Origin of the sequence: Stenotrophomonas sp. SKA14 (assembly GCF_000158575.1) — a bacterium.
In the GTDB taxonomy this organism is placed as follows: domain Bacteria; phylum Pseudomonadota; class Gammaproteobacteria; order Xanthomonadales; family Xanthomonadaceae; genus Stenotrophomonas; species Stenotrophomonas forensis.
Genome location: NZ_DS999412.1, coordinates 4476660 through 4532409 on the forward strand (window position 1 = coordinate 4476660; position 55750 = coordinate 4532409).

The 55750-nt window shown below is 64.7% G+C and carries 57 protein-coding genes and 5 tRNA genes (1 of these 62 running past the window's edge); 6 read left to right on the forward strand and 56 right to left on the reverse strand.

Going from position 1 to position 55750, the window contains the following annotated elements:
* Nucleotides 1-127: 127 nt before the first annotated feature.
* Nucleotides 128-1519 (reverse strand): 3-deoxy-7-phosphoheptulonate synthase class II, encoded by a 1392-nt coding sequence (locus SSKA14_RS20510; protein ID WP_008265113.1) that lies wholly within the window; start codon nucleotides 1517-1519, stop codon nucleotides 128-130.
* A gap of 220 nt (nucleotides 1520-1739) precedes the next feature.
* Between SSKA14_RS20510 and SSKA14_RS20515 the strand changes: the two genes are divergently transcribed.
* Complete coding sequence (locus tag SSKA14_RS20515; protein WP_008267842.1) at nucleotides 1740-3866, forward strand: TonB-dependent receptor; 2127 nt, start codon at nucleotides 1740-1742, stop codon at nucleotides 3864-3866.
* A 45-nt stretch (nucleotides 3867-3911) separates the two neighbouring features.
* On the opposite strand, the gene SSKA14_RS20520 is transcribed toward SSKA14_RS20515, so the two are convergent.
* The 47 genes from SSKA14_RS20520 to SSKA14_RS20750 form a co-directional block, all read right to left on the reverse strand.
* The gene (locus SSKA14_RS20520) at nucleotides 3912-4418 is read right to left on the reverse strand and encodes a disulfide bond formation protein B (protein WP_008267531.1); all 507 of its coding nucleotides are present in this window, start codon (nucleotides 4416-4418) and stop codon (nucleotides 3912-3914) included.
* A 184-nt stretch (nucleotides 4419-4602) separates the two neighbouring features.
* Nucleotides 4603-4986 (reverse strand): 50S ribosomal protein L17, encoded by a 384-nt coding sequence (rplQ, locus tag SSKA14_RS20525; protein WP_005408217.1) that lies wholly within the window; start codon nucleotides 4984-4986, stop codon nucleotides 4603-4605.
* A gap of 191 nt (nucleotides 4987-5177) precedes the next feature.
* Nucleotides 5178-6176 (reverse strand): DNA-directed RNA polymerase subunit alpha, encoded by a 999-nt coding sequence (gene rpoA / locus SSKA14_RS20530; protein ID WP_004145453.1) that lies wholly within the window; start codon nucleotides 6174-6176, stop codon nucleotides 5178-5180.
* A 56-nt stretch (nucleotides 6177-6232) separates the two neighbouring features.
* Nucleotides 6233-6862, reverse strand: coding sequence for a 30S ribosomal protein S4 (gene rpsD / locus SSKA14_RS20535; RefSeq protein WP_004145446.1), 630 nt, complete (start codon nucleotides 6860-6862; stop codon nucleotides 6233-6235).
* A 15-nt stretch (nucleotides 6863-6877) separates the two neighbouring features.
* Nucleotides 6878-7267, reverse strand: coding sequence for a 30S ribosomal protein S11 (gene rpsK, locus SSKA14_RS20540; RefSeq protein WP_004145443.1), 390 nt, complete (start codon nucleotides 7265-7267; stop codon nucleotides 6878-6880).
* 11 nt (nucleotides 7268-7278) lie between these two features.
* A complete protein-coding gene (gene rpsM, locus SSKA14_RS20545; protein ID WP_004154500.1) occupies nucleotides 7279-7635 on the reverse strand; it encodes a 30S ribosomal protein S13 in 357 nt (118 codons plus the stop codon).
* A 347-nt stretch (nucleotides 7636-7982) separates the two neighbouring features.
* Nucleotides 7983-9350, reverse strand: a complete 1368-nt coding sequence (secY, locus tag SSKA14_RS20550; protein WP_005415420.1) for a preprotein translocase subunit SecY — start codon at nucleotides 9348-9350, stop codon at nucleotides 7983-7985.
* Nucleotides 9351-9357: 7 nt separating this feature from the next.
* Nucleotides 9358-9801 carry a 50S ribosomal protein L15 gene (gene rplO / locus SSKA14_RS20555; protein ID WP_004154498.1) on the reverse strand — a complete coding sequence of 148 codons (444 nt, stop codon included), beginning with the start codon at nucleotides 9799-9801 and terminating at the stop codon, nucleotides 9358-9360.
* Between the two features lie 6 nt (nucleotides 9802-9807).
* Complete coding sequence (rpmD, locus tag SSKA14_RS20560; RefSeq protein WP_004154497.1) at nucleotides 9808-9999, reverse strand: 50S ribosomal protein L30; 192 nt, start codon at nucleotides 9997-9999, stop codon at nucleotides 9808-9810.
* Nucleotides 9992-10534: a 30S ribosomal protein S5 gene (gene rpsE / locus SSKA14_RS20565; protein WP_005415419.1), complete on the reverse strand. Its 543-nt coding sequence runs from the start codon at nucleotides 10532-10534 to the stop codon at nucleotides 9992-9994. The genes rpmD and rpsE overlap by 8 nt, the downstream gene beginning before the upstream one ends.
* Before the next feature lie 161 nt (nucleotides 10535-10695).
* A complete protein-coding gene (gene rplR, locus SSKA14_RS20570) occupies nucleotides 10696-11055 on the reverse strand; it encodes a 50S ribosomal protein L18 (protein ID WP_024957318.1) in 360 nt (119 codons plus the stop codon).
* 80 nt (nucleotides 11056-11135) lie between these two features.
* Nucleotides 11136-11660, reverse strand: a complete 525-nt coding sequence (gene rplF / locus SSKA14_RS20575) for a 50S ribosomal protein L6 (protein WP_008266090.1) — start codon at nucleotides 11658-11660, stop codon at nucleotides 11136-11138.
* Between the two features lie 18 nt (nucleotides 11661-11678).
* Nucleotides 11679-12077, reverse strand: coding sequence for a 30S ribosomal protein S8 (gene rpsH, locus SSKA14_RS20580; protein ID WP_005408210.1), 399 nt, complete (start codon nucleotides 12075-12077; stop codon nucleotides 11679-11681).
* Between the two features lie 259 nt (nucleotides 12078-12336).
* The gene (rpsN, locus tag SSKA14_RS20585; protein WP_005408209.1) at nucleotides 12337-12642 is read right to left on the reverse strand and encodes a 30S ribosomal protein S14; all 306 of its coding nucleotides are present in this window, start codon (nucleotides 12640-12642) and stop codon (nucleotides 12337-12339) included.
* A gap of 18 nt (nucleotides 12643-12660) precedes the next feature.
* A complete protein-coding gene (rplE, locus tag SSKA14_RS20590; protein ID WP_004154491.1) occupies nucleotides 12661-13203 on the reverse strand; it encodes a 50S ribosomal protein L5 in 543 nt (180 codons plus the stop codon).
* Nucleotides 13204-13214: 11 nt separating this feature from the next.
* The gene (gene rplX / locus SSKA14_RS20595; RefSeq protein ID WP_004154490.1) at nucleotides 13215-13532 is read right to left on the reverse strand and encodes a 50S ribosomal protein L24; all 318 of its coding nucleotides are present in this window, start codon (nucleotides 13530-13532) and stop codon (nucleotides 13215-13217) included.
* A 16-nt stretch (nucleotides 13533-13548) separates the two neighbouring features.
* Nucleotides 13549-13917: a 50S ribosomal protein L14 gene (gene rplN, locus SSKA14_RS20600; protein WP_004145357.1), complete on the reverse strand. Its 369-nt coding sequence runs from the start codon at nucleotides 13915-13917 to the stop codon at nucleotides 13549-13551.
* A gap of 12 nt (nucleotides 13918-13929) precedes the next feature.
* Nucleotides 13930-14199, reverse strand: a complete 270-nt coding sequence (gene rpsQ, locus SSKA14_RS20605; RefSeq protein WP_004154489.1) for a 30S ribosomal protein S17 — start codon at nucleotides 14197-14199, stop codon at nucleotides 13930-13932.
* A gap of 11 nt (nucleotides 14200-14210) precedes the next feature.
* The gene (gene rpmC / locus SSKA14_RS20610; protein ID WP_004154487.1) at nucleotides 14211-14396 is read right to left on the reverse strand and encodes a 50S ribosomal protein L29; all 186 of its coding nucleotides are present in this window, start codon (nucleotides 14394-14396) and stop codon (nucleotides 14211-14213) included.
* Complete coding sequence (rplP, locus tag SSKA14_RS20615) at nucleotides 14396-14809, reverse strand: 50S ribosomal protein L16 (protein ID WP_004154486.1); 414 nt, start codon at nucleotides 14807-14809, stop codon at nucleotides 14396-14398. Before rplP ends, rpmC begins: the two co-directional genes overlap by 1 nt.
* 5 nt (nucleotides 14810-14814) lie before the next feature.
* Nucleotides 14815-15549: a 30S ribosomal protein S3 gene (rpsC, locus tag SSKA14_RS20620; protein WP_004145350.1), complete on the reverse strand. Its 735-nt coding sequence runs from the start codon at nucleotides 15547-15549 to the stop codon at nucleotides 14815-14817.
* An 18-nt stretch (nucleotides 15550-15567) separates the two neighbouring features.
* The gene (rplV, locus tag SSKA14_RS20625; protein WP_004145348.1) at nucleotides 15568-15903 is read right to left on the reverse strand and encodes a 50S ribosomal protein L22; all 336 of its coding nucleotides are present in this window, start codon (nucleotides 15901-15903) and stop codon (nucleotides 15568-15570) included.
* A 12-nt stretch (nucleotides 15904-15915) separates the two neighbouring features.
* Nucleotides 15916-16185, reverse strand: coding sequence for a 30S ribosomal protein S19 (rpsS, locus tag SSKA14_RS20630; protein WP_004154485.1), 270 nt, complete (start codon nucleotides 16183-16185; stop codon nucleotides 15916-15918).
* A 6-nt stretch (nucleotides 16186-16191) separates the two neighbouring features.
* Complete coding sequence (gene rplB, locus SSKA14_RS20635; protein ID WP_004145339.1) at nucleotides 16192-17019, reverse strand: 50S ribosomal protein L2; 828 nt, start codon at nucleotides 17017-17019, stop codon at nucleotides 16192-16194.
* Nucleotides 17020-17029: 10 nt separating this feature from the next.
* On the reverse strand, nucleotides 17030-17329 hold the full coding sequence (rplW, locus tag SSKA14_RS20640) for a 50S ribosomal protein L23 (RefSeq protein WP_004145338.1): 300 nt from the start codon (nucleotides 17327-17329) through the stop codon (nucleotides 17030-17032).
* Nucleotides 17326-17931, reverse strand: coding sequence for a 50S ribosomal protein L4 (gene rplD, locus SSKA14_RS20645; protein ID WP_004145337.1), 606 nt, complete (start codon nucleotides 17929-17931; stop codon nucleotides 17326-17328). The genes rplW and rplD overlap by 4 nt, the downstream gene beginning before the upstream one ends.
* Nucleotides 17932-17943: 12 nt before the next feature.
* Entirely contained in the window at nucleotides 17944-18594 is a 651-nt protein-coding gene (gene rplC / locus SSKA14_RS20650) for a 50S ribosomal protein L3 (protein WP_004145336.1), read from the reverse strand.
* 11 nt (nucleotides 18595-18605) lie between these two features.
* A complete protein-coding gene (rpsJ, locus tag SSKA14_RS20655) occupies nucleotides 18606-18917 on the reverse strand; it encodes a 30S ribosomal protein S10 (RefSeq protein ID WP_005408208.1) in 312 nt (103 codons plus the stop codon).
* 332 nt (nucleotides 18918-19249) lie between these two features.
* Complete coding sequence (gene tuf / locus SSKA14_RS20660) at nucleotides 19250-20440, reverse strand: elongation factor Tu (protein ID WP_004154360.1); 1191 nt, start codon at nucleotides 20438-20440, stop codon at nucleotides 19250-19252.
* A gap of 51 nt (nucleotides 20441-20491) precedes the next feature.
* Nucleotides 20492-22633, reverse strand: a complete 2142-nt coding sequence (gene fusA, locus SSKA14_RS20665; RefSeq protein WP_008267148.1) for an elongation factor G — start codon at nucleotides 22631-22633, stop codon at nucleotides 20492-20494.
* Between the two features lie 141 nt (nucleotides 22634-22774).
* Nucleotides 22775-23248 (reverse strand): 30S ribosomal protein S7, encoded by a 474-nt coding sequence (rpsG, locus tag SSKA14_RS20670; RefSeq protein ID WP_004145321.1) that lies wholly within the window; start codon nucleotides 23246-23248, stop codon nucleotides 22775-22777.
* 12 nt (nucleotides 23249-23260) lie between these two features.
* The gene (gene rpsL / locus SSKA14_RS20675) at nucleotides 23261-23635 is read right to left on the reverse strand and encodes a 30S ribosomal protein S12 (RefSeq protein ID WP_004145320.1); all 375 of its coding nucleotides are present in this window, start codon (nucleotides 23633-23635) and stop codon (nucleotides 23261-23263) included.
* Between the two features lie 284 nt (nucleotides 23636-23919).
* A complete protein-coding gene (gene rpoC, locus SSKA14_RS20680; protein ID WP_004154358.1) occupies nucleotides 23920-28143 on the reverse strand; it encodes a DNA-directed RNA polymerase subunit beta' in 4224 nt (1407 codons plus the stop codon).
* Nucleotides 28144-28230: 87 nt separating this feature from the next.
* Nucleotides 28231-32385 carry a DNA-directed RNA polymerase subunit beta gene (gene rpoB / locus SSKA14_RS20685; RefSeq protein ID WP_004154354.1) on the reverse strand — a complete coding sequence of 1385 codons (4155 nt, stop codon included), beginning with the start codon at nucleotides 32383-32385 and terminating at the stop codon, nucleotides 28231-28233.
* A 308-nt stretch (nucleotides 32386-32693) separates the two neighbouring features.
* Entirely contained in the window at nucleotides 32694-33062 is a 369-nt protein-coding gene (gene rplL, locus SSKA14_RS20690) for a 50S ribosomal protein L7/L12 (RefSeq protein WP_004154353.1), read from the reverse strand.
* A gap of 63 nt (nucleotides 33063-33125) precedes the next feature.
* Nucleotides 33126-33662 (reverse strand): 50S ribosomal protein L10, encoded by a 537-nt coding sequence (gene rplJ, locus SSKA14_RS20695; RefSeq protein WP_005408203.1) that lies wholly within the window; start codon nucleotides 33660-33662, stop codon nucleotides 33126-33128.
* A 384-nt stretch (nucleotides 33663-34046) separates the two neighbouring features.
* Nucleotides 34047-34745, reverse strand: coding sequence for a 50S ribosomal protein L1 (rplA, locus tag SSKA14_RS20700; RefSeq protein WP_004154350.1), 699 nt, complete (start codon nucleotides 34743-34745; stop codon nucleotides 34047-34049).
* A gap of 4 nt (nucleotides 34746-34749) precedes the next feature.
* A complete protein-coding gene (gene rplK / locus SSKA14_RS20705) occupies nucleotides 34750-35178 on the reverse strand; it encodes a 50S ribosomal protein L11 (RefSeq protein WP_004145248.1) in 429 nt (142 codons plus the stop codon).
* Nucleotides 35179-35462: 284 nt separating this feature from the next.
* Entirely contained in the window at nucleotides 35463-36023 is a 561-nt protein-coding gene (nusG, locus tag SSKA14_RS20710; protein ID WP_004154362.1) for a transcription termination/antitermination protein NusG, read from the reverse strand.
* 10 nt (nucleotides 36024-36033) lie between these two features.
* Nucleotides 36034-36447, reverse strand: a complete 414-nt coding sequence (gene secE, locus SSKA14_RS20715; protein WP_004154361.1) for a preprotein translocase subunit SecE — start codon at nucleotides 36445-36447, stop codon at nucleotides 36034-36036.
* Between the two features lie 49 nt (nucleotides 36448-36496).
* Nucleotides 36497-36572, reverse strand: a tRNA-Trp gene (locus SSKA14_RS20720).
* A 102-nt stretch (nucleotides 36573-36674) separates the two neighbouring features.
* Nucleotides 36675-37865 (reverse strand): elongation factor Tu, encoded by a 1191-nt coding sequence (gene tuf, locus SSKA14_RS20725; RefSeq protein ID WP_004154360.1) that lies wholly within the window; start codon nucleotides 37863-37865, stop codon nucleotides 36675-36677.
* A gap of 41 nt (nucleotides 37866-37906) precedes the next feature.
* Nucleotides 37907-37982: transfer RNA gene (locus SSKA14_RS20730), tRNA-Thr, on the reverse strand.
* A gap of 49 nt (nucleotides 37983-38031) precedes the next feature.
* A tRNA-Gly gene (locus tag SSKA14_RS20735) sits at nucleotides 38032-38105 on the reverse strand.
* A gap of 24 nt (nucleotides 38106-38129) precedes the next feature.
* Nucleotides 38130-38215: transfer RNA gene (locus SSKA14_RS20740), tRNA-Tyr, on the reverse strand.
* A gap of 137 nt (nucleotides 38216-38352) precedes the next feature.
* The gene (locus SSKA14_RS20745) at nucleotides 38353-39369 is read right to left on the reverse strand and encodes an isoaspartyl peptidase/L-asparaginase (protein ID WP_040009887.1); all 1017 of its coding nucleotides are present in this window, start codon (nucleotides 39367-39369) and stop codon (nucleotides 38353-38355) included.
* Nucleotides 39370-39434: 65 nt separating this feature from the next.
* On the reverse strand, nucleotides 39435-40454 hold the full coding sequence (locus SSKA14_RS20750; RefSeq protein WP_040009889.1) for a cyanophycinase: 1020 nt from the start codon (nucleotides 40452-40454) through the stop codon (nucleotides 39435-39437).
* Between the two features lie 170 nt (nucleotides 40455-40624).
* Between SSKA14_RS20750 and SSKA14_RS20755 the strand changes: the two genes are divergently transcribed.
* Nucleotides 40625-43363 carry a TonB-dependent receptor gene (locus SSKA14_RS20755; RefSeq protein ID WP_008264961.1) on the forward strand — a complete coding sequence of 913 codons (2739 nt, stop codon included), beginning with the start codon at nucleotides 40625-40627 and terminating at the stop codon, nucleotides 43361-43363.
* 506 nt (nucleotides 43364-43869) lie between these two features.
* Here SSKA14_RS20755 and ychF read toward each other — a convergent pair.
* From ychF to SSKA14_RS20795, 8 genes are all read right to left on the reverse strand, one after another.
* Nucleotides 43870-44961, reverse strand: coding sequence for a redox-regulated ATPase YchF (gene ychF / locus SSKA14_RS20760; protein WP_008264918.1), 1092 nt, complete (start codon nucleotides 44959-44961; stop codon nucleotides 43870-43872).
* 151 nt (nucleotides 44962-45112) lie between these two features.
* Nucleotides 45113-45691 carry an aminoacyl-tRNA hydrolase gene (pth, locus tag SSKA14_RS20765; protein ID WP_008268208.1) on the reverse strand — a complete coding sequence of 193 codons (579 nt, stop codon included), beginning with the start codon at nucleotides 45689-45691 and terminating at the stop codon, nucleotides 45113-45115.
* A gap of 48 nt (nucleotides 45692-45739) precedes the next feature.
* Nucleotides 45740-46357 (reverse strand): 50S ribosomal protein L25/general stress protein Ctc, encoded by a 618-nt coding sequence (locus SSKA14_RS20770; protein WP_008268775.1) that lies wholly within the window; start codon nucleotides 46355-46357, stop codon nucleotides 45740-45742.
* A 109-nt stretch (nucleotides 46358-46466) separates the two neighbouring features.
* On the reverse strand, nucleotides 46467-47426 hold the full coding sequence (locus tag SSKA14_RS20775; protein WP_005415400.1) for a ribose-phosphate diphosphokinase: 960 nt from the start codon (nucleotides 47424-47426) through the stop codon (nucleotides 46467-46469).
* A 140-nt stretch (nucleotides 47427-47566) separates the two neighbouring features.
* Nucleotides 47567-47643, reverse strand: a tRNA-Gln gene (locus tag SSKA14_RS20780).
* An 11-nt stretch (nucleotides 47644-47654) separates the two neighbouring features.
* Entirely contained in the window at nucleotides 47655-48524 is an 870-nt protein-coding gene (ispE, locus tag SSKA14_RS20785) for a 4-(cytidine 5'-diphospho)-2-C-methyl-D-erythritol kinase (protein WP_008266726.1), read from the reverse strand.
* Nucleotides 48521-49180, reverse strand: coding sequence for a lipoprotein insertase outer membrane protein LolB (gene lolB, locus SSKA14_RS20790; RefSeq protein ID WP_008268719.1), 660 nt, complete (start codon nucleotides 49178-49180; stop codon nucleotides 48521-48523). Before lolB ends, ispE begins: the two co-directional genes overlap by 4 nt.
* Nucleotides 49177-50862 carry a tetratricopeptide repeat protein gene (locus SSKA14_RS20795; RefSeq protein WP_198283617.1) on the reverse strand — a complete coding sequence of 562 codons (1686 nt, stop codon included), beginning with the start codon at nucleotides 50860-50862 and terminating at the stop codon, nucleotides 49177-49179. The genes lolB and SSKA14_RS20795 overlap by 4 nt, the downstream gene beginning before the upstream one ends.
* 63 nt (nucleotides 50863-50925) lie before the next feature.
* Between SSKA14_RS20795 and hemA the strand changes: the two genes are divergently transcribed.
* The 4 genes in view from hemA to ppk2 are tightly spaced (at most 46 nt apart) and all read left to right on the forward strand, a layout consistent with a single transcriptional unit that may run on beyond the window.
* Nucleotides 50926-52209 (forward strand): glutamyl-tRNA reductase, encoded by a 1284-nt coding sequence (gene hemA, locus SSKA14_RS20800; protein ID WP_008268503.1) that lies wholly within the window; start codon nucleotides 50926-50928, stop codon nucleotides 52207-52209.
* Nucleotides 52187-53269 carry a peptide chain release factor 1 gene (gene prfA, locus SSKA14_RS20805; RefSeq protein ID WP_008265120.1) on the forward strand — a complete coding sequence of 361 codons (1083 nt, stop codon included), beginning with the start codon at nucleotides 52187-52189 and terminating at the stop codon, nucleotides 53267-53269. The genes hemA and prfA overlap by 23 nt, the downstream gene beginning before the upstream one ends.
* A gap of 5 nt (nucleotides 53270-53274) precedes the next feature.
* Entirely contained in the window at nucleotides 53275-54981 is a 1707-nt protein-coding gene (locus SSKA14_RS20810) for a tetratricopeptide repeat protein (protein ID WP_008266306.1), read from the forward strand.
* A gap of 46 nt (nucleotides 54982-55027) precedes the next feature.
* Nucleotides 55028-55750 carry the 5' portion of a polyphosphate kinase 2 gene (ppk2, locus tag SSKA14_RS20815; RefSeq protein ID WP_008264955.1) on the forward strand. It continues 60 nt past the right edge of the window, so 723 of the gene's 783 nt are visible here — the first part of the coding sequence; its start codon is at nucleotides 55028-55030; its stop codon lies beyond the right edge, outside the window.

Consider the following 55750-nt stretch of genomic DNA (forward strand, 5'->3'; position numbering starts at 1 on the left):
GCGTCCCCGCACTCCGACACCGCTCCGCCATCCCACGGAATACCCGCTTTTGACGTTGACGTTGAGGTTGCCGGCCAGCGGCCGGCACTACCGCAGGTGCAGGGCTGCAAGCCCTGCCGAAAAACCCTTACCGCACTTGCTCCTGCTTGCGCACGATCGCCATCGCGATCTCCAGCGACTGCTCGTAGTTCAACCGCGGGTCCACCGTCGAACGATACGCACGCTCCAGATCGCGCTCGGTCAACTCGCGCGCGCCACCGGTGCACTCGGTGACATCCTCACCGGTCAGCTCCAGGTGCACGCCACCCAGGCGCGTGCCTGCGGCCGCATGCAGGTCGAACGACATCTCAACCTCGCCGCGCACATTGTCGAAACGACGCGTCTTGAAACCATTGGCAGTGCTCTCGGTATTGCCATGCATCGCATCGCATACCCACAGCACACGGCGACCGTCACGCTTGACCGCATCCAGCAGCGGCGGCAGCTTCTCGGCAATCTGCGCCGCACCCATGCGGTGGATGAAGCTCAGGCGGCCGGGTTCATCATGCGGGTTGAGCACATCAATCAGGCGCAGCAGCTGGTCCGGCGTCACCGACGGGCCGACCTTGATCGCGATCGGGTTGCGCACGCCACGCAGGTATTCCACGTGCGCGCCATCGAGCGCGGCGGTGCGCATGCCGATCCACGGGTAATGCGTGCTCAGGTTCAACCAGCCCTGCTGGCGCGGCACCTGCCGGGTCAACGCCTGCTCGTAGGGCAGCAGCAGCGCTTCGTGCGAGGTGTAGAAATCGATGCGGTTGAGGTTGTGCACGCGGGCCCCGGCCAGGGTCTCCATGAAGTGCACCGCATCGCCGATCGACGCCACCATCTTCTGGTACTCGGCGGCCAGCGGCGAGTGGCTTACCCACTCCAGGTTCCAGTACTCGGGGTGGTGCAGGTCGGCGAAGCCGCCATCGATCAGTGCCCGCACGAAGTTCATCGTCATCGCCGAATGCGCGTGGGCCTGCAGCATCCGCTTCGGATCCGGCAGACGAGCCGCCTCGGTGAACGCCGGTGCATTGATCACATCGCCGCGGTAGCTGGGCAGGGTCACGCCATCGCGGGTCTCGGTATCGGCCGAACGCGGCTTGGCGTACTGGCCGGCAAAGCGCCCAACGCGGATCACCGGCTGGCGCAGGCCGTGCACCAGCACCAGGCTCATCTGCAGCAGCACCTTCAACCGGTTGGAGATGGTGCCCGATTCGCAGTCGCTGAAATTCTCGGCGCAGTCGCCCCCCTGCAACAGGAAGCGCTTGCCCTCCTGCGCCTCGGCCAGCTGCTGCTTCAACGCCAGGATCTCCCACGAGGTGACCAGCGGCGGCAGCCGCTTCAGCTCGTGCAGGGCCGCATCCAGTGCCACCGGGTCCGGGTAGGTCGGCATCTGCAGCGCGGTCTTGCCACGCCAGCTCTCCGGCGACCAGGCAGCGCCAGCGGCGGTCGCGGCAGGATCGGGGACAGGCGAAACGGCGGACAGGCTCATTGCAGACTTCCGGAGGTGGGGGGCGTTCATGGTCGCAGAGCCGACCGCTGTCGCAAAGGGCCGGACGCGGCCTGCACATGGCTGAACGCCGGGGAAAGGGCATCGCGATTGGCCAAAAACCGCATGGCCGCGGCCGCCCGGACAGGCGCATGATTCGCCACGCACTGTTACGAAGTAACACTCCACATTCCCCGACCGGCCCCTTCCACAGCCCATCGCCATGAAGCCTTCCCTGCTCTCTACCGGCATCACCCTCGCCCTGGCTCTGGCCAGCCTGCCCGCCTTCGCCGCAGCTGCCGACGACACCTCCGCGTCGGTCAAGGACCTGGACGCCGTGACCGTCCACGCCCAGCTCGACCAGGCCCGCAACATGCTGTCGCCGGATATCGGCAGCAGCCAGTACCAGATCACCGCCGAGGACATCCAGAAGCAGCCGCTGGGTGCGTCCGCGCCACTCAGCCAGGTGCTGTTGCAGGCACCGGGCGTGGTCCAGGATTCGTACGGCGGCGTGCATGTGCGCGGCGACCACGCCAACCTGCAGTACCGCATCAACGGCGTGCTGCTGCCCGAGTCGATCTCCGGCTTTGGCCAGACCCTGGATGCGCGCACCATCAAGAGCATCCGCCTGATGGACGGGGCACTGCCGGCGCAGTTCGGCGAACGCACCGCTGCGGTGGTCGACATCACTACGCGCAATGGCGCCGAACTTGGCAATGGAGGCAGCGCGGGCCTCACTGCCGGCTCATTTGGCAAGGTCAATCCGAATGCCTCGTGGTGGGGCAACCAGGGCCGCTGGAGCTGGTTCCTGACCGGCAACTACGACCAGAACGAGGTCGGCCTGGAGAATCCCACCAGCTCCCGCAAGCCGCTGCACGACGACACCCACCAGGGCAAGGCCTTCGCCGACCTGACCTATCTGGTCAACGACAACACCCGCCTGAGCGTGTTCGCCGGCTTCGCCAACAACCGCTTCCAGATTCCGGTCAATCCAGGCCAGACGCCGCAGTTCGGCTATCTCGACACCACCACCTTCGACTCCAGCCAGCTGGATGAGACCCAGCGCGAGACCACCCGTTTCGGCATGCTGGTGCTGCAGGGCACGCTGGGCAGCACCGCCTACCAGCTCTCGGCCGGGCAGCGTTACAGCGATGCGGGATTCAACCCGGACGTGGTCGGCGACCTGGTGTTCAGCGGCGTCGCCTCACAGGTCCAGCGCAGCAACCGTGCCAATACCCTGCAGGCCGACTTCTCCACGCCGCTGGGCAACGACCATACGCTGCGCTATGGCCTGTATGGCAACTACGAGAACGCGCGGGCCAGCAACAACAGCTGGGTGTTCCCGGTCGACGACGCCGGCCAGCAGTCCAGCACCACGCCGCTGCTGATTCCCGATCGCAGCGCCTTCCACGCCAGCACGCTGGCACTGTACGTGCAGGACGAATGGAAGATCGGCGACGACTGGACCGTCAACTACGGCCTGCGCGGTGATCGCTACAAGGCCTTTGGGCGCACCGAGGGCCAGCTCAGCCCGCGCGTGGGCGTGGTCTGGAATGCCAGCGACAGCACCACCGTGCACGCCGGCTATTCACGCTACTTCACCCCGCCGGCCAGCGAGCTGATCGCCAGCAGCGATATCGCCCTCTACGACGGCACCACCAACCAGCAGCCCAGTGGCGGCAACACCATTCCGCTGGCCGAACGCAGCGACTACTACGACATCGGCGTCTCACAGCAGCTGGGTGAACACCTCACGCTGGGCCTGGATGCGTACGACCGCCGCGTCGCGCGCCTGCAGGACGAGGGCCAGTTCGGCGCCGCCTACATCTATTCCACGTTCAACTACCGCCGCGGCCACATCCGCGGCCTGGAGTTCAGTGCCGACTACAGCAACGGGCCGTTCAGCGCCTACTTCAATGCCGCCCTGAACAAGGCCATCGGCACCGACGTCATCACCGGGCAGTACAACCTGGATCCGGAGGCCCTGGCCTACGTGGCCGACCACTGGATCCACCTCGACCACGACCAGAAGCTGACCTCGTCGGGTGGCTTCAGTTACGCCTTCGCCGGCCACAACCGGATTGGTGCCAACTATGTGTTCGGCAGCGGCCTGCGCTCTGACATCGAGGGGGTGCCCAATGGCGGCGAGCTGCCGTCGTACCTGCAGGTCAATCTCAGCGCAGGCCACGACTTCAACGCCGACAGCGGCCATCCGCTGCATGTGCAGTTGGCGCTGATCAACGCACTGGATCGCAGCTACCAACTGCGCGATGGCGGCGGCGTCGGCGTGTTCGCCCCGCAATGGGGCCCGCGCCGCGGCGCCTACCTGAGCCTGCAGCAGGACTTCTAAGGACGGACCGTGGTAGTGCCGGCCGCTGGCCGGCACTATCTTGCCTCAGCGCTTGACCTTGCCCAGCGACACCAGCAGCGCCCACAGCGCCAGCAGCACGAACCACACCCCCGACCACATCGGCATGGTCAGGCCCAGGAACGTCCAGTCGATATTGCCGCAGTTGCCGGTACCGGTCAGCACCGTGCGGAACACTTCCAGCGGCCCCATGGTCTCGCGCAGGAAGCTCAGCGGCGGGCCGCAGGTCGCGCCCATCTCCGGCGGCAGCATCTGCACGTAGACGTGGCGCGCGGCGATGCCGACACCCACGGCGGCGGCGATGAAGGCCAGTACGCCATAGGTCGCGCGGCCGGGGCGGTTGGACGGCCCGTGCAGCGCGCCAATCAGGAACAGCAGGCCCAGCGCGGCGAATGCCAGGCGCTGGAAGATGCACAGCGGGCACGGCTCCAGGCCCATCTTCAACTGCAGGAAGATCGCGTAGCCCAGCAGGCCCGCACAGATCAGGAAGCCCAGGAAGAACTGGGCGCGGAAGGGCCAGCGCAGTGGATTCATCGTCAACGCTCGAATGGATCAGGCGCCAAGCGTAACCGAGAGTGCGCGCCATTCGAACCGCCACAGGTGACGCCTGTCGGAACGGTGTGGCTTGCGCGGCTCGCCGTGCAGCGTCCGGCAAGCCCGGAAACGCAAAAGCCCGGCAGAGGCCGGGCTTTCGCTATGTCGCGTTGGAGCGGTCCGATTACTCGGCCACTTCCTCGGCCACGACCGGACGGTCAACCAGCTCGACGTAGGCCATCGGCGCGTTGTCGCCGGCGCGGAAGCCGCACTTCAGCAGGCGCAGGTAGCCGCCCGGACGGTTCGCGTAGCGCGGGCCCAGGATGGTGAACAGGTTGCCCACGGCTTCGTTGTCGCGCAGGCGGGCGAAGGCCAGGCGGCGGTTGGCGACGGAGTCGACCTTGGCCAGGGTGATCAGCGGCTCGGCAACGCGACGCAGTTCCTTGGCCTTCGGCAGGGTGGTCTTGATCAGCTCGTGCTTGAACAGCGAGGCGGCCATGTTCTTGAACATCGCTTCGCGGTGGGCGCTGGTACGGCTGAACTTACGGCCAGACTTCTGGTGACGCATGGTGATATTCCTTGGTTAATGATGAGGCTGTGTGGATCGTTGTCGCCATCCTGGCGTTGCTGCGCGGACTGCGGATGGTCCTGGCCGCCCGTCCTGGACGACCTGCCGCGCGAACCTGGGGTTCGTCGTGGCATGTTGTGTTGCGTTGAAGGCTCCACCGTTGCCGGTGGAGCCTCCAGGCATTACCGATATCAGCCCAGCATGCCGTGGCTGGCGACGCCGGCCGGCGGCCAGTTCTCCAGCTTCATGCCGAGGGACAGGCCGCGCTGAGCCAGCACTTCCTTGATCTCGGTGAGCGACTTCTTGCCCAGGTTCGGGGTCTTCAGCAGCTCCACTTCGGTCTTCTGGATCAGATCGCCGATGTAGTAGATGCTTTCAGCCTTCAGGCAGTTGGCCGAACGCACGGTCAGCTCCAGATCGTCGATCGGGCGCAGCAGCACCGGATCCACGCCGTTGTTGGCCGGCTTGGCCGCACCGCGGTCGCGGTGGGTGAAGTCGCCGAACACCGACAGCTGGTCGCTGAGGATGTCGGCGGCGGTGCGCACGGCTTCCTCGGCGTCGATGGTGCCGTTGGTCTCGATATCGATGACCAGCTTGTCCAGGTCGGTACGCTGTTCGACGCGGGCCGCTTCCACGGCATAGGCGACGCGGCGGACCGGCGAGAACGAGGCATCCAGGACCAGGCGGCCGATGGCACGGGTTTCTTCGTCCGGACGACGACGCGCGGCAGCCGGCTGGTAGCCGAAACCACGTTCGATCTTCAGACGCATGTTCACTGCCGTGTCCTTGGTCAGGTGGCAGATCACGTGGTCGCCGTTCAAGATTTCCACATTGTGGTCAACCTTGATGTCGGCAGCGGTAACAACGCCCGGGCCCTGCTTGGACAGGGACAGGGTGGCGCTGTCGCCGGAGTGCATACGGATGGCCACGTCCTTCAGGTTCAGCAGGACTTCGAGCACGTCCTCCTGCAGACCTTCGACCGTGGTGTACTCATGCAACACGCCGTCGATTTCGACTTCCGTGATGGCGAAGCCCGGGATGGACGACAGCAGCACGCGACGCAGGGCATTGCCCAGCGTATGCCCGTAACCCCGCTCCAAAGGTTCGATAACGACCTTTGCACGGGTGTCGGTAAGGCGTTCGATCTGCGGACCGCGAGGACGCAGAACCTGGTTGGCGGTAACCGTCATGTTGCGGGTTCTCCTAGTGAACCCCCGGCCGTCGCCGGGGGCTCTCCAATGATGAATTACTTCGAATACAGCTCGACGATCAGCGCTTCGTTGATGTCCGCAGGCAGATCCGAACGATCCGGAACAGCCTTGAAGATGCCGGTGAACTTGCCGGAATCCACTTCAACCCACGACGGGCTCAGGTCATGCTGGGCGGCGACGGTCAGGGCTTCCTGGACGCGCAGCTGCTTGGCAGCCTTTTCAGACAGAGCGATGGCGTCGCCAGCCTTGACCTGGTACGAAGCCAGGTTGACCGACTTGCCATTCACGGTGACGCCGCGGTGCGACACCAGCTGACGGGCAGCCGGACGGGTCACGGCGAAGCCCATGCGGTAGACGACGTTGTCCAGGCGGGTTTCCAGCAGCTGCAGCAGGTTCTCGCCGGTGTTGCCCTTCTTGGTCGAGGCCTTCTTGTAGTAGTTGCGGAACTGACGCTCCAGCAGGCCGTAGATACGCTTGACCTTCTGCTTTTCACGCAGCTGGGTGGCGTAGTCGGACAGCTTGCCCTTGCGGGCAGTGGCGCCGTGCTGGCCGGGCTTCTGCTCCAGCTTGCACTTCGAGTCCAGCGCACGCGCCGGGCTCTTCAGGGACAGGTCGGCGCCTTCGCGACGGGCGAGCTTACAGGTAGGACCGATATAACGAGCCATTTCTTATCGCTCCCTTTAGACGCGACGCTTCTTCGGCGGACGGCACCCGTTGTGCGGGATAGGCGTCACGTCGATGATGTTGGTGATCTTGTAGCCGACGTTGTTCAACGAACGCACGGCCGACTCACGGCCCGGACCCGGGCCCTTGATGCGGACTTCCAGCGACTTCACGCCGTAGTCCAGCGCAGCACGACCGGCCTTTTCAGCAGCCACCTGGGCAGCGAACGGGGTCGACTTGCGCGAACCGCGGAAGCCAGCGCCACCGGAGGTCGCCCACGACAGAGCGTTGCCCTGGCGGTCGGTGATGGTGACGATGGTGTTGTTGAACGAAGCGTGGACGTGGGCAACGCCGTCGGTGACGACGCGCTTGATCTTCTTCTTGGTCTTAGCAGCGGGCTTAGCCATTTCTCAGTCCCTTACTTCTTGATCGCCTTGCGCGGACCCTTGCGGGTGCGGGCGTTGGTACGGGTGCGCTGGCCACGCAGCGGGAGGCCACGACGGTGACGCAGGCCGCGGTAGCAGCCCAGGTCCATCAGGCGCTTGATCGCGATACCGATTTCACGGCGCAGATCGCCTTCCACGATGTACTTGCCGACTTCGGCGCGCAGGCGCTCGATTTCCGGCTCCGACAAATCGCGGATCTTGGTGGTCGAAGCAACGCCTGCGACTTCGCAGACCTTCTTCGAACGGGTACGGCCGATGCCGTAAATGCTTTGCAACCCGACCCAGACGTGCTTCTGGGCTGGCAGGTTGACGCCTGCAATACGCGCCATGACGCGGTTCTCCAGCTGAGTGATGGCCGACAGCGCGCCTCGGGCACGCCAATCCGGCAGGATGGATCAAAAAAGTGAACTAGCGATACTAACAAGGTTCCGGTTTACATGGAAGCCCGTGAAACCATTGGTTTCATGAACCCGGCCTGGGGAGTGTGCCCAGGCTCCGGCGCCGGATGGGGTTGGACCTGGGGTTTCCCCCGGGGCCGCCCGCGCTACTCCAGCGCGGGACCACCTCATCACACCCCCACCCGGAACCGCTGCGGGGGCCGCCCTTCGTTTGTGTGGCCGGAGTCCGCGAAGCGGAGGGACCATCACGTCAGGAAGACGAAAGTATAACAGGCCAATCAGCCGCGGGCAAAACCGCCGCGGTTGCCGCCCTTCAGGTTGGCCTTCTTCAGCAGGCTCTCGTACTGGTGCGACATCAGGTGCGCCTGCACCTGGGCGATGAAGTCCATCACCACCACCACCACGATCAGCAGCGAAGTACCGCCGAAGTAGAACGAGGCGTTCAGCTGCGTGCGCATCAGTTCCGGCAGCAGGCAGACGATCACCAGGTACGCCGAGCCGGCTGCGGTCAGGCGGGTCAGCACGCCGTCGATATAGTCGGCGGTGGCCTTGCCCGGACGGATGCCCGGAATCAGCGCGCCCGACTTCTTCAGGTTGTCGGCGGTTTCCTGCGAGTTGAACACCAGCGCGGTATAGAAGAACGCGAAACCGGTGATCAGCGCGGCGAACACGATCATGTGCAGCGGCTCGCCCGGGCCCAGGGCATTGGCGACCTTCTGCAGGACCTGGCCGAAGCTGCTCTGGTTGGCGGCCTGACCGGACCACATGGCCAGGGTGGCCGGGAAGGCCAGCAGGCTCGAGGCGAAGATCGCCGGGATGACGCCGGCCATGTTGAGCTTCAGCGGCAGGAACGAGGTCTGGTTCATGTACGCGTTGCGACCGCCCTGGCGGCGCGCGTAGTTGACCGTGATCCGGCGCTGGCCACGCTCGACGAACACCACGAAGAAGGTGAAGGCGAGCACGACAATGGCGATCAGCAGCAGCTGGATGAACTGGATGTTGCCGTCGCGGTAGGCGTCGAAGGTGTGGATGACCGCACCCGGCAGGCCGGCGACGATACCGGCGAAGATGATCAGCGACACGCCGTTGCCGATGCCGCGCTCGGTGACCTGCTCACCAACCCACATCAGGAACATGGTGCCGGCGGTCAGCGCGACCACGGCGGTGAGCACGAAGCCCATGCCCGGTGCATAAACGACCGGAGCGCCCGACGGCGAGACCTGGCCCTGCAGGGCCAGCGCGATCGAGCCGCCCTGCACCACTGCCAGCAGCACGGCGCCGATGCGCGAATACTGGGTGATCTTGCGGCGACCGGACTCACCTTCCTTCTGCATCGCCTTCAGGGCGGGGAAGATGTGCACGGCCAGCTGCATCACGATCGATGCCGAGATGTACGGCATCACGTTCAGCGCAAAGATGCTGAAACGGTGCAGGGCGCCGCCCGAGAACATGTTGAACATGTCCACGATGCCGCCGCCCTGCTGTTGCATCATGGCAAGCATGGCATCGGGATTGACGCCCGGCACCGGCACGTAGCAGCCGATGCGATAGACGATCAAAGCCCCGACGACGAACAGCAAACGTTGGCGAAGTTCAGTGAACTTGCCCATTCCGCCCGCGAGGTTACCGATGCCAGCTTGCGCCATGATTTTCTTACTCCGTTACGCTGCCGCCGGCAGCTTCGATCGCGGCCTTGGCACCAGCCGTGGCAGCAATACCCTTCAGGGTGAACGCCTTGGTCACTTCGCCCTTGACGACGACCTTGGCCTTCTTTGCGGTGCTCGGGACCAGCTTGGCAGCACGCAGGGCGGCGAAGTCGATCTCACCGGCCGGCAGCTTGTCCAGCGCGTACAGCAGCACTTCAGCGGTGTCCTTGGCGATCGGCGAACGGAAGCCGATCTTCGGCAGACGACGCTGCATGGGGGTCTGGCCGCCTTCGAAGCCAGCCTTGATCTTGCCGCCACCCTTACGGGCGAACGAACCCTTGTGGCCGCGGCCGGCAGTCTTGCCCAGGCCCGAGCCGATACCGCGACCGACGCGGGTGCGCTCGGTGCGGGCGCCCGGTGCCGGGCTCAGTTCATTGAGACGCAGAGTCATGATCGATTACTCCTCAACCTTGACGAGGTAGTGAACGGTGTTGATCAGACCGCGAACCTGCGGGCTGTCCTTCAGTTCACGCACATCGTTGAGCTTGTTCAGGCCCAGCGCACGCACCGACAGGCGGTGACGCGACTGGGTACCACGCAGGCCGCGCACCAGGCGCACCTTCACAGTCTTGTTGGACTCATTAGCCATGGTTGAGTTCCTCCACCTTCTTGCCGCGCTTGGCCGCGATGCGAGCCGGCGACTGCGCTGCAGTCAGGCCCTTCACGGTGGCACGCACCAGGTTGATCGGGTTGCGCGAACCGGTGGCCTTGGCCAGCACGTTCTTCACGCCAACCGCTTCCAGCACGGCGCGCATGGCACCGCCGGCGATGACGCCGGTACCTTCCGAAGCCGGCTGCATGAACACGCGGGCTGCGCCGTGACCATCCTTGATGGTGTGCCACAGGGTGCCGTTGTTCAGGTCAACGCTGACCAGGTTCTTGCGGGCCTGCTCCATCGACTTCTGGATGGCGACCGGCACTTCGCGCGCCTTGCCATAGCCGAAACCGACCTTGCCTTCGCCGTCGCCGACCACGGTCAGGGCGGTGAAGGTGAACTGGCGGCCACCCTTGACGGTCTTGCTGACGCGGTTGACCGCGACCAGCTTTTCGATCATGCCGTCGTCGATCTTCTCTTCGCGGTTACGGTCGCGATCGCGACCCCGCTGCTGACGCTCTTCTGCCATGTTGATTCCTTGGTAGTTTGGGTATGTACGGCTCGAGGCCGCTTATGGTTGTGAAGTGACGCGTCGTTCCGGTGGGCCACTGCAGAAGAGCGGCGCCGTCCAGCCTCGCTCAGGCTGGCGAGCAGGCGGGCAGGAGGCCATCGACCCCCTGCCCTGATCCCTTAGAACTGCAGGCCGGCTTCGCGGGCCGCTTCTGCCAGGGCCTTGATGCGGCCGTGGTAGCGGTAGCCCGAACGATCGAAGGCAACCTTCTCGACGCCGGCGGCCTTGGCGCGCTCAGCGACGATGCGGCCAACCTTGGCAGCGGCATCGGCGTTCTTGCCGTTCTTCAGGCCTTCCATGACGTCGGTCTGGGTGGTGTTGGCGGCAGCCAGCACCTTGGAACCGTCGGCGGTGAAGACCTGGGCGTACAGGTGCTGGCCGGTGCGCAGCACCGACAGGCGGGCGACGCCGAGCTCACGGATGTGGGCGCGGGTCGACTTGGCGCGACGCAGGCGGGCGATGTTCTTGTTCATTTTGATTATTCCTTGAAAGCTGAAGGTTGGGCTTTTCCCTGAGGAGTCCGCACAAGGATGTGCGGGCTCTTGCGAGGGACTCGCGCTTACGCCTTCTTGGCTTCCTTACGGATGATGACTTCGTCGGAGTACTTCACGCCCTTGCCCTTGTACGGTTCCGGCTTGCGGAACGCACGGATCTTGGCGGCGACTTCACCGACGACCTGCTTGTCAGCGCCCTGGACCAGGATCTCGGTCTGGGTCGGGGTGGTGATGGTGATGCCTTCCGGCGCCACGAACACGACCGGGTGCGAGAAACCGAGCGACAGGCTCAGATCCTTGCCCTGCATGGCAGCACGGTAACCCACGCCGACCAGCTCCAGCTTGCGCTCGAAGCCTTCGGACACGCCCTTGACCATGTTGGCCAGGATCGCGCGGACGGTACCGGTCAGCGCGACCAGGTCGACGTTCTCGGTGCTCAGGGTGGCAACGCCGTTGTCGACGTTGATGGCAATGCCAGCCGGCTTCGGCAGCGACAGGGTGCCCTTCGGGCCCTTGACGGTGACCGATTCGGCCTGGACGTTCAGTTCAACCTTACCCAGGGTGACGGGCTTCTTGGCTACGCGGGACATAGTTCTACTCCTTTCGCCTTAGGCCACGAAGCACAGGACTTCGCCGCCGACGCCCAGCTGGCGCGCCTGCGCATCAGTCATGATGCCCTTGGAGGTGGAAATGATGGAGATACCCAGGCCGTTCATGACCTTCGGCAGCTCGCTCTTGCCGCGGTACTGGCGCAGGCCCGAACGCGAGAAGCGCTTCAGGGTCGCGATGACCGGCTTGCCTTCGAAATACTTCAGCACGATTTCCAGCTCGGACTTGTTGTTTTCCAGCTGGGTCACGCGCAGGTCGGTGATGTAACCCTCGTCCTTCAGGACCTGGGCGATCGCAACCTTGATCTTGGACGACGGGGCTTTCACCGTCTGCTTGCCAACCGCAGCCGCATTCTTGATGCGGACCAGCAGGTCGGCGATGGGATCAGTCATGCTCATATGAGTACCTTTGAGTGCACCGATATCCGCTTTCGCGAAAATCTGTTGTCTCCTGGAAACGGGCCAGGTCCCTTGATGCAGCGGGCCAGAGACCCGCTCCTGCAACCCCGTTTGCACAGGGCAAGACGCGGGATTATACGCCAAAAGAGCCCGGCTTGCGCCGGGCTCTTCGGTTTTTTTGCTCAGGGAAGGCTGAACGCCTCCCCTGCCCCGGTTCAGGAACCCCCGAGGGGGCTCCTGATCGCAGGGCCGACTGGGATTACCAGCTGGCCTTGCGCAGACCCGGGACGTCGCCGCGCATGGTGGCTTCGCGCAGCTTGTTGCGGCCGAGGCCGAACTTGCTGTACACGCCACGCGGACGGCCCGACAGCTCGCAACGGTTGCGCTGGCGGCTCGGCGACGAATCGCGCGGCAGCTTGGCCAGCTTGGTTGCGGCGTCGATCTTCTCTTCGTAGGTCGCGTCCACGGAGGACACGATCTTCTTCAGAGCGGCACGCTTTTCAGCGTACTTCTTTGCCAGCTTTTCCCGCTTGATGTCGCGGTTGACCATGGAGGTCTTTGCCATTTCGGTTTCCTCGACGGATCAGTTACGGAACGGGAACTTGAACGCTGCCAGCAGCGCCTTCGCTTCCGCGTCGGTCTTCGCAGTGGTGGTGATGGCGATATCCATACCGCGGATCGCGTCGACGGCGTCGAAGTCGATTTCCGGGAAGATGATCTGCTCCTTCACACCCATGTTGAAGTTTCCGCGGCCGTCGAAGGAACGACCGGAAACACCACGGAAGTCGCGCACGCGCGGCAGCGAGATGTTGATCAGGCGATCCAGGAACTCGTACATCTTGTGGCGACGCAGCGTGGTCTTGCAGCCGATCGGCCAACCATCGCGGATCTTGAACGACGCAACCGACACACGCGACTTGGTGACAACCGGCTTCTGGCCGGAAATCTTGGTCATGTCGCCGACGGCGTTTTCCAGGATCTTCTTGTTGGTGGCCGCTTCGCCGACACCCATGTTCAGGGTGACCTTGACCAGCTTCGGCACTTCCATCGGATTGGTGTAACCGAACTGCTTCATCAGCGCCGGCACCACTTCGTCCTTGTAGAACTTTTCGAGACGGGAACTCATCTTCTCATTCCTCAGGCGTCGAGCGCCTCACCGCTGGAGCGGAACACACGCAGTTTGCGTCCATCCTCCAGCACCTTGAAGCCAACGCGTTCGCCCTTGCCCGAAGCCGGGTTCAGAACATTCACGTTGGAGATATGGATCGAAGCTTCGCGCTCGACCACGCCGCCGGCAACACCTGCCTGCGGGTTCGGCTTGGTGTGGCGCTTGACGATGTTCACGTTGGCGACGACCACACGGTCGCCGTCGACGCGGACGACTTCGCCCTGCTTGCCCTTGTCCTTGCCAGCGTTGACGACAACCTGGTCGCCCTTCTTGATACGGTTAGCCATGATTATCTCCTGTCGCTCACAGCACTTCGGGAGCGAGCGAGACGATCTTCATGAACTTCTCCGAACGAAGTTCACGGGTCACCGGCCCGAAGATACGGGTACCGATCGGCTCCTGCTTGCTGTTCAGCAGAACGGCAGCGTTGCCGTCGAAGCGGATCAGCGAGCCATCGGCGCGACGCACACCCTTGCGGGTACGCACCACGACGGCGTCATACACTTCACCCTTCTTGACCTTGCCGCGCGGAATCGCATCCTTCACGGTGACCTTGATGATGTCGCCGATGCCGGCGTAACGGCGCTTGGAACCACCCAGCACCTTGAAGCACATCACCTGCTTGGCACCCGAATTGTCCGCGACGTCAAGGTAGCTCTGCATCTGGATCATGATTCAGACTCCTTATTCAGCCGCACGCGTGATGACTTCCACCACGCGCCAGTTCTTGGTCTTGGACATCGGAGCAATCTCGGTCACGCGGACGACATCGCCTTCCTTGCAGGCGTTGTCGGCATCGTGGGCGTGCAGCTTCGTCGAGCGCTTGATGTACTTGCCGTACAGCGCGTGCTTGACCTGACGCTCAACCAGGACGGTAACCGTCTTGTCCATCTTGTTGCTGACGACACGGCCTTCGACCGTGCGCAGCGTCTTCTTTTCAGTATTGTCGCTCATAGCGGCCATCCTTACTTCGTGCTGCCGAGCAGGGTCTTGACGCGAGCAATCTCGCGACGGACCCGGCGAATGTCGTGGGTCTTCGGCAGCTGGCCGGTGACCTGCTGCATACGGACAGAGAACTGTTCCTTACGCAGGTCGATCAGGTGGGCCTTGAGTTCGTCAGCCGACTTTTCACGGAGAGTTTTGATATCCATCAGCGCACCGTACGGGTCACGAAAGTGGTGGTGACCGAGAGCTTGGCGGCGGCCAGGCGGAACGCCTCGCGAGCCACTTCCTCGGAAACACCCTCGATTTCATAGATCATGCGGCCGGGCTGGATCTGGGCCACCCAGTATTCCACGTTACCCTTACCAGAACCCATTCGGACTTCGATGGGCTTCTTGGTGATGGGCTTGTCGGGGAACACGCGGATCCACATCTTGCCGCCGCGCTTGACGTAGCGGCTGATCGAGCGGCGGGCCGCTTCGATCTGACGCGCGGTCAGCTGACCGTGTGCGGTTGCCTTCAGGCCGTACTCGCCGAAGCTGACAGCGTTGGCGCTCCAGCTCAGGCCATCGTTACGGCCCTTGTGTACCTTGCGGTACTTGGTTCGCTTGGGTTGCAACATTGTCGTTACCTCGCTTCACGGGCCGGGCGCTGACGGTCACCACGGTCGCCGCGATCGTGACGATCGTTGCGCGACGGGGTGTCGTCCTGCTTTTCCTGGCCAACCTGGGAGAAATCGAAGACCTCGCCCTTGTAGATCCAGACCTTGATGCCGATGATGCCGTAGGTCGTCTTGGCTTCAGCGAAGCCATAGTCGATGTCGGCACGCAGGGTGTGCAGCGGCACGCGGCCTTCGCGGTACCACTCCGAACGGGCGATTTCTGCACCGTTGAGGCGGCCACCCACGTTGACCTTGATGCCCAGGGCACCCAGGCGCATCGCGTTGCCGACCGAGCGCTTCATTGCACGGCGGAACATGATGCGACGCTCCAGCTGCTGGGCGATCGACTCGGCAACGAGCTGCGCGTCCAGTTCCGGCTTGCGCACTTCGGTGACGTTGATGTGCGCCGGGACGCCCATCATCTCGCTCACTTCCTTGCGCAGCTTCTCGATGTCCTCACCGCGCTTGCCGATCACCACGCCCGGACGGGCGGTGTGGATCGTCACGCGAGCGGTCTTGGCCGGACGCTCGATCAGGATCTTGCTGATGCCGGCCTGAGCCAGCTTCTTGCGCAGCATTTCGCGCACTTTCAGGTCGGCTGCCAGGTAACCAGCGAACTCGGCCTTGTTGGCGTACCACTTGGAGTTCCAGTCCTTGGAAATGCCGAGGCGGATACCAATCGGATGAACTTTATGACCCATGGTCTTTTCCTTATCCGCTTACTTGGCGGCGCCCACAACCACAGTGATGTGGCTGGTGCGCTTGAGGATGCGGGTACCGCGGCCTTTCGCCCGCGCCATGAAACGCTTCAGGGTCGGACCTTCATCAACCATGATGGTCTGAACCTTCAGCTCGTCGACGTCGGCGCCCTGGTTGTTCTCGGCGTTGGCAATTGCCGACTCCACCACCTTCTTGATCAGGTGGGCAGCCTTCTTGTCCGAGAACTTCAGCAGGTTGACCGCACGCTCGGCCGGCAGACCGCGCACCTGGTCGGCGACCAGACGAGCCTTCTGCGGGGAGATGCGCGCAGTGCGCAGGATGGCTTTCGCTTCCATTGTCATCTCTCCTTACTTGCCCGACTTCTTGTCACCACCGTGACCCTTGAAGGTCCGGGTGATGGCAAATTCGCCGAGCTTGTGGCCGACCATGTTCTCGTTGACGAGAACCGGAATGTGGTTCTTGCCGTTATGCACGGCAATGGTGACGCCTACCATGTCAGGCAGGATCATCGAACGGCGCGACCAGGTCTTGATCGGCTTCTTGCTGCCCGCAGCGGCCTCCACCTTCTTGACGAGGTGGTGATCGACGAACGGGCCCTTCTTGAGTGAACGTGCCATGGTCGATTAGCCCCTACGATCGCGGACGATGAACTGCTGAGTGCGCTTGTTATGGCGCGTCTTGTAACCCTTGGTCGGGACACCCCACGGGGTGACCGGATGCGGGTTACCCTGGCCGGCCTTGGCCTCACCACCACCGTGCGGGTGGTCAACCGGGTTCATGGCAGCACCACGAACGGTCGGGCGGACGCCGCGCCAACGCTTGGCACCGGCCTTGCCCAGCTTTTCCAGGCTGTGCTCGTCGTTGCCGACTTCGCCGATGGTGGCGCAGCACTCGACCGGAACCTTGCGCATTTCACCCGAGCGCAGGCGCAGGGTGGCGTAGATGCCTTCGCGAGCCACCAGCTGCACGGCCGCACCGGCGGCGCGAGCGATCTGAGCGCCCTTGCCCGGCTTCAGTTCGATGCAGTGGATGGTGGTGCCGACCGGGATGTTGCGCAGCGGCAGGGTGTTGCCGGCCTTGATCGGGGCGTCCGAACCAGCGATCACCTGATCACCAGCCTTCAGGCCCTTCGGGGCGATGATGTAGCGACGCTCACCGTCGACGTAGCACAGCAGGGCGATGTGGGCGGTGCGGTTCGGATCGTATTCGATGCGTTCCACGCGCGCCGGGATGCCCAGCTTGTTGCGCTTGAAGTCGATGATGCGGTAGTGCTGCTTGGCACCACCACCGACGTGACGCACGGTGATGCGGCCATGGTGGTTACGACCACCCGAGCGGCTCTGCGACTCGACCAGTGCGGCGTGCGGAGCACCCTTGTGCAGGTCGGGGGTGACCACGCGCACGGCCGAACGGCGGCCGGGGGAGGTGGGCTTGAATTTCATCAATGGCATGGGATGTACCTCAGGCCTTGGCCGTTACATCGATCGACTGGCCATCGGCCAGGCGAACGTACGCCTTGCGCCAATCGCCGCGGCGGCCAGCACGGTTACGGAAGGACTTGTTCTTGCCCTTGACGTTGACCACGTTGACGGCTTCGACCTTGACGTCGAACAGCTGCTCGACCGCGGCCTTTACATCGGCCTTGGTGGCTTCGTTCGAAACTTCGAAGACATACTGGTTGGAGAGTTCCTGCAGGCGCGCGGTCTTTTCGGAGACACGCGGGGCACGCAGCACGCTGAAGATTTTTTCGTTGCTGTTCATGCCAGCCACTCCTCGACCTTCTTGACCGCGTCAGCGGTGATGACGACCGTGTCGGCACCGACCAGCGACACCGGGTCCAGACCCTGCACGTCACGCACCTGCACGTACGGCAGATTGCGGGCGGACAGGTACAGGTGCTCGGAGGCTTCTTCAGTGACGATCAGCGGGCGCTTGCCCACTTCCAGGCCGGCCAGCTTGGCGATCAGACCCTTCGTGTTGGTCACTTCGACATCGAAGGACTCCACGATGGTCAGACGGCCCTGACGGTTCAGCTCGGACAGGATCGCGCACATGGCGGCACGGTACTGCTTACGATTGACCTTCTGCTCGAAGCTGCGCGGCTTGGCCGCGAAGGTGACACCGCCGCCGACGAAGATCGGAGCCGTCAGTGCGCCATGACGCGCGCCGCCGCCCTTCTGCTTCTTCGACTTCTTGGTGGTACCAGCCACTTCAGAACGAGTCTTCTGTGCCTTGGTGCCGGCGCGACCGGCGTTGCGGTAGGCAACGACGACCTGGTGGACCAGATCTTCGCTGAAATCGCGACCGAACACGGCGTCGGAGACCGAGACCTTGTTGTTGCTACCCGTGATAACGAGTTCCATCGTCATCTCTCCTTATGCCTTGCTCGCCGGACGGACGATCACGTCGCCACCCGCCGCGCCCGGAACGGCGCCGCGAACCGCGATCAGACCGCGCTCGACGTCGACCTTGACCACTTCCAGGTTCTGGGTGCTCTGCTGCACCGCGCCCATGTGGCCCGACATCTTCTTGCCCGGGAAAACACGACCCGGGGTCTGGCGCTGACCCAGCGAACCCGGCGCGCGATGCGACAGCGAGTTACCGTGGGTTGCATCGCCCATACGGAAGTTGTGGCGCTTGATGGTGCCCTGGAAGCCCTTACCCTTGGTGACACCCTGGACGTCGACGATCTGGCCGACTTCGAAGATGTCCGCCTTGACTTCGCCGCCAACGGCGAAATCGCCGAGCTGCGCGTCTTCAACGCGGAATTCCCACAGGCCACGACCCGCTTCCACCTTCGCCTTGGCGAAGTGGCCGGCTTCCGGCTTGTTGACCAGGGCAGCGCGACGCGCGCCGACGGTCACCTGCACGGCGCTGTAACCGTCGGTTTCGACGGTCTTGATCTGCGCGATGCGGTTCGGGGTTGCTTCGATCAGGGTCACCGGGATGGAGCGGCCATCTTCAGTGAACACGCGGCTCATGCCAGCCTTGCGGCCCACGAAGCCCAACGAATACTTCTTCGTCATGGTCGTAGTCCTCAGGTCAGCTTGATCTGAACGTCGACGCCGGCAGCCAGTTCGAGCTTCATCAGCGCGTCCACGGTCTTGTCATTCGGGTCAACGATATCGAGCACGCGCTTGTGCGTGCGGGTCTCGTACTGGTCACGCGCGTCCTTGTCGACGTGCGGGGAGACGAGAACGGTGTAACGCTCGATCTTGGTCGGCAGCGGGATCGGGCCACGCACTTGCGCGCCGGTCCGCTTTGCCGTTTCAACGATCTCGCTGGCCGAACGGTCGATCAGACGATGATCGAACGCTTTCAGCCGGATCCGGATCTTTTGGTCCGCCATGGCGGTAGGTTCCTTCGTTAAAAGAGCGACAGACAAAGCCTCTGGGTTGCTTTGCCCCATGAAATTCCTGAATACGGACGGCCCGCACTCCTGCAGGCCGCCAAGGTCACTCCATAGACCTCAAAAACGTAGGCAGACCAGTTTCCCGGCCTGCCCAGACGTAGAAGCATAATGGCACGCAAGGCAGCTGTCAACAGTCGCCTGTTGACGCCGCCTGAATGGCATTGACCCTTCCTGGTCCGGGGAACACAAGGCACATCCTGTGCCTGCTTTCCCATTTGATACGCCCCGATGCCCTACCCAGGCAACATCGGGGCGCAGATACTACCAGATTACTCGATGATCTTCGAGACCACGCCGGCGCCGACGGTACGGCCGCCTTCGCGGATGGCGAAGCGCAGGCCTTCGTCCATTGCCACCGGGTTGATCAGGGTGACGACCATCTTGACGTTGTCACCCGGCATCACCATTTCGACGCCTTCCGGCAGTGCAGCTGCGCCGGTGATGTCGGTGGTGCGGAAGTAGAACTGCGGGCGGTAGCCGTTGAAGAACGGGGTGTGGCGGCCGCCTTCGTCCTTCGACAGGACGTACACTTCGCCTTCGAACTTGGTGTGCGGCTTGATCGAACCCGGCTTGGCCAGGACCTGGCCACGCTCGACGTCGTCACGCTTGGTGCCGCGCAGCAGCAGGCCAGCGTTGTCGCCTGCCTGACCCTGGTCCAGCAGCTTGCGGAACATTTCAACGCCGGTCACGGTGGTCTTCTGCACCGGACGGATGCCGACGATTTCGATTTCGTCGCCAACCTTGATCACGCCGCGCTCGATACGACCGGTCACCACGGTGCCGCGGCCCGAGATCGAGAACACGTCTTCCACCGGCATCAGGAACGGCTTGTCGATTGCGCGCTCCGGCTCCGGGATCCAGCTGTCCAGGGCGTCGACCAGCTTCAGGATGGCCGGCACGCCGATGTCGCTCTGGTCGCCTTCCAGCGCCAGACGGGCCGAACCGGCGATGATCGGGGTGTCGTCGCCCGGGAAGTCGTACTTGCTCAGCAGCTCGCGCACTTCCATCTCGACCAGCTCGAGCAGCTCGGCGTCGTCGACCATGTCGGCCTTGTTCAGGAACACGACGATGTACGGCACGCCGACCTGACGCGACAGCAGGATGTGCTCGCGGGTCTGCGGCATCGGGCCGTCAGCGGCCGAGCACACCAGGATCGCGCCGTCCATCTGGGCGGCACCGGTGATCATGTTCTTGACGTAGTCAGCGTGGCCCGGGCAATCGACGTGGGCGTAGTGACGGACCGGGGATTCGTATTCGACGTGCGCGGTCGAGATCGTGATGCCACGAGCCTTTTCTTCCGGCGCGGCGTCGATCGAGGAGTAGTCCTTGAACTCGCCACCGAAGCGCTCGGCACCGATCTTGGTCAGTGCGGCGGTCAGCGTGGTCTTGCCGTGGTCGACGTGACCGATGGTGCCGACGTTGACGTGCGGCTTGGTGCGCTCGAACTTACCCTTTGCCATTGTTCTATACCTTGATTTTGTAAGTGGTTTTCAGGAGAGGCTGAGCGAGGCTCAGCCCTTCTTCATGACGGCTTCGGCGATGTTGTTCGGCGCCGGCTCGTAGTGGTCGAATTCCATGGTGAAGGTGGCGCGGCCCTGGGTCTGCGAACGCAGCGCAGTGGCGTAGCCGAACATTTCACCCAGCGGGATCATCGCGTTGATGATCGAAGCGGAGCCGTCACCGGTGGTGTCGGAACCCTGCAGCACGCCGCGACGACGGCTGACGTCGCCCATCACGTCACCCTGGTAATCCTCCGGGGTCACGATCTCGACCTTCATGATCGGCTCCAGCAGCACCGGCTTGGCCTTGGCGAAGCCCTGCTTGAAGGCCATCGACGAAGCCAGCTTGAACGCCATTTCCGAGGAGTCGACGTCGTGGTACGAACCGAACACCAGCTTCACCTTGACGTCCACGACCGGGAAGCCAGCCAGCGGGCCGCTGGTGATGGTTTCGCGCAGGCCCTTTTCGACCGACGGAATGAATTCCTTCGGGATCACGCCGCCGGTGATGTCGTTGATGAACAGGAAGTCGTCCTTGATCAGCGGAGCGATCTTGGCATCGGCACGGTCTTCAGCGGTGATCGGCGACAGCTCGATCACGACGTGACCGTACTGACCCTTACCACCGGACTGCTTGGCGTGCTTGTAGTCCGACTTGACGTCAGCCAGGGTGATGGTTTCGCGGTAGGCCACCTGCGGCGCGCCGACGTTGGCTTCAACGTTGAACTCGCGCTTCAGGCGGTCGACGATGATGTCCAGGTGCAGCTCGCCCATGCCCGAGATGATGGTCTGGCCGGATTCTTCGTCGGTCTTGACGCGGAACGACGGATCTTCCTGCGCCAGGCGACCCAGGGCCAGGCCCATCTTTTCCTGGTCCGACTTGGTCTTCGGTTCGACGGCCATCGAGATCACCGGCTCCGGGAACGTCATGCGCTCCAGGATGATCGGCTGGTCGATCGAGCACAGGGTGTCACCGGTGGTGGTGTCCTTCAGGCCCACGGCAGCGGCGATGTCACCGGCCAGAACTTCCTTGATTTCTTCGCGGTTGTTCGAGTGCATCTGCAGGATGCGGCCGATGCGCTCCTTCTTGCCCTTCACCGAGTTCAGGACGGTGTCACCACCGTTCAGGGTGCCCGAGTAGACACGGAAGAAGGTCAGCGCGCCGACGAACGGATCGGTGATGATCTTGAAGGCCAGCGACGAGAACGGAGCCTTGTCGTCGGACTTGCGGGTCATGGCGACGTTTTCGTCGTCCACGTCGGTACCGGTCACGTCCGGCACATCGACCGGCGACGGCAGCAGCTGGATCACGCCGTCCAGCATGGCCTGCACGCCCTTGTTCTTGAACGCCGAACCGCAGTACATCGGGACGATTTCGGTGGCCAGGGTGCGGGTACGCAGCGCGTTGATGATTTCAGCCTCGGCCAGCTCTTCACCGCCCAGGTACTTTTCCATCAGCTCTTCGCTGGCTTCAGCCGCGGTTTCGATCATGTAGGTGCGGGCTTCTTCAGCCTTTTCCTGCAGGTCGGCCGGGATTTCGCCGTACTCGAACTTCATGCCCTGCGAGGCCTCATCCCAATGGATGGCCTTCATCTTCAGCAGGTCGACGACGCCCTTGAAGCCTTCTTCAGCGCCGATCGGCAGCTGCATCGGCACGGCGACGGCGCCGAGCTTGGCCTTCAGCTGGTCACGGACCTTGTAGAAGTTGGCACCGGTGCGGTCCATCTTGTTGACGAACGCGATGCGCGGCACCTTGTAGCGGTTGGCCTGGCGCCACACGGTTTCCGACTGCGGCTGCACGCCACCGACGGCACACAGGACGAAGACGGCACCGTCGAGCACGCGCAGCGAGCGCTCCACTTCGATGGTGAAGTCGACGTGCCCGGGGGTGTCGATGATGTTGAAGCGGTGCTCCGGCAGGGACTTGTCCATGCCCTTCCAGAACGCGGTGGTGGCAGCGGACTGGATCGTGATGCCACGCTCCTGCTCCTGCTCCATCCAGTCCATGGTGGCGGCGCCGTCGTGCACTTCACCGATCTTGTGGCTCTTGCCGGTGTAGAACAGGATGCGCTCGGACGTGGTGGTCTTGCCGGCATCGATGTGAGCCATGATGCCGAAGTTGCGGTAACGCTCGATGGGAGTGGAACGGGCCACGGGAGCCTCTCAGATTTCTTGGATTTCGGATGGCCGAACGCCGCCTTTCGGCGGCCTTCGGATTGGCGCAGTCCTTCCGGGACCGCGAGGCAGCACGCACCGAAGTGGTGCTGCCCTGCCTGTTTTACAAGGCCGTCAAACTCACCAGCGGTAGTGGGCGAATGCCTTGTTGGCTTCGGCCATGCGGTGGGTTTCTTCGCGCTTCTTGATGGCGCCGCCACGGTTTTCCGAGGCGTCGATCAGTTCAGCAGCCAGCTTCTTCGGCATGGTGTTCTCACCACGCTTGCGCGCGGAGTCGATCAGCCAGCGCATGGCCAGGGCCATCTTGCGCGACGAACGCACTTCGACCGGCACCTGGTAGGTGGCACCACCGACGCGGCGCGACTTGACTTCGACCGCCGGAGCGACGTTGTCCAGAGCCTTCTGCACCAGTTCAATGGCGTTGGCGCTGCTGTTCTTCTCGGTGATCACGTCCATGGCGCCATACACGATCTTTTCGGCGACGGACTTCTTGCCGCTCTGCATGACCATGTTGATGAAGCGGGCGATGGTTTCGCTTCCGTGCTTCGGATCGGGCAGGACGGAACGCTGCGGAGTATTACCCTTACGCGACATAGTGGTCTCTCCTTATGCCTTCGGACGCTTGGCGCCGTACTTGGAACGGGCCTGGCGACGCTTGGCAACGCCGGCGGCGTCGAGCGAGCCACGAACGGTGTGGTAACGCACACCCGGCAGGTCCTTGACGCGACCGCCGCGGATCAGGACCACGGAGTGCTCCTGCAGGTTGTGGCCTTCACCACCGATGTAGGAAATCACTTCTTCCTGGTTGGTCAGGCGGACCTTGGCAACCTTGCGCAGAGCCGAGTTCGGCTTCTTCGGAGTGGTGGTGTAGACACGGGTGCAGACGCCACGGCGCTGCGGGCACTTGTCGAGCGCCGGCGAGGCACTCTTGTAGGTGGTCGCTTGCCGCGGCTTGCGGACCAGCTGGTTGATCGTCGCCATCAGTAGGTTCTTCTGATTGGTGGCCGGAAAATCCGACCAGAGATGCGGAAATGTTAAAGCAGGCCGAAATTTTGGCCTGCTGAGACAGACGATTGTAGCAACCTGCCAGGAAAGCAGTCAAACGCCTCCTGTCAAGCCCGTCCCTGATCCCGGGACGTTACTGGGGGGCCTCCATGTACCCCGTTCAGGTTGACAGGGTCGATCGCGGACGATCTCCCCTGCCCTTTCCCAATCCCATCGATGGACCGACGGGGTGGTCCGGCCTTGCGGCCGGACCGGATACCTCATTCTTCGCCCGATGCCTGTTCAGCTTCGGCTTCAACCACCGGCGCCTCGACCGCGGCCGGGGTACCGGCCAGAGTCTGCATCTCCGACTCGGTGAGACCGGAAGCGCCGCGGCGGCGGTTGCTGTGGTACGCCAGGCCGGTACCGGCCGGAATCAGGCGACCCACGATGACGTTTTCCTTCAGGCCACGCAGGTTGTCCGAGGTGCCGCGGACGGCCGCTTCGGTCAGCACGCGGGTGGTTTCCTGGAACGACGCGGCCGAGATGAACGACTCGGTCGCCAGCGACGCCTTGGTGATACCCAGCAGGACCGGATCGAAGTGCGCCGGCAGCTCGTTGCGGGTCGACAGGCGCGCATTCTCCTCGATAACGCGCTGGCGCTCCACCTGCTCGCCGTTCAGGAACTTGCTGCTGCCCTGGTCGGTGATCTCGACCTTGCGCAGCATCTGGCGGGTGATCACCTCGATGTGCTTGTCGTTGATCTTCACGCCCTGCAGGCGGTACACGTCCTGGATTTCCTTCACCAGGTAGGCCGCCAGCGGTTCGACACCCAGCAGACGCAGGATGTCCTGCGGGCTCGGCTCGCCGTCCACGATGGTTTCACCCTTGGTGACATGCTCGCCTTCGAACACGATGACCTGGCGGTACTTCGGGATCAGCTCTTCGTGCTCCGAACCATCGGTGTCCTTGATGATCAGGCGCTGCTTGCCCTTGGTGTCCTTGCCGAAGCTGATGATGCCCGAACGCTCGGCCAGCACCGCCGGATCCTTCGGCTTGCGCGCTTCGAACAGGTCGGCCACGCGCGGCAGACCACCGGTGATGTCGCGGGTCTTCGAGGCTTCCTGCGGGATCTTGGCGACGACGTCGCCCACGCCCACCGGGGCGCCGTCCTGCAGGTTGACGATCGAACGCGGCGGCAGCAGGTACTGCGCCGGCAGGTCGGTGCCCGGGATCGACAGGTCGTTGCCCTTGGCGTCGACGATGCGCACGATCGGGCGCAGGTCCTTGGCCTGGGTACCACGACGCTTCGGATCGGTGATTTCGCGCGAAGCGAGGCCGGTCAGCTCGTCGGTCTTCTCGATGACGGTGATGCCGTCGACGAAGTCGATGAAGCGGATGAAGCCGGCCACTTCCGACACGATCGGGTGGTTATGCGGATCCCAGTTGGCCACGGTCTGGCCAGCCTTGATCGCATCACCGTCCTTGGACGTGATGGTCGCACCGTACGGCAGCTTGTAACGCTCGCGCTCACGGCCGTGGGCATCGAGCACCGAGATTTCGCCCGAGCGCGACACCGCCACCAGCGAGCCGTTGGCGTGCTCGACCGACTTGAGGTTGCTGAACTTGACCGAGCCGGTGGTCTTGACGGTGATGTTGTCGACCGCAGCCGCTCGCGACGCCGCACCACCGATGTGGAACGTACGCATGGTCAGCTGGGTACCCGGCTCACCGATGGACTGGGCGGCGATGACGCCGACCGCTTCACCGATGTTGACCAGGTGGCCACGGGCCAGATCGCGGCCGTAGCAGCGACCGCAGACACCGAAGGCCGATTCGCACGAGATCGTCGAACGCACCTTGATGCTCTGCACGCCGGCGTCTTCCAGCTTGGCGACCCAGGCTTCGTCCAGCAGGGTGTTGCGGGTGACGATCGGATCTTCGTCGTTGCCCGGCAGGAACACGTCCTCGGCCACCACGCGACCCAGCACGCGATCCTTCAGCGGCTCGACCACGTCGCCGCCTTCCACGATCGGGGTCATGATCAGGCCTTCGGTGGTACCGCAATCCACCTCGGTGATCACCACGTCCTGCGCGACGTCGACCAGACGACGGGTCAGGTAACCCGAGTTCGCGGTCTTCAGCGCGGTATCGGCCAGACCCTTACGGGCACCGTGGGTGGAGTTGAAGTACTCCTGCACGTTCAGGCCTTCGCGGAAGTTCGCCTTGATGGGCGTCTCGATGATCGAGCCGTCCGGGCGGGCCATCAGGCCACGCATGCCGGCCAGCTGACGGATCTGCGCCTGCGAACCACGCGCACCGGAGTCGGCCATGATGTACAGCGAGTTCATCGACTTCTGGTCGATGGTCTCGCCCTTGGCATTGACCACCTTCTCGGTACCGATGGTGTCCATCATCGCCTTGGCGATGCGCTCGTTGGTGCGCGACCAGATGTCGACCACCTTGTTGTAGCGCTCGCCGGCGGTGACCAGGCCCGACTGGTACTGCTCCTGGATTTCCAGCACTTCGGCTTCGGCCTCGGTGAGGATGCCCTTCTTCTCGTCCGGGATCAGCATGTCGTCGATGCCGATCGACACGCCGGCGCGGGTCGCGTAGGCGAAGCCGGTGTACATCAGCTTGTCGGCGAACACGACCGTGTCCTTCAGACCCAGCTGGCGGTAGCTGGAGTTGATCAGGCGGCTGATGTTCTTCTTGGTCAGCTCGGTGTTGGCCAGCGCGAACGGCAGGCCTTCCGGCAGGATTTCAGCCAGCAGGGCGCGACCGATCGTGGTGTCCACGATCGAGGTCTTGTTCTGCTTCACGCCGTCTTCGTCGGTCACCACCTCGGTGATGCGGACCTTGACGCGTGCGTGCAGTTCCACCACGCGGTTGTCGTAGGCACGCTTGACTTCGGCGATGTTGGCGAAGGCCATGCCCTCGCCCTTCTTGTTTTCCAGCGAGCGGGTCATGTAGTACAGACCCAGCACGACGTCCTGCGACGGCACGATGATCGGCTCGCCGTTGGCCGGCGACAGGATGTTGTTGGTCGACATCATCAACGCACGCGCTTCCAGCTGGGCTTCCAGCGAGAGCGGCACGTGGACGGCCATCTGGTCACCGTCGAAGTCGGCGTTGAACGCGGTGCAGACCAGCGGGTGCAGCTGGATGGCCTTGCCTTCGATCAGCACCGGCTCGAACGCCTGGATGCCCAGACGGTGCAGGGTCGGCGCACGGTTCAGCATCACCGGATGCTCGCGGATGACCTCTTCCAGGATGTCCCAGACTTCGGCTTCTTCGCGCTCGACCAGCTTCTTGGCGGCCTTGATGGTGGTGGCCAGGCCACGACGCTGCAGCTTGGCGAAGACGAACGGCTTGAACAGCTCCAGCGCCATCTTCTTCGGCAGGCCGCACTGGTGCAGGCGCAGGTACGGACCGACCACGATGACCGAACGGCCCGAGTAGTCGACGCGCTTGCCGAGCAGGTTCTGGCGGAAGCGACCCTGCTTGCCCTTGATCATGTCGGCCAGCGACTTCAGCGGGCGCTTGTTGGTACCGGTGATGGCACGGCCACGACGGCCGTTGTCCAGCAGCGCATCGACCGATTCCTGCAGCATGCGCTTTTCATTGCGCACGATGATGTCCGGCGCGCTCAGTTCGAGCAGGCGGCGCAGGCGGTTGTTACGGTTGATGACGCGGCGGTACAGGTCGTTCAGGTCGGAGGTCGCGAAGCGGCCGCCGTCCAGCGGAACCAGCGGACGCAGGTCCGGCGGCAGCACCGGCAGCACGGTCATGACCATCCATTCCGGACGGTTGCCCGATTCCAGGAAGGCTTCGATCAGCTTGATGCGCTTGGTCAGTCGCTTGAGCTTGGTTTCCGAACCGGTGGCGGCGATTTCTTCGCGCAGGCGGGTCATTTCCGACTGCAGGTCGATCGTGCGCAGCAGTTCGTACACGGCCTCGGCGCCCATCGCGGCGTCGAAGTCGTCACCGTGCTCCTGACGGGCCTGCAGGTACTGTTCTTCGGTCAGCAGCTGGCGGCGCTCCAGGGCGGTCAGGCCCGGCTCGGTCACCACGTACGCTTCGAAGTACAGCACGCGCTCGATGTCGCGCAGGGTCATGTCCAGCATCAGGCCGATGCGCGACGGCAGCGACTTCAGGAACCAGATGTGCGCGACCGGCGAGGCCAGGTCGATGTGGCCCATGCGCTCGCGGCGCACCTTGGCCAGGGTCACTTCGGTGCCGCACTTCTCGCAGACCACGCCGCGGTGCTTCATGCGCTTGTACTTGCCGCACAGGCACTCGTAGTCCTTCACCGGGCCGAAGATGGCGGCACAGAACAGGCCGTCACGTTCCGGCTTGAAGGTACGGTAGTTGATGGTTTCCGGCTTCTTCACTTCGCCGAAGGACCACGAACGGATCAGGTCCGGCGAGGCCAGCGCGATCTTGATCGCGTCGAAGTCCAGCGTCTGGCGCTGCTGGTTGAAGAGGTTGAGCAGGTCTTTCATGGTGTTCTCCAGAAGGAGGAATGCTGTGTCGATGGGCTTTCAGTTGACTGCCAGCGGCGCGGCGGCGGACCGCCGCGCCGGCATGGATCAGTTGTCTTCCAGTTCCATGTTGATGGCCAGCGAGCGGATTTCCTTCACGAGCACGTTGAAGGATTCCGGCATGCCCGCGACCATCTCGTGCTCACCGTCGACGATGTTCTTGTACATCTGGTTGCGGCCCTGCACGTCATCGGACTTCACCGTCAGCATTTCCTGCAGGGTGTAGGCCGCGCCGTAGGCTTCCAGCGCCCAGACTTCCATTTCACCGAAGCGCTGGCCGCCGAACTGCGCCTTGCCGCCCAGCGGCTGCTGGGTGACGAGCGAGTACGGACCGGTCGAACGGGCGTGCATCTTGTCGTCGACCAGGTGGTTCAGCTTCAGGTAGTGCATGTAACCGACGGTGGTGTGGCGATCGAAGGCTTCACCGGTGCGACCGTCGTACAGCTGGGTCTGGCCACTGCTCGGCAGGTCGGCCAGTTCCAGCATGCGCTTGATTTCCGCTTCGGTGGCGCCGTCGAAGACCGGGGTGGCCATCGGCACGCCGTCGGTCAGGTTGCGGGCCAGGCGCAGCAGTTCCTCGTCGCTGAACTGCGACAGGTCGACACGGTTGGCCACGTTGGTGTCATCGTGGTTGTAGATGTCGTCCAGGAACTTGCGCAGGTCGGCAACGGCCGCCTGGGCCTCCATCATCGCCTGGATCTTGCGACCCAGGCCCTTGGCGGCCCAGCCCAGGTGCACTTCCAGGATCTGGCCGATGTTCATACGCGACGGCACGCCCAGCGGGTTCAGCACGATGTCCACGGTTTCGCCCGAGGCCATGTACGGCATGTCCTCGACCGGCACCACGTTGGAGACCACACCCTTGTTGCCGTGGCGGCCTGCCATCTTGTCGCCCGGCTGGATGCGGCGCTTCACGGCCAGGAACACCTTGACCATCTTCAGCACGCCCGGCGCGAGGTCGTCACCGGCAGTGATCTTGCCGCGCTTGTCGGCGAAGCGGCGCTCGAATTCCTTCTCGTGCGCCTGGATCTGCTTCTGCGCGCGTTCGATGGCTTCCGAGGCGTCCTCGTCCTTCATGCGCAGGGCGAACCAGTCAGCCTTCTTCAGGCCGTCCAGGAACGCGTCGCTGATGACGTCGCCCTTCTTCAGGCCCGCGCCACCGTTGACCACCTTGCCCACGATCTGCGAACGCAGACGCATGTAGATGGCGGCTTCCAGGATGCGGAACTGGTCGTCGAAGTCCTTCTTGACGCGCTTGATTTCAGACTCTTCGATCTGGCGGGCGCGCTTGTCCTTCTCGATGCCGTCGCGGGTGAAGACCTGCACGTCGATGACGGTGCCGTCCATGCCCGGCGGAACGCGCAGCGAGCTGTCCTTAACGTCCGAAGCCTTCTCGCCAAAGATCGCGCGCAGCAGCTTCTCTTCCGGGGTCAGCTGGCTTTCGCCCTTCGGGGTGACCTTGCCGACCATGATGTCGCCGGCGCGGACTTCGGCACCGATGTACACCACGCCGCTCTCGTCCAGGCGGTTCAGCGCCTGCTCGGAAACGTTCGGGATGTCGGCGGAGATTTCCTCCGGCCCCAGCTTGGTATCACGCGCAACGCAGGTCAGTTCTTCGATGTGGATCGTGGTGTAGCGATCCTCTTCCACCACGCGCTCGGAGAGCAGGATGGAGTCTTCGAAGTTGTAGCCGTTCCACGGCATGAACGCGATCAGCATGTTCTGGCCCAGGGCCAGTTCGCCGATGTCGGTGGACGGACCGTCGGCCAGCACGTCGCCGCGGGCGATGACGTCACCCACCTGGACCAGCGGACGCTGGTTGATGCAGGTGTTCTGGTTCGAACGGGTGTACTTGACCAGGTTGTAGATGTCCACGCCTGCGTCGGTGGCGCCAACGATCTCTTCCTCGTTGACCTTGACCACGATGCGGGCGGCGTCGATCTGCACGATCTCGCCACCACGGCGGGCGTTCACGGTCACGCCCGAGTCACGCGCCACGGCGCGCTCGATGCCGGTACCGACCAGCGGCTTCTGCGCACGCAGGGTCGGCACGGCCTGACGCTGCATGTTGGCGCCCATCAGTGCACGGTTCGCGTCATCGTGCTCCAGGAACGGAACCAGCGCGGCCGCGATCGACACGGTCTGCATCGGCGAGACGTCCATGAAGTGGACTTCCGCCGGCGGCTTCAGCAGCGATTCGCCCTGGAAGCGGCACGGCACGAACTGCTCGGTCAGCACGCTGTCGGCATTGGTCAGCGCGTTGGCCTGCGCAATGACGTACTCGTTTTCTTCGATGGCCGACAGGAACTCGACTTCGTCATAGACCTTGCCGTCCACGACCTTGCGGTACGGGGTCTCAAGGAAACCGTACTGGTTGGTGCGGGCGTACACGGCCAGCGAGTTGATCAGGCCGATGTTCGGGCCTTCCGGCGTTTCAATGGTGCAGACGCGGCCGTAATGGGTCGGGTGCACGTCGCGCACTTCGAAGCCGGCGCGCTCACGGGTCAGGCCGCCCGGGCCCAGGGCCGAGACGCGACGCTTGTGCGTGACTTCCGACAGCGGGTTGTTCTGGTCCATGAACTGCGAAAGCTGCGAGGAGCCGAAGAACTCCTTGATGGCAGCGGCGACCGGCTTGGCGTTGATCAGTTCCTGCGGGGTCAGGCCTTCCGACTCGGCCATCGACAGGCGCTCCTTGACCGCGCGCTCGACGCGGACCAGGCCCACGCGGAACACGTTCTCGGCCATTTCGCCGACCGAACGCACGCGACGGTTGCCCAGGTGGTCGATGTCATCGACCACGCCGCGACCGTTGCGGATCTCGGTCAGGACCTTGATCACGTCCAGGATGTCGGAGCTGTCGCCGTGGGCGGCGACCAGGCGCTTGGACTCTTCGTCGTTGCGCTCGCCGTAGTACTTGCGGTCGTACAGCACGGCTTCGCCGGTGGTTTCCTTGCGGCCCACGCGACGGTTGAACTTCATGCGGCCGACCGCGGACAGGTCGTAGCGCTCAAAGGTGAAGAACAGGTTGTGGAACAGGTTCTGCGCGGCATCCTTGGTCGGCGGCTCGCCCGGACGCATCATGCGGTAGATCTCGACCAGGGCTTCCAGCTGGGTCTTGGTCGGGTCGATGCGCAGGGTGTTGGACAGGTACGGGCCACGATCCAGGTCGTTCACCCACAGGGTGCCCACGGCATCGACGCCGGCCTTGCGGAAGCTCTGCAGCTGCTCGTCGGTGATTTCGTCGTTGGCCTGGGCCAGCAGTTCGCCGGTCGAGGCATCGACCACGTCGTGCGACAGGATGCGGCCGACGATGTAGTCGTCCGGCACGGCCAGGGCAGCGATGCCCGAGGCTTCCAGCTGCTTGATGTGGCGCGCGGTGATGCGCTTGCCGGCTTCCACGATGACCTTGTCGCCGTCGGCGAGGTCGAAGCCCAGGGTTTCGCCGCGCAGGCGCTCCGGCACCAGCTCCAGCTGGACGCCTTCATCCGGGTTGATGTGGAAGGTGTTGATCTCGAAGAACTCGGCCAGCATCTCTTCGTTGCTGTAGCCAAGCGCGCGCAGCAGGATCGACACCGGCAGCTTGCGGCGGCGGTCGATACGGGTGAACAGCGCGTCCTTCGGGTCGAACTCGAAGTCCAGCCAGGAACCGCGGTAAGGAATGATGCGGGCGCTGTACAGCAGCTTGCCCGAGCTGTGGGTCTTGCCACGATCGTGGTCGAAGAACACGCCCGGCGAGCGGTGCAGCTGCGAGACGATGACGCGCTCGGTGCCGTTGACGATGAAGGTGCCGTTCTCGGTCATCAGCGGGATTTCGCCCAGATAGACCTCCTGCTCCTTCACGTACTTGATGGCCTTGGTCGACGACTCACGGTCGTAGATCACCAGGCGCACGGTCACGCGCAGCGGGGCGCCGTAGCTCATGCCACGCTGGCGGCACTCACGCTCGTCGAAGACCGGCTCGCCCAGCTTGTAGCCGACGTATTCCAGGGCGGCATTGCCGCTGTAGCTGGCGATCGGGAAGACCGACTTCAGCGCAGCGTGCAGGCCGTGGTCCGTGCGCTTGGCCGGATCGACGTTTTCCTGCAGGAATTCACGATAGGAATCCACCTGGATGGCGAGCAGGAACGGCACTTCGAGAATCGAGCGCTGCTTGCCGAAATCCTTGCGGATACGCTTTTTTTCGGTGAACGAATAGGACGTCATGAGGTCTTCCACCTTGTTGTGCGGGCCGTGCGTCCACGACCCTGAAGGGAACTTGAAATTGTCAGTTGGAAGTCGCTGGTATTGCCGGCACCAGCACGCCTTCTCCCGCTACTTCCAACTGCCAACTCGTCTGCATCCACTCCCCCGCCGCCGCGCCGCGCGCTGGCCTGCCGGGGTTTGACCGCAGCCCGTGTTGGGCTTTTTGCCGCAGTTACAACCTGTATTGCATGAAACGACCAAAGGCCGGGGGCTTACGCCCCCAGCCTTGGCTGCATCGCCGTGAATCGATGACGATGCAAAGGAAGTGCTTACTTGACTTCGACAGTCGCGCCAGCAGCTTCCAGGTCCTTCTTCATCTTCTCGGCTTCGTCCTTCGAAGCGTTGTCCTTCAGGACGCCGCCGGCTTCGGCCAGGTCCTTCGCTTCCTTCAGGCCCAGGCCGGTGATGGCGCGGACGGCCTTGATGACTTCGACCTTCTTGTCGCCGGCCGACTTCAGGGTGACGACGAACTCGGTCTGCTCTTCAACAGCAGCGGCCGGGCCAGCGGCAGCAGCCACGGCAACCGGAGCGGCGGCGGAGACGCCGAACTTTTCTTCGATGGCCTTGACCAGCTCCATCACTTCCATCAGGGACTTCTCGGCGATGGCGTCGACGATCTGTTCGTTGGTAAGGGACATGATTAATACCTTTGGATGATTTTCTGGGTTGAGGTTCCGTCAGGAACCACGGTAAGTCGAAACTCAGGCGGTCTCGGCGGCCGGCTCGGCAGCGTCGGCGGCGACATCGCCACCACCCTGCTTCTCGCCAACGGCCTTGATGGCGCGGGCAAACATCGTGACCGGCTCGGTCAGGACGCGGGCCAGCATGGCCAGGGCCTGATCGCGGGTCGGCAGCGAGGCCAGCACGTCGACGTGGCTTGCCGGGAACACTTCGCCACCGATGGCGACGACCTTAGCCTTCAGCTTGTCGTTGCCCTTGGCGGCTTCCTTGATCAGGCGACCGGCAGCGCCGGGCTCCTCGAGCGAGAACGCGTACAGCAGCGGACCAACCATCTGGTCCTGGGCGACTGCGAACTCGGTGCCTTCAACGGCGCGCGAAGCCAGGGTGTTCTTGACAACCTTCAAGAAAACACCGGTTTCACGAGCCTGCTTGCGCATCGCGGTCATCTGGGCGACCGTGGTGCCAGCGTATTCGGCTGCGATCAAGGAGTGGGCCTTGGCGGCGACGTCTGCCAGCTCGGCGACTACTTCTTGCTTCTGGGACAGATTGAGAGCCATTGCACTCCTCCTATTGAACTCCGCTTACGGCTCCTGCCGTGTGCGGTCCTGTGCGGCATCCGTCCTGGACGCCGGGAACATCGGGATGATGTTCCGGGGGGTGGGCCGTTCCAGACCTGGAGGCAATCAGGGAAATCCCAGACATGCGTGAACCAGAAAAACTCCAGAAGGGCACCATCTACGCAGGGTGATTCCGGGGAATCGATTAAGCGCTCATGACTGCTCCGGCGGCGACTCCTTGCCAGATCGAGCTTCCGTGCCCGTCGCCGGTATTGCCACGACCGCGCCTGCGGTCTTTGACGGCTACCGCGGGCGATGCACTGCCAGCGATGCCTTCAAATGTCACGGTCACGGCACCCAGGGCACCGTGACCGCTTCAAACAATTACTTCAGGGTCAGCGACGACTGGTCGACGGTGACGCCCGGGCCCATCGTCGAGCTGACCGAAACCTTCTGCAGGTAGGTGCCCTTCGAGGTAGCCGGCTTGGCCTTGATCAGGTCCAGCAGCAGCGCGGTCAGGTTCGACTTCAGCGCGTCTTCGGCGAAGTCGGCCTTGCCGATGGTGCAGTGGATGATGCCGGCCTTGTCGGTGCGGTAACGGACCTGACCCGACTTGGCGTTCTTCACGGCTTCACCCGGGTTCGGGGAAACGGTGCCGACCTTCGGGTTCGGCATCAGGCCGCGCGGGCCCAGCACGGTGCCCAGCTTACCGACGACGCGCATGGCGTCCGGGGTCGCGATGACGACGTCGTAGTTCAGATCGCCGGCCTGCATCTTCTCGGCCAGGTCATCCATACCGACGGCTTCGGCGCCAGCGGCCAGGGCTTCGTCAGCCTTGGCACCGGCCGGAGCGAACACGGCGACGCGGACCGACTTGCCGGTACCGGCCGGCAGCACGGTGGAGCCACGGACCTGCTGGTCGGACTTCTTCGCATCGACGCCCAGGCGCACGGCAACGTCGATCGACTCGACGAACTTGGCCTTGGTGGCGCTCTTCAGGATGTTGATCGCGTCCTCGAAGGCGTATGCCTTGCCCGGAACGACGGCGGCCTTGATGGCCTTCTCACGCTTGGTCTGTGCCATCTTATTAACCCTCCACCACGAGGCCCATGGAACGGGCAGAGCCAGCGATGGTACGCACGGCGGCGTCCAGGTCGGCGGCAGTCAGATCCGGTTCCTTCGCCTTGGCGATCTCTTCCAGCTGCTTACGGGTGACCTTGCCGACCTTCTCGGTGTTCGGGCGCTTGGAGCCCGACGAGATGCCAGCGGCCTTCTTCAGCAGGGTGGTAGCCGGGGTGCTCTTGGTGATGAAGGTGAACGTACGGTCCGAGTAGGCCGTGATGATCACCGGAACCGGCAGACCCGGCTCGAGCTTCTGCGTGGCAGCGTTGAACGCCTTGCAGAATTCCATGATGTTCAGACCACGCTGACCCAGCGCAGGACCGACCGGCGGCGAAGGGTTGGCCTGACCGGCCTTCACCTGCAGCTTGATGTAACCGACAACTTTCTTTGCCATGTGAGTGCTCTCCGGGTGCTAGCGCCTTTCGACAACAGGCTCCCCATCGGACCGGGAATCACGCGTCCCGGCATCGCGTTTTGAAATCATGCCGAAGGCCACCTTGCGGTGGCCTCGTCCTGCTGGCTTCCCAGCGGGGAGCCGCGCACTATATCAGGTTTTTTCTTCACATGCCTGAAGCGGCACGTAAACGGAAGAAACCGGGCCAAGCCCGGTTTCCATCTGCAGAGTCGACCCTACTCGACTGAACGGAAAGTCGAGCAAGCTCGACTCTACATGTCAGGTCAGACGGCCTTCTCGACCTGGCCGAACTCGAGCTCGACCGGGGTGGCACGACCGAAGATCAGCACCGAGACGCGCAGACGGCTCTTCTCGTAATTGACTTCTTCGACGACGCCATTGAAATCGTTGAACGGGCCATCGGTAACGCGGACCATCTGGCCCGGTTCGAACAGCACCTTCGGACGCGGCTTCTCGACACCTTCCTGAACGCGGTTCAGGATGGCTTCGGCCTCGGAATCGGCGATCGGCAGCGGACGATCGGCGGTACCGCCGATGAAGCCCATCACGCGCGGGGTCTCCTTGACCAGGTGCCAGCTTTCGTTGTCGATGCGCGGAATACCGGCTTCTTCGTGGGTCTCGATCTGGACCAGCACGTAACCCGGGAAGAACTTGCGCTCGGAACGGCGCTTCTGGCCAGCGCGCATCTCGACCACTTCTTCGGTCGGGACCAGGACGTCGCCGAAGCGCTCTTCCATGCCGTCACGGACGATGCGATCGCGCAGAGCCTGCGCCACCGACTTCTCGAAGCCCGAATAGGCGTGAACGACGTACCAACGCTTCATGCAATTCTCCTTAGCGGCTCAGGAACCACTGAGTCAGTTTCTGGATCAGGAAGTCGAAGCCACCCAGCAGCAGGCTGAGGATGAGCACCACGACGATCACGACCCACGTCATGCGGATGGCTTCCTGGCGCGTCGGCCAGACCACCTTGCGCAGTTCGAAGCGCGACTCGGAGAGGAATTCGCGGGTGTCGCGCCCCTTGCCGGTCAGCATGAACACGCCGATACCGCCAACCAGACCGACCACGACCGCCAACGCACGCAGCTGACCCGCCCACGCACCCAGCTGGGCGGCGCGACCGGAGTCGGCGGAGAACCAGAACCAGACGAACAGACCGGCCAGCACCAGCAGCGATGCGGCGACATACTTGACGATATCTCCACCGTGGGCGGAGTTGTCCTTGGAGTGTTCGATCTTGCTATTCATCCGGCTGTGTCTGCTTTAGCGGCCCAGGCCGCTGGATAAGGTGGGCAGATGGCACGCCAGGAGGGACTCGAACCCCCAACCTGCGGTTTTGGAGACCGCTGCTCTGCCAATTGAGCTACTGGCGTACGTTTAAAACTTGCCTTCCCTTAGACGGCGAAGGCGGACCGAGGTTCCCGGCCCGCCATTCGCGTAACCGGCGGCGCTATGCAACCACCGGTACTGCAGGCTTACTCGATGATCTTCGAGACCACGCCGGCGCCGACGGTACGGCCGCCTTCGCGGATGGCGAAGCGCAGGCCTTCGTCCATTGCCACCGGGTTGATCAGGGTGACGACCATCTTGACGTTGTCACCCGGCATCACCATTTCGACGCCTTCCGGCAGTGCAGCTGCGCCGGTGATGTCGGTGGTGCGGAAGTAGAACTGCGGACGGTAGCCGTTGAAGAACGGGGTGTGGCGACCGCCTTCGTCCTTCGACAGGACGTACACTTCGCCTTCGAACTTGGTGTGCGGCTTGATCGAACCCGGCTTGGCCAGGACCTGGCCACGCTCGACGTCGTCACGCTTGGTGCCGCGCAGCAGCAGGCCAGCGTTGTCGCCTGCCTGACCCTGGTCCAGCAGCTTGCGGAACATTTCAACGCCGGTCACGGTGGTCTTCTGCACCGGACGGATGCCGACGATTTCGATTTCGTCGCCAACCTTGATCACGCCGCGCTCGATACGACCGGTCACCACGGTGCCGCGGCCCGAGATCGAGAACACGTCTTCCACCGGCATCAGGAACGGCTTGTCGATTGCGCGCTCCGGCTCCGGGATCCAGCTGTCCAGGGCGTCGACCAGCTTCAGGATGGCCGGCACGCCGATGTCGCTCTGGTCGCCTTCCAGCGCCAGACGGGCCGAACCGGCGATGATCGGGGTGTCGTCGCCCGGGAAGTCGTACTTGCTCAGCAGCTCGCGCACTTCCATCTCGACCAGCTCGAGCAGCTCGGCGTCGTCGACCATGTCGGCCTTGTTCAGGAACACGACGATGTACGGCACGCCGACCTGACGCGACAGCAGGATGTGCTCGCGGGTCTGCGGCATCGGGCCGTCAGCGGCCGAGCACACCAGGATCGCGCCGTCCATCTGGGCGGCACCGGTGATCATGTTCTTGACGTAGTCAGCGTGGCCCGGGCAATCGACGTGGGCGTAGTGACGGACCGGGGATTCGTATTCGACGTGCGCGGTCGAGATCGTGATGCCACGAGCCTTTTCTTCCGGCGCGGCGTCGATCGAGGAGTAGTCCTTGAACTCGCCACCGAAGCGCTCGGCACCGATCTTGGTCAGTGCGGCGGTCAGCGTGGTCTTGCCGTGGTCGACGTGACCGATGGTGCCGACATTGACGTGCGGCTTGGTGCGCTCGAACTTACCCTTGGCCATGGCTGCTTATCTCGAATTCGTCTGAGAGGTGATGCTTAAGATGGTGCTCACGAAAGGAATCGAACCTTCGACCTCTTCCTTACCAAGGAAGTGCTCTACCGACTGAGCTACGTGAGCCGAGTTTTGCATTATGACATGAACTCGATAATATTCAAAGTTCATTCAATGGAGCGGGAGACGGGAATCGAACCCGCACCATCAGCTTGGAAGGCTGAGGTTCTACCATTGAACTACTCCCGCGCCGGGAATGTCACAACGTGAAACTGGTGGAGGGAGGTGGATTCGAACCACCGAAGGCGTAAGCCAGCAGATTTACAGTCTGCCCCCGTTGGCCGCTTGGGTATCCCTCCTTACCACCCCATTCCGTTGCCGCCGAAGCGTTGCGGTGTGTGGTGGTGAGCCGCTTATTCTGCTGATGGGACGGGGGCCTGTCAACGCTTTTTTCCATCTTTTTCACACGTTGTCGCAAACCCATTGATACGCAAGGTTATTGCCCTGGGACCGGCAGGGTCTCGCTGGCGAAAATTGCGACATGGGGTACGCCGTCGGCGCCGATCCAGCCCCGATACATGCCCTGGGTGTTGAACGGCGTGGCCATTTTTCCGTCTGCGGCCAGCACGATTGCGCCACCATCGCCGCCCATCTGCGGAATGGTCTCGTTGATCACACCCTTGCCGGCCTGCTCCGGTGTCTGCCCCTGGTAGCGCATGCGTGCGCAGATCTCGTGCGCGGCGGCGGTGCGGATGTAGTACTCGCCCCAGCCGGTGCCCGACACCGCGCAACGGGCATCGGCCCAGGTGCCGGCACCGATGATCGGCGAGTCGCCCACGCGTCCGTAGCGCTTGTTGGTCATGCCGCCGGTGGAGGTGCCGGCGGCCAGATGCCCCTGCGCGTCAAGCGCGACCGCGCCCACGGTTCCAAAGTGCTTCGCGGTCTCCAGGTCGGCATGCGCCTGGCCGCTGGCCTCTTCCTTCAAGGCGCGCTGCAGCTGCTGCCAGCGCTTGTCGGTGCGGAAGTACGACGGATCGACCAGGGTCATGCCCTGCTCCACCGCAAAGGCTTCGGCGCCCTGCCCGACCATCATCACGTGCCTGGACTTCTGCATCACGGTCTGCGCCAGCTGGATCGGGTTGCGCACCCGCTGCACACCGGCCACAGCCCCTGCCGCCTGGCTTGTGCCATCCATCACCGCTGCGTCCAGCTCGTTGTGGCCGTCATGGGTGAACACCGCGCCCTTGCCGGCGTTGAAGGTCGGATCATCCTCCAGCACGGTGATCGCCGCGGTGACCGCGGCCAGTGCCGGGCGCCCGGCCGCCAGTTCGGCGTGCCCCTTCAGCAGCGCGGCACGCAGCGCTTCGCGCGCTGCCTTCTCTTCGGCCGGCGACAGGTCCTTGCGCTCGACACCAGCGCCGCCATGGATGACCAGCAGCGGCGAAGTGGCCGGTGCAGCCTGGGCAAGCAGGGGCAGGGACAGCAGCGCGGACAGCGCCAAACGCAGTTTCATCGGGTACATCTCCAGCAGGACGAATGAATGGATTGGCCAGCGGCCGGCACGAGCGGAAAGGAGCATCATTGGCGCACGACGTCGATCTCTCCATCGCTGACGTCGGCGACGGCCTGGTAGTCGGCCTCGGCCTCGAAGTCATCCAGCCGCATGCGGCTGCCACTGGCAACCACCGTCACCGGCACGGCATGGAACCGCAGCGGCTCGCCCTCGACCAGGCGGTCGGCGTCACGCCCGGGGCTGACCACCCACACCTTGCCCTCGCCGTCGGCGCTGTAGACCTGGGCCTGGCCATCCGGCTCCACGCACAACGCCGTGTCCTCGTCGACGCCGATACCGACGATGTCGGGGTCGCCACTGTCCTGCGCGGCACGGGCCACGAACACGATGAGGCGGCCAAGGCGGTCGCGCTTGTCGAAGTGGGTGTCGGTGACCACCCGCTGCAGGTAGGGCATCTGCAGGAAGCCACTGTCCATGGTGACCGCGCTGCCCATCGGGTCGGCCAACGCACCGGCGGAGCTGATGCTGCCTCCGTCCAACGCGCCATAGGCATAGCCGCCAAGGATGGCCAGGCCTGCACTGGTACCGGCGATCGGCTTGCCGGCGCGTACGTGGGCGTTGAGCGCGCGGTTGAGCGCGGTGCCCTTCCAGAAGCGGATGTAGCGCGACTGGTCACCGCCGGCGATGAAGATGGCATCGGCCGCTGCAACCACCCGCAGCACGGCCGGATCGTCGGCGCCGCGGCGGCTGTCGAAGACCAGGGTCTGCACCGCGGTGGTACCGCCGATTTCCCGATACAGGCGGTCCTGCAGTTCGTCGCGGCCGGAGGCACGCAGAATCAACACGCGGCCGTTGCCGGCCTGCCTGAGCCACCACTGGAATGCCTCCGGCACCCATTCGCCGCCGCCCATCAGCATCATCGCCGGCGCGCGCGGTCCGGGCCTCGGCGCCTCCAGGTCCCCCACTTCGTAGTAGGCGAAGCCGGGGCTCTGCAGATCCTGCGCTGAGGTTGCGAGCGGCCACGCCAGAACCAGGCAGACCAGCCAGACGAGGGGCCCTCGCAGGGCACTGAGGAGGCGTCGCATCTTGATCTCCCTGAACAAAATCGACTTGCAAGCGTTTTCACTCTTTGCCAGATAGAAAGCCAGTAGTCAAGGACATAAAAAAGGCGTTAAATGCGCGCGCCCATTCCGGAAATCTGAATGGGGGACAGGGCCCCTCCTCTGCGGGCCGGCTTCATTTTCGAGAATTCCTCATGCGTAGAAAGGCGATGGCGTGGTCGATCCAGCTGGCGTTGATGGGCGTGGCTGCTTCCGCGGCGGCCCAGGCACCGGCTTCCTCTTCGGTTCAACAACTGGATGCGGTGCAGGTCACCGGTTCGCGCATTCCGCGCGCCCAGGTGGAAGGTCCCGCCCCGATCACGGTGATCAGCGCCGAGCAGATCCGTTCCAGCGGCTTCACCACCGTGCCGGACGTGCTGCGGTCGATGACCCAGAACGGCGGTGAGACCCAGAGCCAGCAATCGTCCAGCGGCGCCGACTTCTCGCCGGGCGCCCAGCAGGTGGACCTGCGCGGCCTGGGCCCGAACCACACGCTGGTGCTGGTCAATGGCCGTCGCATCGCCGACTTCCCGATGCCGTTCAAGGGCCGCAGCAACTTCACCGACGTCTCCAACATTCCGCTGGGCATGATCGAGCGCATCGAAGTGCTGACCGGCAGCGCCTCGGCGATCTACGGCTCCGACGCGATCGCCGGCGTGGTCAACTTCATCCTGAAGAAGAAGGCCGACGGCACCACGATCGACATGCGCATGGGCACCACCAGCGAGGGCGGTGGCGAGTCGTTCGACATGAGCCTGGCCAGCGGCTTCAGCCGCGGCAACTTCAACGCCGTGTACAGCGTTGAGCTGCAATCGCAGACCCCGCTGTGGGCCTATGAGCGCGACATCCAGGATTCGACCCAGGACGGCCCCACCGAGGGCTCGCGCATCGCGCGCCGCGCCTACCTGCGCACCGACTACAACGACGACTACCTGGACCCGGGCGCCGCTACCTGCGAGGCGTTGGCCGGGCAGAACCAGGGCAGCACCTACCGCGCCTTCCGCCCGAAGTACGGCTACTACTGTGGCAGCGACGCGTCGATCGGCTACGGCACCATCCTCAGCAAGCGCCGCGGCGCCAACGGCTACGCCTCGCTGAGCTACGACTTCAACAACGGCCAGCAGTGGTTCGCCGACGTGCAGCTGGGTTACCACACGATGTCGCTGATGCGCGACGTCACCAAGTGGGGCCGAATGGATGCCAACGGTGACGAGTCGGGCTACTTCAACAACCAGGCCACCGGCGAAATCGAATTCTGGCAGCGCCAGTTCTCGCCCGAGGAAATGGGCGGCCTGCGCAATGCGATGGTGCGCAGTACGCAGAAGACCTTCAGCGTGACCACCGGCTTCAAGGGCAACCTGGCCGGCAACTGGGACTACGAGGCGGCGCTGAGCCACTCCCAGTACCAGTCGCGGATCAGCTGGGCGCAGATCATCGCCTCCAAGGCCAATGACCTGTTCCTCGGCCCGCAGCTGGGGGTGGACGATGACGGCTTCCCGATCTACAACGCCGACCCGTCGCGCCTGTACCGGCCGCTGACCCGCGCCGAGTACGATTCGATTGCCGCACGCACCACGTATTCGCCGAAGTCGCGCACCGAGACGGCCGCGTTCACCGTGACCAACTCGGCGCTGTTCGGCCTGCCGGGCGGCGATGCCGGCTTCGCCGCGACCGTGGAGGTGGGCCAGCAGGCCTACGCGCTGAATCCCGATCCGCTGGCCACCCAGTACTACTACTACAGCTGGAAGGACTCGGACGGCCAGGGTTCGCGCAACCGCTGGGCCACTGCGGCCGAGCTGCGCATGCCGCTGCACGAAACGGTCAACCTGAGCGTGGCCGGTCGCTACGACCAGTACCGCTATTCGGGCCATACCATCGGCAAGGCCACCTGGAGCGGCGGCCTGGAATGGCGCCCGATCGACACCCTGCTGGTGCGTGGTTCGTATGGCACCGCGTTCCGCGCACCGGACCTGCACTACGTGTTCGCCGGCCCGGGCAACGACGAGACCAGCGCCGAAGACCTGTACACCTGCCGCCTCGAAGGCGCCAGCGACTGTTCCGACTACGAGCGCAACCTGATCCGCAGCCGCACCGGCAACCGCCAGCTCGACCCGGAAACAAGCACCTCGTGGAGTGCCGGCTTCGTCTGGTCGCCGGCGATCGGCCTGGACCTGTCGGTGGACTGGTTCGACATCGACATGCGCAAGCAGGTGCAGGACATGGACGTGCGCACGATCCTGGCCAATGAAGCGAACTGCCGCCTGGGCAGCGCCGACATCAATTCGCCGACCTGCGTGGATGCGCTCGACCGCATCACCCGTACCAGCGATGGCCGCCTGTACGGCGTGCGCGTGGCCCCGATCAACGTTGCCCGCGAGTCCACCTCCGGCATCGACGTGGGCCTGCGCTATCGCCTGCAGACCGGGATCGGCGACTTCATCCTCAACGGCACCCACACCTGGGTGAAGAAGCACGATTTCCAGCGCTATCCGGGCGACCCGACCCTGGACCAGTTCGCGGTCAACAGCGGCTTCGACATCCCGCGCACCAAGACCAGCCTGAGCGTGACCTGGGAGAAGGACGCCTGGTCGGCCACGGTCTACGGCTCGCGCCTGGGCAAGCTGCCAACCTCGGACAACTACGACCAGGTGTTCAAGTGGGACAGCGGTGACAGCCCGTACGTGAAGGCGACCTACCGCTACAACGCGTCGCTGCAGTACCGCTTCGACGACCATTCGCGCCTGTCGCTGTCGGTGGTCAACGTGTTCAACAAGATGCCGCCGAAGGACGCCACGTACACCGCGTACCCGTACTACGACGTGTCCTGGTTCGACAGCGTCGGCCGCACCATCAACCTGCAGTACACCCACAAGTTCGGTGGCAGCGCGCTGTAAGGCACGCGGCATTGCAGGACGTGGACGACAAGGCCCGCCATTGGCGGGCCTTGTTTCTTATGCACACCGCGCGTGGAAAGCGATGGGAACTTGGTGTGGACAAGTGGCCGCGAGGCTTGCAGTGCGGGCGTTTCCGGATGTGGTGATTTTTTATCCATCACCGTGATTGTTTTCCACACGGGACGTGGAGAGCGATGGGAACTTGATGTGGACAAGTGGGTGCGAGCATTGCGCAGCAGGCATTTTGAGGCGCGGCGAATTTTTGTCCACGATTCGAAAGCACTGATCGGGGTCGGAGCCCTTTCCTGCGGAAAGGGCTCCGACCCCACGGTTTTCCACATTGGGCGTGGAAAGCGGTGGGGGTTTGGTGTGGACAAGTGCGTGCGAGCCTTGCACCGCAGTCATTCCGGAGCATGGTCAATTTTTGTCCATGCCCGAAACCGATACCGGAAACGCAAACGCCCCGCACAAGGCGGGGCGTCCGGAGTCGATCCGATGCCGCTGGATCAGACGTTGAAGCGGAAGTGCAGCACGTCGCCTTCCTGCACGCGGTATTCCTTGCCTTCCAGGCGCAGGCGACCGGCTTCCTTGGCGCCGGCTTCGCCCTTGTACTTGATGAAGTCGTCATACGCGATGGTTTCAGCGCGGATGAAGCCCTTCTCGAAGTCGGTATGGATGACCGCGGCGGCCTGCGGGGCGGTGGCGCCCTTGCGCACGGTCCACGCGCGGACTTCCTTCACGCCGGCAGTGAAGTAGGTCTGCAGGCCGAGCAGGCTGTAGGCCGCGTTGATCACGCGGTTCAGGCCCGGCTCGCTCAGGCCGAGATCGGCCAGGAAGGTATCGCGGTCTTCGTCGTCGAGCTGGGACAGCTCTTCTTCGATCGCGGCCGACACCGGCACTACCTGCGCACCTTCGGCGGCGGCGTGGGCGCGCACGGCGTCCAGGTGCGGGTTGTTCTCGAAACCATCTTCCAGCACGTTGGCGATGTACATCACCGGCTTGAGGGTCAGCAGGAACAGGTCACGGACCAGCGCCTTCTCTTCCTCGTCCAGGCCGACCGAACGCCCGGACTTGCCGTCGGACAGCGCCGCCTGCAGCTTGGCCAGCACCGGCTTGCGTGCCGCCGCTTCCTTGTCGCCACCCTTGGCGGCGCGCTCGGCGCGGTTCAGCGCCTTCTCGACGCTGTCCAGGTCGGCCAGGGCCAGCTCGGTATCGATGGTTTCGATGTCCGAGATCGGATCGACCTTGTTGTTGACGTGGATGACGTCAGCGTTCTCGAAGCAGCGCACCACGTGGGTGATCGCATCGACTTCGCGGATATGCGCCAGGAACTTGTTGCCCAGGCCTTCACCGCTGGCGGCGCCGGCCACCAGGCCGGCGATGTCGACGAACTCGACCGCGGTCGGGATGACCTTCTGCGGGTTGATGATCGCCGCCAGTTCATTCAGGCGCGGGTCCGGCACCGGCACGATGCCGACGTTCGGCTCGATGGTGCAGAACGGGAAGTTCGCCGCGGCGATGCCCGCCTTGGTCAGCGCGTTGAACAGGGTCGACTTGCCGACGTTGGGCAGGCCGACGATGCCGCATTTGATACCCATGGGTGACAGCTCTCTGGGGTGAAAGTGATTGGTGAAACAGCGCGCGCGCTGCTTGGCCAATCCATCTCGATCTGGAACATCCGCCAACCAAGGTTGGCGACCACCTGGGTAAAACGTGTGCCAACCAAGGTTGGCACCTACCCAAAGCGGGTTATTTCGGGGTGTGCAGCCGCTTCATCGCTTCGCTGAAATCACCCTGTACCGCCAGCGGCATCACGTCGATGGCATCGTCGATGGCGCGAGCAATCAGCACGTCGTCGTCCTTGGACGGGCGGCCCAGCACCCAACCCACCACGCGGTCCTTGTGGCCGGGATGGCCGATGCCCACGCGCAGGCGATGGAACTTGCCGTGGCCGAGCAGGCGGATGGTGTCACGCAGGCCGTTCTGGCCACCATGGCCGCCGTCGAACTTCAGCCGCGCCACGCCGGGCGCCAGGTCCAGTTCGTCATGGGCCAGCAGGGTTTCCTCCGGCTCGATCTTCCAGAACCGCTGTGCGGCGGTGACCGACTTGCCGCTGAGGTTCATGAAGGTGGCGGGCTTGAGCAGCCACACCGTCTGCCCGGCGATCTCGACCTTGGCGGTCTCACCGAACAGCTTGCTGTCCACATTCCATCGCGCACCGGCCTTTTCAGCCAGGGCCTCAACGAAATGAAACCCGGCATTGTGCCGGGTCCGGGCGTGTTCCGATCCGGGGTTGCCCAGACCGACGATCAGTCGCAGTCCTGCCATGGTTCCTTCCAGAACGGTGCCTGCCCGGAGGCAGGCACCGTCACTGCATTACTCGGCAGCCGGAGCTTCAGCGTCGGCAGCGTCTTCCTTGCCGTGCTTGGCGGTGACGATCGCGTCGTCGTGGTCCTTGCCCAGCGCCAGGGCCGGGATTTCCACGCCCTTCGGCAGCTTGATGTTGGACAGGTACACCACGTCGCCAGCAGCCAGGTCGGCCAGGTCGACTTCGATCGACTCCGGCAGGTCCTTCGGCAGGCAGCTGATGGTCACTTCCTTCAGTTCGTGGGTGACCACGACGTCGGCAGCCTTGCCGGCCGGCGAGGTGTCTTCGTTGATGAAGTGCAGCGGGACCGAAGCGGTCAGGGCTTCGTTCTCGTTCACGCGCTGGAAGTCCAGGTGCATGATCAGCTGCTTGTACGGGTGGCGCTGCATGTCACGCAGCAGGACCTTCTGCACCTGGCCGTCCAGGTTCAGGTCCAGGATCGAGGCATAGAACCACTCGTTCTGCTGGGCCAGCCAGATTTCATTGTGGTCCAGGCTGATGGCGACCGGCTCGGCGTTGCCGCCGTACACGATGGCCGGGATCACACCGGCGTGACGCAGGCGGCGGCTCGCACCCTTACGCTGCAGTTCACGCTTGGTGACCTTGATTTCATGGGTCTTCGACATTTTCGACTACTCAGGTTGTTGCCGCGCCTTGCGGCGTGGCGGTTGAAGATGCTTCCGCGACCAGAAGCATCCGGGGCATGCCCCCACCGTTGCCGGCGGGGGCGAAAACTCAATCGACGTACAGCGAGCTGACCGACTCGCCGAAGGCGATGCGGCGCATCGTTTCGGCCAGCATTTCCGCCACGCTCAGCTGGCGGATCTTGCTGCACACCCGCGCGGCGTCCTTCAGCGGGATGGTGTCGGTCACCACCAGCTCGTCGAGCTGGGAATTGGTGATGTTGTCCACCGCCGGGCCGGACAGCACCGCGTGGGTGCAGTAGGCGGCGACCTTGAGCGCACCGCGCGCCTTGAGGGCAGCGGCAGCGGCGCACAGGGTGCCGGCCGTATCGACGATGTCATCGACCATCACGCAGGTCTTGCCTTCGACGTCACCGATGATGTTCATCACGGTGGAGACGTTGGCGCGCGGACGGCGCTTGTCGATGATCGCCAGGTCGGCGTCATCCAGGCGCTTGGCCACCGCACGGGCGCGGACCACGCCGCCCACGTCCGGCGAGACGACGATCAGGTTCTCGGTGCCGTAGGCGCGCCAGATGTCGGCCAGCAGCAGCGGAGAGGCGTACACGTTGTCGACCGGAATATCGAAGAAACCCTGGATCTGGTCGGCGTGCAGGTCGACGGTCAGCACGCGATCAGCGCCAGCGGTGCTGAACATCTTGGCCGCCAGCTTGGCAGTGATCGGCACGCGCGAGGAACGCATGCGGCGATCCTGGCGCGAGTAGCCGAAGTACGGCACCACGGCGGTCACGCTGGCCACCGATGCGCGCTTGAGCGCGTCGATCAGCACCAGCAGTTCCATCAGGTTTTCCGCGCTCGGCGCGCAGGTCGGCTGGATCACGAACACGTCCTGCTTGCGGACGTTCTCTTCGATCTCCACCTGCACTTCACCATCGGAGAAGTGCGAGACCAGCGCCTTGCCCGGGCGAACCCCCAGTTCCTTGCAGATGTTCTGCGCCAGACGTTTGTTGGCGTTGCCGGAAAAGACCAGCAGGTTCGGGGACTCTTGCATCATGATTGTCTCGGGCGGGGACGAGTGGCGGGGATCCGGAGTCGGCAAGGACCCTCATGGACCCTTGCTGCTGACAACACCGCGGTTGTTTCCACGTCCCGCGCAGGCGATGCGCTGGAAGGCGCGGACACAGCCGCTATTGGCAGGGGCGGTAGGATTCGAACCTACGAATGCCAGGATCAAAACCTGGTGCCTTGGGCCTCTTGGCGACGCCCCTGCATTGGTAAATCAGTGTTGCTCGAGTGCATCCAGCAGTGGCGAACGCGCAACGCCCGCTGCCACCCTTGCCCGCAACTCCTTCGGCAACTTCGACCGTCCCTGCTCTGCGGCAGCCTGCGATGCGAACTCGACGAAACAACCACTTCCCGAACCGGTCAGCCGCGCGGAGCCGATGCCGCTCAACGCCGCGAGCGCGGCCTCGACGGCAGGCTCACGGCGGCGCAGCACCGGTTCGAACGCGTTCCCGACCAGGGTCCCGGAAGCGAAGTCCTCTATTTTCGCCACTGGGCTGTCGCGCGTCAAATCCGGGTCTGCGAAAAGGACCGGTGTGGGAACATGAACGCCCGGCTCGACCACCACATACCAGGCCGGCGCCAGCGTGATCGGCTGCAGCCGCTCCCCTACCCCCTCGGCCCAGGCATTGCGGCCACGCACGAATACCGGCACGTCAGCCCCCAGGCGCAGGCCCAGCGCGGCCAGCGCGTCTTCGTCCAGGCCGGCTTGCCAGAGCCGGTTCAACACGACCAGTACGGTGGCCGCATCCGACGAGCCACCGCCGAAACCGCCACCGGCGGAAACATGCTTTTCAACGATGATGTCCGCACCTTGCGCGACATTCGCCACCTCTTTGAGCAGCCTGGCGGCACGCACCGCCAGGTCATCGGCCTCGGCCACGCCGGGCAGGCCCTCGCCCTGCCGGTGCACCTGGCCGTCTTCACGCAGGCGCAGGCCGATGCGATCACCCCAGTCCAGCAGGCGGAACACGGTCTGCAGCTCGTGGTAGCCATCGGCCCGGCGGCCGGTGATGTGCAGGAACAGGTTCAGCTTGGCCGGGGCTGGCCACCAGGACCAGCCCGCGTCGTCGGCTGCACCCTTCATGGGGTGCCCTGTCCCCACTGGTCCACCAGCAGGCGCACCTTGGCGTCGCCATTGCTGGCCTCGATCCGGCGCGGCAGCGCCGGCCGTGCGGCCTCGGCCGGGTACCAGTCCAGGTACTGCACCTGCCAGCCCATCTGCTGCATGCGGCGCGGGCGGCCTTCACCGTCACGCTCGACCTTCTCCGGACCGGCGGCATCGCCGGCCACCAGGCCACGGATCCAGTCCGGCAACTGGTTGACCGGGATGTCCCAGCCGGTCGCTTCCAGCAACAGCTGCTGGGCGTCCTCGCCGTCACGCGGACCGCCCGCCAGCCCTTCCAGGCGACCGGCCTCGGAATGGGTATCGCCGGTCAGCTTCCAGCTCTGCCGGGTCACCGGCGCGCTCAGCTCAACCACGTAGCGGCGCCCGTCCTGCTTCCAGTCGATGCGACCGCTGCCACCGTCCTTGCCCTTGCTGACCGCGACCCGGCCCTGGAAAGCCCAGTCCGGCTGTGCCTGCAGCGCCGCCACGCGCGCGGCCTCGGCCTGCGCCGCTTCGGCTGACACCGTCTCGACCACGGCCGGGGCCGGCGTCTTCTGCGTGCCCACCGTCGTGCACGCGCTGACCGCCAGGGTCACGGCCGCCAACAGCAGCGGCCGGATAAGGGAAACACTCATGGATTGAATTTCTCGCGGGCGCGCAGCAGCGCGCGGTTCTCGGGATCGAGCTTGGCCGCTTCCTCGAAGAAGTGGCGGGCCTCGTCATGCTTGCCCAGCACCCACAGCACCTCACCGACATGGGCGGCGATCTCCGGGTCCTTGGCCAGGGTCCAGGCACGGCGCAGCTGCACCAGTGCCTCTTCCTTGCGGCCCAGGCGATACAGCACCCAGCCGTAGCTGTCGACGATGGCGGCGTTGTCCGGCTCGGCCACGCGGGCGCGGTCGATCAGTTCCAGCGCCTCCTGCAGACGACCGGTACGGTCGGCCAGGGTGTAGCCCAGCGCGTTCAGTGCCGGTACGTTCTCGGGGTCGGTCACCAGGATCTTGCGCAGGTCAGCCTCGGCACGCGGAATGTCGTCACGACGCTCCCAGGTGAGTGCCCGGGCGTACAGCAGCCCGTTGTCATCCGGGTAGGCCGCCAGGCCGCGGGCCAGCGCATCCAGCTCGCCGGCACTGTCGTCGGCGCGCTGGCGCAGCTCGGCCTCCAGCAGGTAGGCATCGCGGCGCACATCGTCGTCGACCACGGCGTCGGACTGGATGGCATGCACTTCATCCAGCGCCAGCGGCAGGCGTCCGGCCAGCGCCTGCGCATTGGCCGCACGCAGGCGAGCCTCGCTCAGTTCATCGCCACCGGGCACGCTGTGGTACCACTGCACCGCCTCGGGATAGCGCTTCAGGTATTCGGCGATCTTGCCCAGCAGCAGGCGCTGCGCCGGATCCGGCTTGGCAGCCTGCCGCGACAGTTCGTTGTACAGGTTGGACAGCGCGGCCTTGTCACCCTGCTTGGCCAGCAGTGAGGCGCGCATGCCCCAGGTCTGCACATCCTGCGGGCCGAACGCCAGCACCCGCTCGGCCGCGGACGGCTGGCCGAGGCTGTCATAGGCGATGGCCACCGCGTTGCGCAGTTCCGGGTCCTGGCGGGTCTTCGGCTCGACGTCGTGCAGCAGCGACAACGCCTTGTCGGTCTCGCCGGCCTGCTGCAGCTGGCTGGCACGCAGCAGCGCCACGCGTGGCTCCTCGGGGAAACGCTTGACCACTTCGTCGATCATGCGCCGCGCCAGCTCGGGCTTGTCCATGCGCAGGGCCAGGCGGCCAAACTCCTGCCAGGCCTCGATCTTCGGCGGAATGGCATTGGCATCGACCAGCTCGCCCAGCACCTGCGCGGGCACCGCCGGGTCGCGGCCACCGCCAATCAGCGCGGCCAGGGCGAACTTCCATCCGCGTTCATCAGGGTCGGCCAGCAAGGCCTGCAGGTCGCCACGCGCGGCCTTCACATCGCCCTGGCGCATGGCCAGTGCAGCGGCGGCACTGCGCATGGTCAGCGAGCTGGGCGCGCGCTGCTGCCACAGGGCCAGGCCCTTGGCAGCGCTGGCATCGTCGTTGGCGAGCATGGAAATGCGGGTCGCGCGCTCGGCCAGGCCGGCGTCGCCGTCGGTCTGCTGGGCCGCCTGCAGGTACCAGCGTGCGGCCTCGGCCAGCTTGCCGGCCTGCAGCGCGAACTCACCGGCCATCACCGGTTCCAGCGCCAGTTCCTCAGTGGCCGCGGCCCGTACGGGGGCCTTGGGCGGCACCGCTGCCAGGGCCTGGCCGCAGGCCAGGGACAGCAGCAGAACACTGGGGATGCGAATCAATGCGGGCATCGTCGGCATCGGGGCCTTAAAATGTCGTCCAATGGCCAGCAGCTTATCGCAAGCAACTGAACAATGACCCTGTGGGTGCTCGGACTGAATCACCAGACCGCACCGGTAGAGCTGCGCGAGCGCGCGGCCTTCGCCGGTGAGGCGTTGCCGCGCGCGCTCGGTTCGCTGCGCGATGCCCCGCAGATCGCCGAGGCAGTGCTGCTGTCCACCTGCAACCGCACCGAGCTGTACGCCGTGGCCGATTCGGCGCAGGCGCTGGACCAGTGGCTGCACGCCCAGGCCGGCGACCTGCAGGGTTACCTGTACCAGCACGCCGATGCCGATGCGGTGCGCCACCTGTTCCGGGTTGCCACCGGGCTGGATTCGATGGTGCTGGGCGAACCACAGATCCTGGGCCAGGTGAAGGATGCCTGGTCGACGGCGCGTGACCACGGCCTGCTCGGCCAGCGCCTGGACCGGCTGTTCCAGCAGACCTTCTCGGTGGCCAAGCGCGCCCGCACCGATACCCAGGTCGGCGCCAACCCGGTGTCGGTGGCGTCGGCCGCGGTGCGCCTGGCACAGAACGCGTTCGCACGCCTGGACGATTCCACCGTGCTGCTGGTCGGTGCCGGCGAGACCATCGAACTGGCCGCGCGGCACCTGAGCGAGGGCAAGGTGCGGCGGCTGCTGATCGCCAACCGCACTCTCGCCCACGCACAGGAGCTGGCCACCCGCCATGGCGGCGTGGCCCTGCCGCTGACCGAACTGGACCGTCATCTGGGCGAGGCCGATGTGGTGTTCTCGGCCACCGCCGCGCGCGAACCGGTTATCCATCGCGAGATGGTGGCCAAGGCCCTGCGCGCGCGCCGGCACAAGCCGATGCTGCTGTTCGACCTGGCCGTACCGCGCGACATCGAAGCCGAGGTCGGTTCGCTCAATGACGCCTTCCTCTATACCGTCGACGACCTCGAACGCGCGGTGGAAGACAACCGCCGTGGCCGCCGCGAGGCGGCCGCCGAGGCCGAAGCCATCATCGACCTGCAGGTGTCGCGCTTCATCGAGACCCAGCAGGCCAGCGCCCACCAGGCACCGCTGCGGCAGCTGCGTGCGTTCGGTGAAGCGACCCGCACCGAGCTGCTGGAGCGCGCCCGCCAGCAGCTGGCCAACGGCAAGCCGGCCGACGAAGTACTGGAACTGCTTGCCCACGGCCTGACCAACCGATTGCTGCATCCACCGACCGCTGCCCTGCGCGCTGCCGCGCTGAGCGGCGATGCCGACCTGACCCGCGCCGCCGAGCGCCTGTTCCCGGCCACGCCGGGTTACCGCCACCCACCCGTGAGACCCGATGACGCCGACCCTGCGCCGTAAGCTGGAAGCGCTGGCCGAGCGCCGCGAAGAACTGGAACGCCTGCTCGCCGAACCCGATGTGGTCGCCGACAACACCCGTTTCCGCGACCTTTCGCGCGAATTCGCCCAACTTGAACCGGTCGCTGCAGCACTCGCCGATGAGGCCCGCGCCAAGGCCGACCTGGCCGCCGCCGAAGGCATGCGCGCCGACCCCGACCTGCGCGAGCTGGCCGACGAGGAAATCGGCGCCGCGCAGACGCGCCTGCAGCAGCTGGAGCAGGAACTGGCGCTGCTGCTGGTGCCGCGCGACCCGCGTGACGAGGGCAACCTGTTCCTGGAAGTGCGCGCTGGCACCGGCGGCGACGAAGCGGCGATCTTTGCCGGCGACCTGTTCCGCATGTACGCCCGCTACGCCGAGCGCCAGGGCTGGAAGGTCGAGATCGAATCGGACAACCCGGGCGAACACGGCGGCTACAAGGAAGTGGTGGCGCGCGTGGTCGGCCGGGGTGCGTTCTCGCGCCTGAAATTCGAATCGGGCACGCACCGCGTGCAGCGCGTGCCGGCCACCGAATCGCAGGGCCGCATCCACACCTCGGCGGCCACCGTGGCGATCATTCCCGAGACCGACGAAGTCGATGACATCGTCATCAACCCGGCCGACCTGAAGGTGGACACCTTCCGCTCCTCCGGTGCCGGTGGCCAGCACGTCAACAAGACCGAATCGGCCATCCGCATCACCCACGTGCCGACCGGCGTGGTGGTGGAATGCCAGACCGAACGCAGCCAGCACGCCAACCGCGACAAGGCGATGAAGCGCCTGAAGGCGCAGCTGCTCGACGCCGAACGCCAGCGCCAGGACGCGGCGCAGGCCGAGTCGCGGCGCCTGCAGGTCGGCAGTGGTGACCGCAGCCAGCGCATCCGTACCTACAACTTCCCGCAGGGGCGGATCACCGACCACCGCGTGGAAGGCCTGACCCTGTACGACCTGCCCAACATCCTGGCCGGCGACCTCGACCCGCTGCTGCAGCGGCTCAGCCACGAACACCAGGTCGACGCCCTGGCCCAGCTGTCGGCGGGCTGAGTCGCATGTCCGCCTGGCAGCAGCGGCAGCACCTGCAACAGGCGATCGCGCGCCAGCCCAGCGATTTCGTCGCCTGGGTGATGCTGGCCGACCTGGAACTGGAAGCCGGCGACATCGCCGCCGGCGAACAGGCCGCACGACGCGCGCTGCAGCTGCGCCCGAACCATCCCGAAGCGCTGGCGCGCCTGGGTCGCGTGGCATGGATGGCCGGCGCGCATGCCGACGCCGCGACGCTGCTTGGCCAGGCTGCCGCTCTGGCACCGCAGCACCCGGGCATCGCGCTGTGGCTGGGCCACGCGCTGGAAGATGCCGATGATGCCGAGGGCGCGGCAGCGGCGTATCGACGCGCGCATGCACTGATGCCATCCGAGCCGTACATCGCCGCACAACGCCTGGCCTGGCAGCGTCGCCTGTGTGACTGGCAGGATGTGGACGCACTGGCCGTGCAGGTGCGCAGTGCACTTGCCTCCGGACAAGGCGTGGTCGAACCGTTCGCCTTCCTCAGCGAAGACGCCTCCGCCGCCGAGCAGCTGGCCTGTGCGCGCGCGCGTGCATCCGCCGTAGCCGCTTCGGTGCGGCCGCTGCCACCGGCAATGGTGCGTACCCAGGGCCCGTTGCGGGTCGGTTTCCTCTCCAACGGATTCGGCGCCCATCCCACCGGGCTGCTGACCGTGGCCCTGTTCGAGCAGCTGCGCGACGACCCCGCGCTGCAGCTGCATCTGTTCGCGCTGAACCGCGACGATGGCAGCCGCATCCGCCAGAGACTGCAGGCGGCGACGCAGCTGCACGACGTGGCTGGCCTGCGTCATGCCGACACGGCCACCCGCATCCGCGGGCAAGGCATCGACCTGTTGTTCGACCTGCGCGGCTGGGGTGGCGGCGGCACGCCGGAAGTACTGGCCATGCGCCCTGCCCCGCTGCAGCTGAACTGGCTGGCCTACCCGGGCACGTCTGGAGCGCCGTGGATGGATGCAGTGATCGGTGATGACTTCACCCTTCCGCCATCACTGGAACCGCATTACAGCGAACGCGTGCTGCGCCTGCCGCGCGCCTTCCAGCCTTCGGACAACACCCGTGTGCTGGAGTCCGCACCGACGCGTGCCGAGTGCGGGCTGCCCGAACGCGGCGTGGTGTTCTGCTGCTTCAACAACAGCTACAAACTCAACCCGCGCAGCATGGGCCGCGCCTTCGCCGTACTGCAGGCGGTGCCTGGCAGCGTGCTGTGGCTGCTGTCCGGCCCGGGCCAGGCCGATGCACGGCTGCGGGCGGCTGCGCAGAAGGCGGGCCTGGACCCGGCACGCCTGGTATTCATGGCCAAGCTGCCGCATCCGCAGTACCTGGCCCGCTACCCGCTGGCCGACCTGTTCCTGGACACGCACCCGTACAACGCGCACACCACGGCGTCGGATGCGCTGTGGGCAGGCTGTCCGGTGCTGACCTGTCCTGGCGATACCTTCGCCGCGCGCGTAGCCGGCAGCCTCAACCATCACCTCGGCCTGGCCCGGATGAACGTTGCCGACGATGCTGCGTTCATCGCCACTGCCAGCGCACTGGGCAACGACCCGGCGGCGCTGGCCGCGCTGCGCGCCGAGCTGGCGCAGGCGCGCGACCACAGCGGCCTGTTCGACATGGGCGGGTTCGCCCGCGACCTGTCGGCGCTGCTGCAGCAGTTCGCCGGTGAGCACGGCTGGCGCGGCGTCGACAGAACCTGAGCACCACCTGCGCTACGCTCGGGCTTCCTTCCCGCGTGGTGTGACGATGGCAAAGCTCAAGCGCAAGGAATACGACGAACTGCTGCTGCCGCTGCAGCTGGAACTGACCGCGATGGCGCGCTGGGTGCAGCACAGCGGCCAGCGCCTGCTGGTGCTGTTCGAAGGCAGGGATACGGCGGGCAAGGGTGGCGCGATCCAGGCCATCAGCCAGCATCTCAACCCTCGCCAGTGCCGGGTAGTGGCCTTGCCCAAGCCCACCGACCGTGAAGCCACGCAATGGTATTTCCAACGTTATGCATCGCACCTTCCCGCCGCCGGCGAGATCGTGCTGATGGACCGCAGCTGGTACAACCGCGCCGGCGTCGAGCGGGTGATGGGGTACTGCAGCGAGACCGAGTACCAGCAGTTCCTGCGCCAGGCGCCGGTGTTTGAACAGCTGCTGGTGGACGATGGCATCCTGCTGTTCAAGTACTGGCTGTGCGTGGACCAGGAGCAGCAGGAAAAGCGTTTCTGCGAACGCCATGTCGATCCACTGAAGGGCTGGAAGCTGTCGCCGGTCGACCTGAAGTCGCGCAGCAAGTACAGCGCCTACACCGAAGCGCGCGAGGCGATGCTGCGCGCGACACATCGCGAAGGCGCGCCATGGACGCTGGTGGATTTCAACGACCAGCGGCTGGGCCGGCTGACCCTGGTGCGCAACCTGCTGGACCGGTTGCCCGACACGCGGGTGGATGCGCCGTTGCCGGAACTGCCGAAGCTGAAGGGCAAG

Coding starts and splice junctions, on each gene's coding strand:
- SSKA14_RS20510 (WP_008265113.1), bottom strand. CDS start 1,519: ATGAGCCTGTCCGCCGTTTCGCCTGTCCCCGATCCTGCCGCGACCGCC.
- SSKA14_RS20515 (WP_008267842.1), top strand. CDS start 1,740: ATGAAGCCTTCCCTGCTCTCTACCGGCATCACCCTCGCCCTGGCTCTG.
- SSKA14_RS20520 (WP_008267531.1), bottom strand. CDS start 4,418: ATGAATCCACTGCGCTGGCCCTTCCGCGCCCAGTTCTTCCTGGGCTTC.
- rplQ (WP_005408217.1), bottom strand. CDS start 4,986: ATGCGTCACCAGAAGTCTGGCCGTAAGTTCAGCCGTACCAGCGCCCAC.
- rpoA (WP_004145453.1), bottom strand. CDS start 6,176: ATGACGGTTACCGCCAACCAGGTTCTGCGTCCTCGCGGTCCGCAGATC.
- rpsD (WP_004145446.1), bottom strand. CDS start 6,862: ATGGCTCGTTATATCGGTCCTACCTGTAAGCTCGCCCGTCGCGAAGGC.
- rpsK (WP_004145443.1), bottom strand. CDS start 7,267: ATGGCTAAGCCCGCTGCTAAGACCAAGAAGAAGATCAAGCGCGTCGTC.
- rpsM (WP_004154500.1), bottom strand. CDS start 7,635: ATGGCGCGTATTGCAGGCGTCAACCTGCCAGCCCAGAAGCACGTCTGG.
- secY (WP_005415420.1), bottom strand. CDS start 9,350: ATGGCGCAAGCTGGCATCGGTAACCTCGCGGGCGGAATGGGCAAGTTC.
- rplO (WP_004154498.1), bottom strand. CDS start 9,801: ATGACTCTGCGTCTCAATGAACTGAGCCCGGCACCGGGCGCCCGCACC.
- rpmD (WP_004154497.1), bottom strand. CDS start 9,999: ATGGCTAATGAGTCCAACAAGACTGTGAAGGTGCGCCTGGTGCGCGGC.
- rpsE (WP_005415419.1), bottom strand. CDS start 10,534: ATGGCAGAAGAGCGTCAGCAGCGGGGTCGCGATCGCGACCGTAACCGC.
- rplF (WP_008266090.1), bottom strand. CDS start 11,660: ATGTCCCGCGTAGCCAAGAAGCCCGTCACCCTGGGTAAGGTTGAACTG.
- rpsH (WP_005408210.1), bottom strand. CDS start 12,077: ATGAGCATGACTGATCCCATCGCCGACCTGCTGGTCCGCATCAAGAAT.
- rpsN (WP_005408209.1), bottom strand. CDS start 12,642: ATGGCAAAGACCTCCATGGTCAACCGCGACATCAAGCGGGAAAAGCTG.
- rplE (WP_004154491.1), bottom strand. CDS start 13,203: ATGAGTTCCCGTCTCGAAAAGTTCTACAAGGACGAAGTGGTGCCGGCG.
- rplX (WP_004154490.1), bottom strand. CDS start 13,532: ATGGCTAACCGTATCAAGAAGGGCGACCAGGTTGTCGTCAACGCTGGC.
- rplN (WP_004145357.1), bottom strand. CDS start 13,917: ATGATCCAGATGCAGAGCTACCTTGACGTCGCGGACAATTCGGGTGCC.
- rpsQ (WP_004154489.1), bottom strand. CDS start 14,199: ATGAGCGACAATACTGAAAAGAAGACGCTGCGCACGGTCGAAGGCCGT.
- rpmC (WP_004154487.1), bottom strand. CDS start 14,396: ATGGATATCAAAACTCTCCGTGAAAAGTCGGCTGACGAACTCAAGGCC.
- rplP (WP_004154486.1), bottom strand. CDS start 14,809: ATGTTGCAACCCAAGCGAACCAAGTACCGCAAGGTACACAAGGGCCGT.
- rpsC (WP_004145350.1), bottom strand. CDS start 15,549: ATGGGTCATAAAGTTCATCCGATTGGTATCCGCCTCGGCATTTCCAAG.
- rplV (WP_004145348.1), bottom strand. CDS start 15,903: ATGGAAGCGAAAGCCATCCTGCGCACTGCGCGCATCTCCCCGCAGAAG.
- rpsS (WP_004154485.1), bottom strand. CDS start 16,185: ATGGCACGTTCACTCAAGAAGGGCCCGTTCGTCGATCACCACCTCGTC.
- rplB (WP_004145339.1), bottom strand. CDS start 17,019: ATGCCATTGATGAAATTCAAGCCCACCTCCCCCGGCCGCCGTTCGGCC.
- rplW (WP_004145338.1), bottom strand. CDS start 17,329: ATGAACAGCAACGAAAAAATCTTCAGCGTGCTGCGTGCCCCGCGTGTC.
- rplD (WP_004145337.1), bottom strand. CDS start 17,931: ATGGAACTCGTTATCACGGGTAGCAACAACAAGGTCTCGGTCTCCGAC.
- rplC (WP_004145336.1), bottom strand. CDS start 18,594: ATGACGAAGAAGTATTCGTTGGGCTTCGTGGGCCGCAAGGCTGGCATG.
- rpsJ (WP_005408208.1), bottom strand. CDS start 18,917: ATGGCGGACCAAAAGATCCGGATCCGGCTGAAAGCGTTCGATCATCGT.
- tuf (WP_004154360.1), bottom strand. CDS start 20,440: ATGGCAAAGGGTAAGTTCGAGCGCACCAAGCCGCACGTCAACGTCGGC.
- rpsG (WP_004145321.1), bottom strand. CDS start 23,248: ATGTCGCGTAAGGGTAATACTCCGCAGCGTTCCGTCCTGCCCGATCCG.
- rpsL (WP_004145320.1), bottom strand. CDS start 23,635: ATGGCGACGATCAACCAGCTGGTCCGCAAGCCGCGGCAAGCGACCACC.
- rpoC (WP_004154358.1), bottom strand. CDS start 28,143: ATGAAAGACCTGCTCAACCTCTTCAACCAGCAGCGCCAGACGCTGGAC.
- rpoB (WP_004154354.1), bottom strand. CDS start 32,385: ATGACGTCCTATTCGTTCACCGAAAAAAAGCGTATCCGCAAGGATTTC.
- rplL (WP_004154353.1), bottom strand. CDS start 33,062: ATGTCCCTTACCAACGAACAGATCGTCGACGCCATCGCCGAGAAGTCC.
- rplJ (WP_005408203.1), bottom strand. CDS start 33,662: ATGGCTCTCAATCTGTCCCAGAAGCAAGAAGTAGTCGCCGAGCTGGCA.
- rplA (WP_004154350.1), bottom strand. CDS start 34,745: ATGGCACAGACCAAGCGTGAGAAGGCCATCAAGGCCGCCGTCGTTCCG.
- rplK (WP_004145248.1), bottom strand. CDS start 35,178: ATGGCAAAGAAAGTTGTCGGTTACATCAAGCTGCAGGTGAAGGCCGGT.
- nusG (WP_004154362.1), bottom strand. CDS start 36,023: ATGAAGCGTTGGTACGTCGTTCACGCCTATTCGGGCTTCGAGAAGTCG.
- secE (WP_004154361.1), bottom strand. CDS start 36,447: ATGAATAGCAAGATCGAACACTCCAAGGACAACTCCGCCCACGGTGGA.
- tuf (WP_004154360.1), bottom strand. CDS start 37,865: ATGGCCAAGGGTAAGTTCGAGCGCACCAAGCCGCACGTCAATGTCGGC.
- SSKA14_RS20745 (WP_040009887.1), bottom strand. CDS start 39,369: ATGAAACTGCGTTTGGCGCTGTCCGCGCTGCTGTCCCTGCCCCTGCTT.
- SSKA14_RS20750 (WP_040009889.1), bottom strand. CDS start 40,454: ATGCGACGCCTCCTCAGTGCCCTGCGAGGGCCCCTCGTCTGGCTGGTC.
- SSKA14_RS20755 (WP_008264961.1), top strand. CDS start 40,625: ATGCGTAGAAAGGCGATGGCGTGGTCGATCCAGCTGGCGTTGATGGGC.
- ychF (WP_008264918.1), bottom strand. CDS start 44,961: ATGGGTATCAAATGCGGCATCGTCGGCCTGCCCAACGTCGGCAAGTCG.
- pth (WP_008268208.1), bottom strand. CDS start 45,691: ATGGCAGGACTGCGACTGATCGTCGGTCTGGGCAACCCCGGATCGGAA.
- SSKA14_RS20770 (WP_008268775.1), bottom strand. CDS start 46,357: ATGTCGAAGACCCATGAAATCAAGGTCACCAAGCGTGAACTGCAGCGT.
- SSKA14_RS20775 (WP_005415400.1), bottom strand. CDS start 47,426: ATGCAAGAGTCCCCGAACCTGCTGGTCTTTTCCGGCAACGCCAACAAA.
- ispE (WP_008266726.1), bottom strand. CDS start 48,524: ATGAAGGGTGCAGCCGACGACGCGGGCTGGTCCTGGTGGCCAGCCCCG.
- lolB (WP_008268719.1), bottom strand. CDS start 49,180: ATGAGTGTTTCCCTTATCCGGCCGCTGCTGTTGGCGGCCGTGACCCTG.
- SSKA14_RS20795 (WP_198283617.1), bottom strand. CDS start 50,862: ATGCCCGCATTGATTCGCATCCCCAGTGTTCTGCTGCTGTCCCTGGCC.
- hemA (WP_008268503.1), top strand. CDS start 50,926: ATGACCCTGTGGGTGCTCGGACTGAATCACCAGACCGCACCGGTAGAG.
- prfA (WP_008265120.1), top strand. CDS start 52,187: ATGACGCCGACCCTGCGCCGTAAGCTGGAAGCGCTGGCCGAGCGCCGC.
- SSKA14_RS20810 (WP_008266306.1), top strand. CDS start 53,275: ATGTCCGCCTGGCAGCAGCGGCAGCACCTGCAACAGGCGATCGCGCGC.